The organism is Pseudomonas sp. NFACC37-1, from assembly GCF_900101575.1.
GTDB classification, from domain to species: domain Bacteria; phylum Pseudomonadota; class Gammaproteobacteria; order Pseudomonadales; family Pseudomonadaceae; genus Aquipseudomonas; species Aquipseudomonas fluorescens_AA.
The window spans coordinates 82,663-139,432 of sequence record NZ_FMUZ01000007.1 but is presented as its reverse complement, the minus strand read 5'-3'; the positions used below and the strand labels follow the sequence as shown (position 1 = coordinate 139,432).

58 protein-coding genes (2 of these 58 running past the window's edge) are annotated in these 56,770 nt (G+C 61.7%); 9 read left to right on the top strand and 49 right to left on the bottom strand.

Annotated features, from left to right (window positions below; all coding sequences use genetic code 11):
* The 5 genes from mnmC to BLP82_RS11185 form a co-directional block, all read left to right on the top strand.
* A protein-coding gene (gene mnmC, locus BLP82_RS11205) for a bifunctional tRNA (5-methylaminomethyl-2-thiouridine)(34)-methyltransferase MnmC2/FAD-dependent 5-carboxymethylaminomethyl-2-thiouridine(34) oxidoreductase MnmC1 (protein WP_092167482.1) crosses the window boundary here: on the top strand, positions 1–818 show its 3' portion. The gene continues 1,165 nt to the left of window position 1, outside the view; the window shows 818 of its 1,983 coding nt (coding positions 1,166–1,983); its start codon lies beyond the left edge, outside the window; its stop codon occupies positions 816–818.
* Positions 819–991: 173 nt separating this feature from the next.
* Complete coding sequence (locus BLP82_RS11200) at positions 992–2,764, top strand: N-acetylglutaminylglutamine amidotransferase (protein ID WP_092167480.1); 1,773 nt, start codon at positions 992–994, stop codon at positions 2,762–2,764.
* A 3-nt stretch (positions 2,765–2,767) separates the two neighbouring features.
* Positions 2,768–4,513, top strand: coding sequence for an N-acetylglutaminylglutamine synthetase (gene ngg, locus BLP82_RS11195; RefSeq protein WP_092167478.1), 1,746 nt, complete (start codon positions 2,768–2,770; stop codon positions 4,511–4,513).
* Positions 4,514–4,721: 208 nt separating this feature from the next.
* A complete protein-coding gene (locus BLP82_RS11190) occupies positions 4,722–5,912 on the top strand; it encodes an osmoprotectant NAGGN system M42 family peptidase (protein ID WP_060738614.1) in 1,191 nt (396 codons plus the stop codon).
* A 191-nt stretch (positions 5,913–6,103) separates the two neighbouring features.
* Positions 6,104–6,331, top strand: a complete 228-nt coding sequence (locus BLP82_RS11185) for a YheU family protein (RefSeq protein ID WP_003199186.1) — start codon at positions 6,104–6,106, stop codon at positions 6,329–6,331.
* Here the strand turns inward: BLP82_RS11185 and csrA are convergent.
* The 3 genes from csrA to BLP82_RS11170 all read right to left on the bottom strand — a co-directional run bounded on the left by csrA (position 6,320) and on the right by BLP82_RS11170 (position 7,877).
* A complete protein-coding gene (gene csrA, locus BLP82_RS11180; RefSeq protein ID WP_060738615.1) occupies positions 6,320–6,520 on the bottom strand; it encodes a carbon storage regulator CsrA in 201 nt (66 codons plus the stop codon). The genes BLP82_RS11185 and csrA overlap by 12 nt on opposite strands.
* A gap of 151 nt (positions 6,521–6,671) precedes the next feature.
* Entirely contained in the window at positions 6,672–7,004 is a 333-nt protein-coding gene (locus BLP82_RS11175) for a YnfA family protein (RefSeq protein WP_092167605.1), read from the bottom strand.
* Between the two features lie 57 nt (positions 7,005–7,061).
* Positions 7,062–7,877, bottom strand: a complete 816-nt coding sequence (locus BLP82_RS11170) for an SDR family oxidoreductase (protein ID WP_092167476.1) — start codon at positions 7,875–7,877, stop codon at positions 7,062–7,064.
* Between the two features lie 230 nt (positions 7,878–8,107).
* Here BLP82_RS11170 and BLP82_RS11165 point away from each other — a divergent pair, with 230 nt between their 5' ends.
* The gene (locus BLP82_RS11165; protein WP_003183939.1) at positions 8,108–8,260 is read left to right on the top strand and encodes a DUF3309 family protein; all 153 of its coding nucleotides are present in this window, start codon (positions 8,108–8,110) and stop codon (positions 8,258–8,260) included.
* A 61-nt stretch (positions 8,261–8,321) separates the two neighbouring features.
* Here BLP82_RS11165 and BLP82_RS11160 read toward each other — a convergent pair whose 3' ends face one another.
* The 11 genes from BLP82_RS11160 to ccmA form a co-directional block, all read right to left on the bottom strand.
* A complete protein-coding gene (locus BLP82_RS11160; protein ID WP_092167473.1) occupies positions 8,322–10,415 on the bottom strand; it encodes an LTA synthase family protein in 2,094 nt (697 codons plus the stop codon).
* A 381-nt stretch (positions 10,416–10,796) separates the two neighbouring features.
* Complete coding sequence (locus BLP82_RS11155; protein ID WP_060738618.1) at positions 10,797–11,204, bottom strand: hypothetical protein; 408 nt, start codon at positions 11,202–11,204, stop codon at positions 10,797–10,799.
* 14 nt (positions 11,205–11,218) lie between these two features.
* The gene (gene ccmI, locus BLP82_RS11150; protein ID WP_092167471.1) at positions 11,219–12,421 is read right to left on the bottom strand and encodes a c-type cytochrome biogenesis protein CcmI; all 1,203 of its coding nucleotides are present in this window, start codon (positions 12,419–12,421) and stop codon (positions 11,219–11,221) included.
* The gene (locus tag BLP82_RS11145; RefSeq protein ID WP_092167468.1) at positions 12,414–12,887 is read right to left on the bottom strand and encodes a cytochrome c-type biogenesis protein; all 474 of its coding nucleotides are present in this window, start codon (positions 12,885–12,887) and stop codon (positions 12,414–12,416) included. The genes ccmI and BLP82_RS11145 overlap by 8 nt, the downstream gene beginning before the upstream one ends.
* The gene (locus BLP82_RS11140) at positions 12,884–13,420 is read right to left on the bottom strand and encodes a DsbE family thiol:disulfide interchange protein (RefSeq protein WP_072408483.1); all 537 of its coding nucleotides are present in this window, start codon (positions 13,418–13,420) and stop codon (positions 12,884–12,886) included. Before BLP82_RS11140 ends, BLP82_RS11145 begins: the two co-directional genes overlap by 4 nt.
* Complete coding sequence (locus tag BLP82_RS11135; protein WP_092167466.1) at positions 13,417–15,405, bottom strand: heme lyase CcmF/NrfE family subunit; 1,989 nt, start codon at positions 15,403–15,405, stop codon at positions 13,417–13,419. Before BLP82_RS11135 ends, BLP82_RS11140 begins: the two co-directional genes overlap by 4 nt.
* A gap of 3 nt (positions 15,406–15,408) precedes the next feature.
* Positions 15,409–15,864 carry a cytochrome c maturation protein CcmE gene (gene ccmE, locus BLP82_RS11130; RefSeq protein ID WP_060738623.1) on the bottom strand — a complete coding sequence of 152 codons (456 nt, stop codon included), beginning with the start codon at positions 15,862–15,864 and terminating at the stop codon, positions 15,409–15,411.
* On the bottom strand, positions 15,861–16,037 hold the full coding sequence (gene ccmD / locus BLP82_RS11125) for a heme exporter protein CcmD (protein WP_003199159.1): 177 nt from the start codon (positions 16,035–16,037) through the stop codon (positions 15,861–15,863). The genes ccmE and ccmD overlap by 4 nt, the downstream gene beginning before the upstream one ends.
* The gene (locus BLP82_RS11120; protein WP_092167464.1) at positions 16,034–16,789 is read right to left on the bottom strand and encodes a heme ABC transporter permease; all 756 of its coding nucleotides are present in this window, start codon (positions 16,787–16,789) and stop codon (positions 16,034–16,036) included. The genes ccmD and BLP82_RS11120 overlap by 4 nt, the downstream gene beginning before the upstream one ends.
* A 94-nt stretch (positions 16,790–16,883) precedes the next feature.
* Positions 16,884–17,552, bottom strand: a complete 669-nt coding sequence (gene ccmB / locus BLP82_RS11115) for a heme exporter protein CcmB (protein ID WP_003183957.1) — start codon at positions 17,550–17,552, stop codon at positions 16,884–16,886.
* The gene (gene ccmA / locus BLP82_RS11110) at positions 17,549–18,184 is read right to left on the bottom strand and encodes a cytochrome c biogenesis heme-transporting ATPase CcmA (RefSeq protein ID WP_092167461.1); all 636 of its coding nucleotides are present in this window, start codon (positions 18,182–18,184) and stop codon (positions 17,549–17,551) included. The genes ccmB and ccmA overlap by 4 nt, the downstream gene beginning before the upstream one ends.
* 199 nt (positions 18,185–18,383) lie before the next feature.
* On the opposite strand from ccmA, the gene BLP82_RS11105 reads away from it, so the two are divergent.
* Complete coding sequence (locus BLP82_RS11105) at positions 18,384–19,955, top strand: flagellar hook-length control protein FliK (protein ID WP_092167459.1); 1,572 nt, start codon at positions 18,384–18,386, stop codon at positions 19,953–19,955.
* Positions 19,952–20,281 carry an EscU/YscU/HrcU family type III secretion system export apparatus switch protein gene (locus BLP82_RS11100; RefSeq protein WP_060738627.1) on the top strand — a complete coding sequence of 110 codons (330 nt, stop codon included), beginning with the start codon at positions 19,952–19,954 and terminating at the stop codon, positions 20,279–20,281. Before BLP82_RS11105 ends, BLP82_RS11100 begins: the two co-directional genes overlap by 4 nt.
* Before the next feature lie 247 nt (positions 20,282–20,528).
* Here the strand turns inward: BLP82_RS11100 and BLP82_RS11095 are convergent, their stop codons facing one another.
* The 14 genes from BLP82_RS11095 to flhA form a co-directional block, all read right to left on the bottom strand.
* Entirely contained in the window at positions 20,529–20,924 is a 396-nt protein-coding gene (locus BLP82_RS11095) for a DUF2802 domain-containing protein (protein WP_060738629.1), read from the bottom strand.
* Positions 20,925–21,410: a chemotaxis protein CheW gene (locus tag BLP82_RS11090; protein WP_003199144.1), complete on the bottom strand. Its 486-nt coding sequence runs from the start codon at positions 21,408–21,410 to the stop codon at positions 20,925–20,927.
* 72 nt (positions 21,411–21,482) lie between these two features.
* Positions 21,483–22,358, bottom strand: a complete 876-nt coding sequence (locus tag BLP82_RS11085) for a CheW domain-containing protein (protein WP_092167457.1) — start codon at positions 22,356–22,358, stop codon at positions 21,483–21,485.
* Between the two features lie 96 nt (positions 22,359–22,454).
* Positions 22,455–23,246 carry a ParA family protein gene (locus BLP82_RS11080; RefSeq protein WP_060738631.1) on the bottom strand — a complete coding sequence of 264 codons (792 nt, stop codon included), beginning with the start codon at positions 23,244–23,246 and terminating at the stop codon, positions 22,455–22,457.
* 49 nt (positions 23,247–23,295) lie between these two features.
* Complete coding sequence (motD, locus tag BLP82_RS11075) at positions 23,296–24,180, bottom strand: flagellar motor protein MotD (protein WP_060738632.1); 885 nt, start codon at positions 24,178–24,180, stop codon at positions 23,296–23,298.
* 15 nt (positions 24,181–24,195) lie between these two features.
* Positions 24,196–24,936 (bottom strand): flagellar motor protein, encoded by a 741-nt coding sequence (locus BLP82_RS11070; RefSeq protein ID WP_003199135.1) that lies wholly within the window; start codon positions 24,934–24,936, stop codon positions 24,196–24,198.
* Positions 24,936–26,069, bottom strand: coding sequence for a protein-glutamate methylesterase/protein-glutamine glutaminase (locus tag BLP82_RS11065; RefSeq protein ID WP_060738633.1), 1,134 nt, complete (start codon positions 26,067–26,069; stop codon positions 24,936–24,938). The genes BLP82_RS11070 and BLP82_RS11065 overlap by 1 nt, the downstream gene beginning before the upstream one ends.
* 48 nt (positions 26,070–26,117) lie before the next feature.
* Complete coding sequence (locus tag BLP82_RS11060) at positions 26,118–28,370, bottom strand: chemotaxis protein CheA (RefSeq protein ID WP_092167455.1); 2,253 nt, start codon at positions 28,368–28,370, stop codon at positions 26,118–26,120.
* A 30-nt stretch (positions 28,371–28,400) separates the two neighbouring features.
* Complete coding sequence (locus BLP82_RS11055) at positions 28,401–29,186, bottom strand: protein phosphatase CheZ (protein WP_060738635.1); 786 nt, start codon at positions 29,184–29,186, stop codon at positions 28,401–28,403.
* A gap of 18 nt (positions 29,187–29,204) precedes the next feature.
* Entirely contained in the window at positions 29,205–29,576 is a 372-nt protein-coding gene (locus BLP82_RS11050; RefSeq protein ID WP_003199125.1) for a chemotaxis response regulator CheY, read from the bottom strand.
* Between the two features lie 165 nt (positions 29,577–29,741).
* Positions 29,742–30,485, bottom strand: coding sequence for an RNA polymerase sigma factor FliA (gene fliA / locus BLP82_RS11045; RefSeq protein ID WP_014337177.1), 744 nt, complete (start codon positions 30,483–30,485; stop codon positions 29,742–29,744).
* A complete protein-coding gene (fleN, locus tag BLP82_RS11040) occupies positions 30,482–31,312 on the bottom strand; it encodes a flagellar synthesis regulator FleN (protein WP_003184001.1) in 831 nt (276 codons plus the stop codon). Before fleN ends, fliA begins: the two co-directional genes overlap by 4 nt.
* Before the next feature lie 115 nt (positions 31,313–31,427).
* Entirely contained in the window at positions 31,428–32,777 is a 1,350-nt protein-coding gene (gene flhF / locus BLP82_RS11035) for a flagellar biosynthesis GTPase FlhF (protein ID WP_060738636.1), read from the bottom strand.
* 11 nt (positions 32,778–32,788) lie between these two features.
* Entirely contained in the window at positions 32,789–34,918 is a 2,130-nt protein-coding gene (gene flhA, locus BLP82_RS11030) for a flagellar biosynthesis protein FlhA (protein WP_092167453.1), read from the bottom strand.
* A gap of 267 nt (positions 34,919–35,185) precedes the next feature.
* Between flhA and BLP82_RS11025 the strand changes: the two genes are divergently transcribed.
* Positions 35,186–37,114: a hypothetical protein gene (locus tag BLP82_RS11025; RefSeq protein WP_092167451.1), complete on the top strand. Its 1,929-nt coding sequence runs from the start codon at positions 35,186–35,188 to the stop codon at positions 37,112–37,114.
* Positions 37,115–37,367: 253 nt separating this feature from the next.
* Here the strand turns inward: BLP82_RS11025 and flhB are convergent, their stop codons facing one another.
* The 21 genes from flhB to BLP82_RS10920 all read right to left on the bottom strand — a co-directional run.
* Positions 37,368–38,504, bottom strand: coding sequence for a flagellar biosynthesis protein FlhB (flhB, locus tag BLP82_RS11020; protein WP_092167449.1), 1,137 nt, complete (start codon positions 38,502–38,504; stop codon positions 37,368–37,370).
* Positions 38,505–38,507: 3 nt separating this feature from the next.
* Positions 38,508–39,290 carry a flagellar biosynthetic protein FliR gene (gene fliR / locus BLP82_RS11015; RefSeq protein ID WP_092167447.1) on the bottom strand — a complete coding sequence of 261 codons (783 nt, stop codon included), beginning with the start codon at positions 39,288–39,290 and terminating at the stop codon, positions 38,508–38,510.
* A gap of 4 nt (positions 39,291–39,294) precedes the next feature.
* The gene (gene fliQ / locus BLP82_RS11010; protein WP_038858957.1) at positions 39,295–39,564 is read right to left on the bottom strand and encodes a flagellar biosynthesis protein FliQ; all 270 of its coding nucleotides are present in this window, start codon (positions 39,562–39,564) and stop codon (positions 39,295–39,297) included.
* Between the two features lie 23 nt (positions 39,565–39,587).
* Entirely contained in the window at positions 39,588–40,337 is a 750-nt protein-coding gene (fliP, locus tag BLP82_RS11005; protein ID WP_060738641.1) for a flagellar type III secretion system pore protein FliP, read from the bottom strand.
* A complete protein-coding gene (gene fliO, locus BLP82_RS11000; RefSeq protein WP_092167444.1) occupies positions 40,337–40,774 on the bottom strand; it encodes a flagellar biosynthetic protein FliO in 438 nt (145 codons plus the stop codon). The genes fliP and fliO overlap by 1 nt, the downstream gene beginning before the upstream one ends.
* Entirely contained in the window at positions 40,775–41,233 is a 459-nt protein-coding gene (gene fliN, locus BLP82_RS10995) for a flagellar motor switch protein FliN (protein WP_060738643.1), read from the bottom strand. It lies immediately after the preceding gene.
* Between the two features lie 71 nt (positions 41,234–41,304).
* A complete protein-coding gene (gene fliM, locus BLP82_RS10990; protein ID WP_053120288.1) occupies positions 41,305–42,273 on the bottom strand; it encodes a flagellar motor switch protein FliM in 969 nt (322 codons plus the stop codon).
* A gap of 9 nt (positions 42,274–42,282) precedes the next feature.
* Positions 42,283–42,786, bottom strand: a complete 504-nt coding sequence (fliL, locus tag BLP82_RS10985; RefSeq protein ID WP_072341628.1) for a flagellar basal body-associated protein FliL — start codon at positions 42,784–42,786, stop codon at positions 42,283–42,285.
* A 231-nt stretch (positions 42,787–43,017) separates the two neighbouring features.
* The gene (locus BLP82_RS10980; RefSeq protein ID WP_092167442.1) at positions 43,018–44,394 is read right to left on the bottom strand and encodes a flagellar hook-length control protein FliK; all 1,377 of its coding nucleotides are present in this window, start codon (positions 44,392–44,394) and stop codon (positions 43,018–43,020) included.
* An 88-nt stretch (positions 44,395–44,482) separates the two neighbouring features.
* Positions 44,483–44,827 (bottom strand): Hpt domain-containing protein, encoded by a 345-nt coding sequence (locus BLP82_RS10975; RefSeq protein ID WP_053178502.1) that lies wholly within the window; start codon positions 44,825–44,827, stop codon positions 44,483–44,485.
* A gap of 31 nt (positions 44,828–44,858) precedes the next feature.
* The gene (locus BLP82_RS10970) at positions 44,859–46,565 is read right to left on the bottom strand and encodes an ATP-binding SpoIIE family protein phosphatase (RefSeq protein ID WP_092167440.1); all 1,707 of its coding nucleotides are present in this window, start codon (positions 46,563–46,565) and stop codon (positions 44,859–44,861) included.
* A 5-nt stretch (positions 46,566–46,570) separates the two neighbouring features.
* The gene (locus tag BLP82_RS10965; RefSeq protein WP_092167437.1) at positions 46,571–46,876 is read right to left on the bottom strand and encodes an STAS domain-containing protein; all 306 of its coding nucleotides are present in this window, start codon (positions 46,874–46,876) and stop codon (positions 46,571–46,573) included.
* A gap of 102 nt (positions 46,877–46,978) precedes the next feature.
* Entirely contained in the window at positions 46,979–47,428 is a 450-nt protein-coding gene (gene fliJ, locus BLP82_RS10960) for a flagellar export protein FliJ (protein ID WP_053182982.1), read from the bottom strand.
* Between the two features lie 6 nt (positions 47,429–47,434).
* A complete protein-coding gene (gene fliI, locus BLP82_RS10955) occupies positions 47,435–48,793 on the bottom strand; it encodes a flagellar protein export ATPase FliI (protein WP_003199089.1) in 1,359 nt (452 codons plus the stop codon).
* Positions 48,783–49,628, bottom strand: coding sequence for a flagellar assembly protein FliH (gene fliH / locus BLP82_RS10950; RefSeq protein WP_092167434.1), 846 nt, complete (start codon positions 49,626–49,628; stop codon positions 48,783–48,785). The genes fliI and fliH overlap by 11 nt, the downstream gene beginning before the upstream one ends.
* Before the next feature lie 7 nt (positions 49,629–49,635).
* The gene (fliG, locus tag BLP82_RS10945; RefSeq protein ID WP_003199086.1) at positions 49,636–50,655 is read right to left on the bottom strand and encodes a flagellar motor switch protein FliG; all 1,020 of its coding nucleotides are present in this window, start codon (positions 50,653–50,655) and stop codon (positions 49,636–49,638) included.
* Positions 50,648–52,432, bottom strand: coding sequence for a flagellar basal-body MS-ring/collar protein FliF (gene fliF / locus BLP82_RS10940; RefSeq protein ID WP_060738649.1), 1,785 nt, complete (start codon positions 52,430–52,432; stop codon positions 50,648–50,650). The genes fliG and fliF overlap by 8 nt, the downstream gene beginning before the upstream one ends.
* A gap of 15 nt (positions 52,433–52,447) precedes the next feature.
* Positions 52,448–52,774 (bottom strand): flagellar hook-basal body complex protein FliE, encoded by a 327-nt coding sequence (fliE, locus tag BLP82_RS10935; RefSeq protein ID WP_003199082.1) that lies wholly within the window; start codon positions 52,772–52,774, stop codon positions 52,448–52,450.
* Between the two features lie 222 nt (positions 52,775–52,996).
* Positions 52,997–54,391, bottom strand: a complete 1,395-nt coding sequence (gene fleR, locus BLP82_RS10930; protein WP_092167431.1) for a sigma-54-dependent response regulator transcription factor FleR — start codon at positions 54,389–54,391, stop codon at positions 52,997–52,999.
* Positions 54,392–54,396: 5 nt separating this feature from the next.
* Positions 54,397–55,605 (bottom strand): sensor histidine kinase, encoded by a 1,209-nt coding sequence (locus tag BLP82_RS10925; RefSeq protein WP_092167428.1) that lies wholly within the window; start codon positions 55,603–55,605, stop codon positions 54,397–54,399.
* 110 nt (positions 55,606–55,715) lie between these two features.
* Positions 55,716–56,770: the 3' portion of a sigma-54 dependent transcriptional regulator gene (locus tag BLP82_RS10920; RefSeq protein WP_003199076.1), read on the bottom strand. The gene runs 421 nt beyond the window's last position; only the last 1,055 of its 1,476 coding nucleotides appear in the window; the start codon falls outside the window, past its right edge; its stop codon occupies positions 55,716–55,718.

Genomic DNA, 56,770 nt, shown 5'->3' with positions numbered 1-56,770 from the left:
TGGCCAGCGGAGGTTTGTTTTATCCCGAGGGCGGCTGGGTGCATCCGCCAGCGTTGTGTCGCTGGCAAGCCTCGGGACCGGCGATCGATGTGCAAGCCCATCATGACGTGCTGCACCTGCGCCGCGTCGACGGCCAATGGCAGGCATGGGACCGCGAACGCTGCCTGGCCAGTGCGCCGGTGGTGATCCTCGCCAGTGCTGCCGAGATCAAACGCTTCGAACCGGCTGCCGACTTGCCGCTCAAGCGCATTCGCGGGCAGATCACCCGTCTGCCGCAAACCCGTCACAGCCAGAGCCTGGCGACGGTGGTCTGCGCCGAAGGTTATGTGGCGCCGCCGCGGCTGGGCGAGCACACCCTGGGCGCCAGTTTCGACTTCAACAGCGACGACCTGACCCCCACCGCCGCCGAGCACGCCGGCAACCTGCGGATGCTCGAAGAAATCTCCCAAGACCTGGTGCAGCGCTTGAACGCCGCTACCTTGGACCCGGAGCACCTCGAAGGCCGCGTGGCGTTTCGTTGCACCAGCCCGGATTACCTGCCCATTGTCGGACCGTTGGCCGACCGCCAGGCCTTTACCGACGCCTATGCGGCCCTGGGCAAGGACGCCCGCCAGGTGCCGGACGCTCCCTGCCCATGGCTCGAGGGCCTGTACATCAACAGCGGCCACGGTTCCCGAGGCCTGATCACCGCGCCCCTGTCGGGCGAACTGATCGCCGCCTGGCTGGACAACGAACCGCTGCCACTGCCCCGCAGCGTGGCCGAAGCATGCCACCCGAACCGGTTTGCGTTGCGGGCCCTAATTCGGGGCAAGGCCTGACCCCGATGGATGGCTCCCACAAGAATCACGCGACATCCAACCCAACCCCGCCCGCCGGCTTATAACGCATCGATCTAAAACTCACAGCAATCCCTCCGGTCAGTTTCAGGGTACCTGCCCTTTTGGCAGGTGCTGCTTGACCCCCTCCCCAACGGAAAAACCGGTAAGGACTTATGTGCGGATTAGCTGGAGAGTTACGTTTCGATCAACAACCTGCGGACCTTGCGGCCGTAGAGCGGATCACCCATCACCTGGCCCCTCGCGGCCCTGACGCGTGGGGTTTTCATAGCCAGGGGCCGATCGCCCTGGGCCATCGGCGCCTGAAAATCATGGACCTGTCGGACGGCTCGGCCCAGCCGATGATCGACAATCAATTGGGCCTGTCCCTGGCCTTCAACGGCGCGATCTACAACTACCCGGAACTGCGCACCGAACTCGAAGCCCTGGGCTACACCTTCTATTCCGGTGGCGACACCGAAGTGCTGCTCAAGGGCTACCACGCCTGGGGCGAAGCGCTGCTGCCCAAGCTCAACGGCATGTTCGCGTTCGCCATCTGGGAGCGCGATGCCAAGCGGCTGTTCATCGCCCGCGACCGCCTCGGCGTCAAGCCGCTGTACCTGTCGCGCACCGGCCAGCGGCTACGCTTCGCCTCGGCATTGCCGGCGCTGCTCAAGGGCGGCGACATCAACCCCATGCTCGACCCGGTGGCCCTCAACCATTATCTGAATTTCCACGCCGTGGTTCCGGCGCCCCGTACCTTGCTGGCCGGTGTTGAAAAACTGCCGCCCGCTACCTGGATGCGGATCGAAGCCGACGGCACCACCGAGCAGAAAACCTGGTGGACCCTGCCCTACGGCCCTCGGGCCGACGAACAGCACCTGAACCTGGAAGACTGGATCGACCGTGTGCTCGACAGCACCCGTGAAGCCGTCGCCATTCGCCAGCGCGCCGCCGTGGATGTCGGCGTGCTGCTGTCCGGGGGCGTCGACTCAAGCATGTTGGTGGGTCTGTTGCGGGAAGTGGGCGTGGAAGACCTGTCCACGTTCTCCATCGGTTTCCAGGATGCCGGCGGCGAACGCGGTGACGAATTCCAATATTCGGACCTGATCGCCAAGCACTACGGCACCCGCCACCACCAACTGCGCATCGACGAAAAAGAAATCATCGAGCAACTGCCCGCCGCGTTCCGCGCCATGAGCGAGCCAATGGTCAGCCACGACTGCATCGCCTTCTACCTGCTGTCGCGGGAAGTGGCCAAGCATTGCAAAGTCGTGCAAAGCGGCCAGGGCGCCGATGAGCTGTTCGCCGGTTACCACTGGTACCCGCAGGTCGATGGCGCCAACGATCCGTACGCCGCCTATCGCGCTGCGTTCTTCGACCGCAGCTACGAAGAATATGCCGCCACCGTGCAGCCCAACTGGCTGACGGCCAATGACGCGGCCGGTGACTTCGTCAAGGAGCATTTCGCCCAACCCGGGGCCGATGCCGCGGTGGACAAGGCCCTGCGCCTGGACAGCACCGTGATGCTGGTGGACGACCCGGTCAAGCGCGTCGACAACATGACCATGGCCTGGGGCCTGGAAGCGCGCACGCCGTTCCTGGACTACCGCTTGGTGGAGCTTTCGGCCCGGGTCCCGGCGCAGTTCAAGTTGCCCGATGGCGGCAAGCAGGTGCTCAAGGAAGCCGCCCGACGGGTGATCCCCAGCGAGGTGATCGACCGCAAGAAAGGTTATTTCCCAGTGCCGGGCCTCAAGCACCTGGAAGGCCATACCCTGGCCTGGGTCCGCGAGCTGCTGCTGGATCCGAGCCAGGATCGCGGCCTGTTCAACCCGGCCATGCTCGACCGCCTGCTCACCGACCCCAACGGCCAGCTCACGCCGTTGCGCGGTTCGCGGCTGTGGCAACTGGCAGCGCTGAACCTGTGGCTCAGCGAGCAAGGAATCTGATCGATGAAACCTCACGCAACCGTTCACAACCAACGCCTCTTGCGCGGCCAGGCGCCTTCTTACGAACGCCTGCAGGCACGCCTGGCCGAAGACGGCAGCGAATTGGGCGCCGCCCCGATCGCGCTGCATTGCGGCTGGGGCCGACTGCTGATCGGCCACACCTTCCCGGACCCGACGAGCCTGGCCCGGGAACTGCTCAACGAACAACCCGGTGAGCGCGACATTGCCTTGTACGTGGCGGCGCCCCAGCAAGTGCTGGGGTTGGAACCGGCGCAACTGTTCCTCGATCCATCCGACACCTTGCGCCTGTGGTTCAGCGACTATCGCCAGTCCACCCGAGTGTTTCGCGGTTTCCGAATTCGCCGGGCCCAGAGCGAGACCGACTGGCAGGCCATCAACCAGCTCTACCAGGCCCGGGGCATGTTGCCCATCGACCCGCTGCGACTGACCCCGCGTCACGCGGGCGGCCCGGTCTACTGGCTGGCCGAAGACGATGACACCGGTACGGTGATCGGCAGCGTCATGGGCCTGAATCATCAGAAGGCCTTCAACGACCCGGAAAACGGCAGCAGCCTCTGGTGCCTGGCCGTCGATCCGCAATGCCCACGGCCCGGTGTGGGCGAAGTTCTGGTGCGTCACCTCATCGAACATTTCATGAGCCGGGGCTTGAGCTACCTCGACCTGTCGGTGCTGCATGACAATCGCCAGGCGAAAAACCTCTACGCCAAACTCGGCTTTCGCAATCTCTCGACCTTCGCCATCAAGCGCAAGAACGGCATCAACCAGCCGCTGTTCCTTGGCCCAGGTCCCGAGGCGCAGTTCAATCCTTATGCGCGGATCATTGTCGAAGAAGCTCACCGTCGAGGCATCGAAGTGCAGGTGGACGATGCCGAGGCCGGCTTGTTCACCCTGGTCCACGGCAGCCGCCGGGTGCGCTGCCGCGAATCCCTGAGCGACCTGACCAGCGCCATCAGCATGACCTTGTGCCAGAACAAAAGCCTGACCCACAAGGTGCTGAAAAGCGCCGGCCTGAACCTGCCGGCCCAACAGTTGGCGGGCAACGCCGATGACAACCTGGCGTTCCTCGATGAGCACGAACGGGTGGTGGTCAAGCCGCTGGACGGGGAACAGGGCCAAGGCGTGGCGGTGGATCTGCGCACCATCGAGGAAGTGCAGAGCGCCATCGAAACGGCTCGGCAGTTCGATAGCCAGGTGTTGCTGGAAAGCTTCCACGAAGGGCTGGACCTGCGCATCCTGGTGATCGGCTTTGAAGTGGTGGCGGCGGCGATCCGGCGTCCGGCGGAGGTGATCGGCGACGGCCGGCACACCATCGGCGCGTTGATTGAAGCCCAAAGCCGCCGACGGCAGGCCGCCACGGGCGGCGAAAGCAAGATCCCGATGGATGCCGAGACCCTGCGCACACTCAACGCGGCGGGGTTCGACTACGACAGCGTGCTGCCGGCCGGGGAACACCTGTTCGTCCGGCGTACGGCAAACCTGCATACCGGCGGCGTGCTGGAGGATGTCACCGCCATCCTGCATCCGACCCTCGTCGATGCGGCAGTGCGCGCCGCGCGGGCGTTGGACATTCCCATGGTCGGCCTCGACCTGCTGGTGCCGGCGGCCGATCAACCCGAGTACGTGTTCATCGAAGCCAACGAACGCGCCGGCTTGGCCAACCACGAACCCCAGCCTACCGCCGAGCGCTTTGTGGATTTGTTGTTTCCTCATAGCCAGACGGTGGCCTAGCCCTTCTTCCGTGGCGAGAGAGCTCGCTCCCGCTGGGCCGTAGGAGCTGTCGAGTGCAACGAGGCTGCGATCTTTCCCCAGACACTTGAGTCCCAAGCGAAAGATCAAAAGATCGCAGGCTTCGCCAGCTCCTACAGAATCCAGCGGGAGCAAACACCCTCGCCACAGGGTTCCCCTACTTCAACTTAATGTTCCGTGAGGAGTTTCCATGATCAGCAAAATTCCCGAACCGGATCTCGAATACCTGCAAAAGGTCCTGCTGGAAATGCTCGCCATTCCCAGCCCCACCGGCTTTACCGACACCATCGTGCGCTACGTCGCCGAGCGGCTCGAAGAGCTGGGTATCGCGTTCGAAATGACCCGTCGCGGCACGATCCGCGCCACGCTCAAGGGCCGCAAGAGCAGCCCCGACCGCGCCGTCTCGGCGCACCTGGATACCATCGGTGCCGCGGTGCGGGCCATCAAGGACAACGGTCGCCTGACCCTGGCCCCGGTAGGTTGCTGGTCCAGCCGGTTTGCCGAAGGCAGCCGGGTCAGCCTGTTCACCGACACCGGCGTGATTCGCGGCAGCGTGCTGCCATTGATGGCATCCGGGCACGCGTTCAACACCGCCGTGGACGAAATGCCCATCAGTTGGGACCACATCGAATTGCGCCTGGACGCCTATTGCGCCACCCGCGCCGACTGCGAAACCCTGGGGGTGGGCATCGGCGATTACGTGGCCTTCGACCCCCTGCCGGAATTCACCGAAAGCGGCCACATCAGCGCCCGGCACCTGGATGACAAGGCCGGGGTCGCGGCGTTGCTGGCGGCGCTCAAGGCGATTGTCGACAGCGGTGAAGAACTGCTGATCGATTGTCACCCACTGTTCACCATCACCGAGGAAACCGGCAGCGGCGCCGCGGCCGCGCTGCCCTGGGACGTCAGCGAATTCGTCGGCATCGACATCGCCCCCGTCGCCCCCGGCCAGCATTCGAGCGAACATTCGGTCAGCGTGGCGATGCAGGACTCCGGAGGCCCCTACGACTATCATCTGTCGCGGCACTTGCTGAAACTGGCCAAGGAGAACGACATATCGGCACGCCGCGACCTGTTCCGCTACTACTTCAGCGACGCTCATTCGGCCATCACCGCCGGCCACGATATCCGTACCGCCCTGCTCGCCTTCGGCTGCGACGCCACCCATGGCTACGAACGTACCCACATCGACAGCCTGGCCGCCCTCAGCCGCCTGCTCGGCGCCTACATTCTCAGCCCACCGGTGTTCGCCAGCGACGCACAACCGGCCCAAGGCTCGCTGGACCGCTTCAGTCACCAGATCGAGCACGATGCACAGATGGAAAGCGATACTCGGGTGCCGTCGGTGGATAGCCTGGTGGGGCAGCGGTCGGATAGCTGATCCAACATTCACTGTCTGGGCTTATTGCCATCGCGAGCAAGCTCGCTCCCACATTGAGTCTTCAGTGCGGCTCAAAACCCTGTGGGAGCGAGCTTGCTCGCGATGAGGCAGAACAGACCCCACAAAACCCAAGGCTAGCCGCAAAAGCTCATTGGTCGTAGCATCGCCTCATTGTCTAGCCGAGGTACCCCATGCTCATCCCCCACGACCAACTCGAAGTCGACACACTCACTCGCCTGATCGAGGATTTCGTGACCCGCGACGGCACCGACAACGGTGACGACACGCCCCTGGAAACCCGGGTTCTACGGGTCCGGCAAGCGCTGACCAAAGGCCAGGCGTTGATCGTCTTCGACCCCGAAAGCGAACAGTGCCAACTGATGCTCAAGCACGACGTGCCCAAGCACCTATTCGACTGAACACGCCTTGCGGGCGGCGTGGGCCTTTTTCCGCTGGATCTTTTCGTAGATTTCGGAGCGATGGACATCGACGTGCCGTGGCGCTTCCACGCCAAAACGCACGGTGGTGCCGCTGACCGACAGCACACGGACGGAAATATCGTCACCGATGGAAATCAATTCACCCACAGCGCGGCTTAATACGAGCATGGTTCTTGTCCTTAAGAATGTCTGGACCCTGACCATGCCCGGCCTGCTTTCCGTTCTCAAGACACCGGCGAGAATTCAGTAAGCCCCTACAAGCAAAGTTCTTGTGACTGAAGGAAACTTCCTGCAAAACCCTGCCGGACCGTAGGTTATTTCAGGACGCCGAGAACCGCGGGCCGAATAGAATCACGCTCGCCCCCAACACGCAGAGCGCCACGCCAATCCAGTCGGAACCCAGTGGCCGGACCCGCTCCACCACGGCCAGCCAGCCAATCGAGGCAATGATATAGATGCCGCCATAGGCGGCGTAGGCACGCCCGGCGTATGTCGCTTCGATGCGAGTCAACAACAGGGCGAACAAGGTCAGGCTGAGCAGCGCCGGGGCGATCCACCAGGCGCTCTGGCCCTGGCGCAGCCACATCCAGAAGGCGTAGCAACCGGCGATTTCAAACAGCGCGGCGAGAAAAAACCACAAGTAGTTGAGCATGCAGATGTCCATCAGGAAGGCCGAATGGCGCCATCCTGAGGACATCGGGCAGCCAGGTCAATTCAGGTTCTGCCGGGCCTTGGCGCGCATCTTGTCGGCCATGACGGTCATTTCGTCGTACAGCAATTGTGGATTCTTCTGCTTGAGGGCCCACGCCATGCGCCCCTGTTCATGGGGCAGGATCATGAACTGGCCCTGGGCGACTTGCTGGTAGATGTAGTCGGCGATGTCGGCGGCGCTGATCGGCGAGCTTTCCAGCAATTTGCCAACCTGGGCCTTCATGGCCGGGGTCGGACCGCGGAAGGAGTCCAGCAGATTGGTCTGGAAGAACGACGGACACACCACGTGTACGCCGACTTCCTGCTGTGCCAGCTCCACCAGCAGGCTTTCCGACAACGCCACCACACCGGCCTTGGCCACGTTGTAGTTGCTCATGGCTGGCCCCTGCATCAGGGCGGCCATGGAAGCAATGTTGATGATCTTGCCGCGGCTTTTTTCCAGCAGCGGCAGGAACGCCTTGCAGCCCTTGACCACGCCCATCAGGTTGATCGCGATCTGCCAGTCCCAATCCTCCAGGGAGAGTTCGCTGAAGAACCCGCCCGAAGCGACGCCGGCATTGTTGACGATGATATCGATGCCGCCGAGCTTCTCTTCGCAAGCCTGGGCGAACGCAGTCAATTGGCTGTAGTCGCGCACATCGCAGCGCTGGGTGAAGCCGTCGCCACCCGCCGCGCGCACGAGTCTGAGGGTTTCCACAAGGCCTGGTTCGCTGACATCCGATAAGGCCAGGTGCCAGCCTTCGCGGGCCCAACGCAGCGCGATTTCGCGACCCAGGCCGGAGCCGGCGCCAGTGATCATCATGCGATTTTGCATAGCAAACAGCCTTGTTCCGGGAGAGATAGGCCGAGTGTAGCGAAGGCGCCTGCCGGACCCACGCTCCATCAAATTGCTGAATGGCGAGGGCAAACCGTAGCCGCTACAAAAACTTTGAATTTTTTACCAGACGTTACGGTCGGACTTATTAAGCCGCCCGGATTTAACGCATGCGTGCTGGTAGTTGGAAGTTACAACACTCCAAAACTGACCAATAAGGAAATCTACAAATGGGCACAATACTTATCATCATCCTGATCCTCCTGCTGATCGGTGGTCTTCCGGTCTTCCCGCACTCCAGAAGTTGGGGTTACGGTCCGTCCGGTATCATTGGTGTAGTGTTGGTGGTGCTGTTGGTCCTGCTATTACTGGGCAAGATATAAACCACTAAGTAAGCGCAAAAAAAGAGGCCTTCGCAGGCCTCTTTTTTATGCTCGCCGTTTATCAGTCCGGCTTGCCGTCCACGACGCCGGCGGTGTTATCCAGCAGGCTCTTGGTCGCGGTTTGCAGGAACGACTCGAGCTTGAGTTTCATCTCGGCCGTGTCCGGTGCATCCGGGATCACTTGCGCATGAGGGTTGGCGCCCAGTTCATAGCGGTACATCTTCGGCGGCATTTCCTTTTCCTTCGGCAGGACCAGGATCTTGTCATCGCGAATGATCGCCGTCGTCTGTTCACTGCCCGACGGCTTGATCACGCCAAAACCGGTGTCGCCTTCCGGCAGGTTCAACAGGTCACGGCCCCAGCACTGGTTCCGTACCTGCCCACCGAGCCGGCCCATGATGGTCGGCACGATGTCGACCTGGGTCCCCACGGTATGGCTGCGCTGGCCGAATTTTTCCTGGACGCCCGGACCGATCAACAGCATCGGCACGTTGAAACGGCCCAGGTCCATTTCGGTGATCTGGCGTTCGTTGCCAAAGCCATGGTCACCCACCACCACGAACAGGGTTTCCTTGAAGTAAGGCTCCTTGCGGGCTTTCTCGAAGAACTGGCCCAGCGCCCAGTCGGCGTAGCGCATGGCCGTCAAGTGTTCGTTCAGGCTGCCACGGTCGGTGACCGGCTCGACCGGCAACGGTGTCGGCAACGCATAAGGCGTGTGGTTGGACAGGGTTTGCAGCAAGGCATAGAACGGCTTGCCATTTTCCCGCGCCTTGAGCTCGATCAGGCCACGGTCGAACATGTCTTGGTCGGACACGCCCCAGGTGGGGTCGGAAAACACCGGGTTCACAAAATCGTTACGCCCGATGAAGTTGGTCATGCCCTGGCTGCTGAAGAACCCCGACTGGTTGTCCCAGGCGAAATCGCCGTTGTAGACATACACGTCGTCGTAGTCACGGGCGCTGAGCAGTTGCGGCAAGCCTGACAGCTTGTGGCTGCCCTCCGGCGTCTGCATCAGGTATTCGAAACCCGGCAGGTTCGGGAAGCACGCCATGGTGGCGAACATACCCTGGTGGGTGTGGGTGCCGTTGGAGAAGAAACGGTCGAACAGCAGGCCTTCCTTGGACAGTTTGTCCATGTAGGGCGTGATGTTGCCCGGCGCGCCCAGGGCGCCCACCGAGTGACCGGCCATGCTTTCCATGAGGATCACGACCACGTTCTTGATCGGCAGGGTCTTGTCCGCCGGCGGCGTGTAGTCGCGGCGCACGGCGGCGGTCTCGGTGTCCACGAGTTTGTCGTCAGGCATCACCAGCATGTCACGCACGGTCTGCTGTGCTAGCGGCTGCTCAAGGGTGGCTTTCCAGATGTTGTCACGGTCTTCGGACATCCGGCTCTTGGCCGCCGCCACCAGCGACAACGTACCATTGAGTCCCAACTGGTTGGCGAAGTTCGAATCGGTGGTGTAGACATCACCCCAACGCAGCGGCGGACCTTGGCGCAGGGTGCCGCGCGCAGCGGCCACGGCCACCAGCAGGCAAACCATGAACACCGCGACACGCCCATACCACGGGGCGATCTGCCGGGTGCCGATAGTACCGCCACTGAACGGCCCACGGGGACGGGTGGCGCGGTCGGCGCCCTTGAACGCCAGGGCGAGGATGAGGGTGCCGCCGACCCAGGCCAGCAGGTAGCGCACCACCGGGAAACCGTACCAGAGCATGCTCATCACGGTTTTCGGGTCTTCCTTCACATATTGGAAGACCAGGCCGTTGAGGCGCTGGTGGAATTCACGGTAGAAGTCCATCTCCATCAAGCCGAGGAACAGCGCGATGCTGGAGGTGACGGTCAGCCAGAAACGAAAAAAACCACGGGCAGCCATGGCCCTTGCGCTGAACAACGCCAGCAGCAACGGGATGCAGAGGTAGATCACCAGGCGCAAGTCGAAGCGCAGGCCGTTGAGGAACGCTTCAACGAAGGTCGAGGCCGGGGTGTCGAGAATCATCTCGCGGTTATAGACCAGCAGCGCCACGCGCAGCAGGCTTAACATAACCATCATCACCAGGGCGCAAAGCAACGTGTAGGCCAGGTGCGATTTGACGGTCGGTTGCAGCAGGCGATGCGTGGTGCGCTGCTGACTCAGGGCGTCCGGGATTGCCATGTCGTTTAAGGACCCTATTGGTATTGGAGTGACAAAAGAGAAACAACGGCGCGCCCTCTGTTGGCCAAAGCCTGGCCCCGGGGCTTGCGCGAGTGCGCAAATGTTGCACGAACGGCTATGGCATTGCCATTAAATAACCGACGGCGATATGAGCGCGGGGGATTGTCCGCAAGATTGAGTGAAAATTTCGTTCAAAGAATATCCAGAAACACAAAAATCCCGGCCTGCCCCGGGAAGCTGTGGCGAGGGGATTTATCCCCGTGGGTCGCGAAGCGACCCCATCACTGTGGACTCAATCTGCCTGACATACCGAGTCATCAGGTTTCAGGACTGCTTCGCAGCCCAGCGGGGATAAATCCCCTCGCCACAGGGACCTCATGTTTAGTGAAATTGCCGTCCAAGGCCCGCCGGCACGCCTTCGATGGTGGTGTCCTCCCATGGGCCATTCGGGCTGACGGAACGGCTCCAACCATTGTTCCAGCGGTAATAGGTACGTTGGCGATAGAACGTATTGGTCTGGTTGTCCAGCACATAGACCCCCAGCTTGGCGTCCCAATGGCTGTTGCCACCCGGTGGCGGGGCGAAGCTGGCGGAAGTGCGCGGCAGCGGCTTGGCCGGTTTGTTCGGGATGGCCGGCTTGCCTGGAGGCGTGGACGGGGCCGGTTTGGTGGTTGGGGTCGACGGTGGAATCGGTGGCAGCGGCGCCGAGGGCTCCGACGGACGCTGGACCGCACAAGCGCTCAGGCCCATGACGAGCGTGAGCAGGGTGATACGAGCGATGGCGGTCATGGTGCGAATTCCTGTTATTTGTCCGGGCTGTCGATGGTCAATTGTTGTTGCGCCGTGGTGCTGCTCGCCAGGGGCTGGCTGCGGCCGATCCACTCACCCGCGGTCGGCTGACCGGCCCGGGAAATGCGCGCCATCAGTTGGACTTCGGGAAAGTTCGACAGTTTCAACTGCGGCATCATGGCGTCCGCGTCGCTCAGTTCCACCGTGACCGGCAGATCGGCCACCGTCAGGCGTTTGGCGGCCAGCGGCGCCGGTGGGCCGGAAACGGCACGGGCGAAGATGAACACGCTGTCGCCCGGTTGCACCTTGGCCTTGAGTGCCGGTGCCAGATCGACGCGGACCTTGAGCAATGCCCCGGTCTTGGCCACCGGAGCCTGGGCGACTTTGCCACCGCTGGCTTGCAGCTTCTCGGTGGCACGGGCAATGCCGCCCTGCAGCGCCTCTCGGGATTTGTCGCCTTCCGGCAGTTGCGCGAGCAGACGCCCCCAGTAGTCGATCGCATCCTGATAACGCTCGCCTTCAAACGCGGCGATGCCCAACAAGCCGAGGCTGGTGACTTCCTTCGGATCGAGCTTGAGCGCTTCGTCGGTCAAGGCCTGGACTTTATCCGACCATTTCTTGCCATCGGCGAAGTACTGCGCCTGGGCCCACTGGCCCAACAGTTCCGGTTGACGGCCAGCGACGGCCACGGTGCGCTCGAAGATCTTCGCCGCGTCCGCCGGACGATCCTGAGCCATGTAGGTACGCCCGAGGAAATAAAGGCCCTCGGCATTATCCGGCTGCGCCGCCACCGCGCGTTCCAGGCGCAGGGTCATCTCTTCCATCGACTGCGGCGCCTGGGCGAACTCGCGGGTCAACTCGACCTTGTCACTGGCACCGAAATGCAGGTACAGCGCCAGGCCCAACACCGGCACCAACACGGCGGCGAGCAACGGCAATGGCTTGCCCAATCGGGATTCGCGCGGGGCATCGGCGCCCTCGGTGTCGGCGAGCAGCTCACGAGCCGCCTCGGCGCGACCGGTGTCCAGTTGCGCGGCGTTGAGCACGCCCTCCTCCCGTTCGGCCTGCAATTCGGCGACGCGCTCCTGATACAGCGCCACGTTGAGCGCGGTCCGGTCCTCCTCCAGTTGGGCGCGGCGACCGCGCAGCACAGGGATCAACAGAAAACTCAGGGCAATCAGGAGAAGCAGACCTGCGGCGAGCCAGAAATCAATCATGCTTGGTTTTATCCAACAGTTGGTCGAGGCGCTGGCGCTCTTCGACAGAAAGCGTGTCCGGGGCGGCCGTGCGCTGGACCCGACGCCGACGCACGATCACCACGATGATCGCGAAGCCGCCGAGCAACAGCCCGGCGGGGCCGAACCAGAGCAGCGCGGTCTTGGAGGACAGGGCGGGGTTGTAGCGCACGAACTCACCGTAGCGATCGACCATGAAGTCGATGATCTGCTGGTTGTCCTTGCCCTCGCCGAGCATGCGAAAGATTTCCTTGCGCAGGTCGGCGGCAATCGGGGCGTTGGAGTCGGCGATGTCCTGGTTCTGGCACTTGGGGCAGCGCAGTTCCTTGGTCAGTTCGCGAAACCGCTCGCGCTCGCCATCGTTGGCGAATTCGTAGGTGTCGATAGCGGCCTGGGCCACACCGACCAGGCTCAAGCCGAGGATGGCGGCGGTTAACCAGCGCTTCATGGCTTGGCCTCGTCCACCAGGGCCTGGTACTTGGCGGCCAGTTTCTCGCGCCAGACCTGTTCGTCGATCACCCCGACGAACTTGTCGCGGATCACGCCCTTGGCATCGATGAAGAAGGTTTCCGGTGCGCCATAGACACCCAGGTTCAGGCCAAGGGAGCCGTCCTCATCACGAATGTCCAATTGATACGGGTTGTGGAATTCGGCCAGCCACTTCAAGGCGTCGGCATTGACGTCCTTGTAGTTGACGCCGTAGATCACCACGCCGTTCTGGGCCAGCTTGTTCAGCACCGGGTGTTCGACCCGGCAGGAAATGCACCAGGTGCCCCACACGTTGACCAGCGCCGGCTTGCCCAGCAGGTCGGCACGGGTCAGGGTCTTGTCACCCTGCACCGAGGGCAGGGAAAACTCCGGGAACGGCTTGCCGATCATCGCCGAGGGCAATTCGCTCGGGTTCAGGTACAACCCCCGGTACAAAAACACCGCCATCAACAGGAACAGCGCCAGCGGCAACACCATCAACCAACGTTTCATGCAGTGGCTCCCGTCACGCCCAGGGCTTCACGCACCCGGGTTTTCACCTTGACTCGATAACGCCGATCCAGCGCGGCCAGCACGCCACCCAGGCCCGTGAGCAAGCCACCGAACCAGATCCAGCGCACGAACGGCTTGACGTGGACCCGCACCGCCCATGCACCGTCGCCCAGGGATTCGCCCAGGGCCACGTAGAGGTCGCGGGTGAAACCGGCATCGATTCCAGCCTCGGTCATGACCGAGTTCTGCACGGTGTAGAGGCGTTTTTCCGGATGCAGCACGGTGATTTCCTGACCATTGCGAATGACCCGCACGGTGCCTTTGTCGGACGTGAAGTTCGGCCCCTCGAAATGCTTGGCCCCCTCGAACACGAACTGATAACCGCCCAGGTCCATGGACTCGCCCGGCGCCAGGCGCAGGTCGCGCTCGGCGCTGTTCTGGCTGGACAGCACCACACCCAGGGCGCAGACGGCGATACCCAGGTGAGCGATCTGCATGCCCCAGTAACTGCGGGTCAGGGTTGGCAGGCCTTTGATCAGGCCTCTGTGGCGGGTCTTGTCGAAGATATCCCGGACACCGGCCAGCAACACCCACGCCGCCAGCACGAACGTCGCCAGCACCGCCCAGTTGAAGTCGCCATAGGCCACGCCAGCCACCACGGCCAGGGCGGCCGTGCCCAGCAGCACTGGGGTCAACATGCCCAGCAGCCATTTGACCGGTGTGTCCTTCCAGCGCACCAGCACACCGATGGCCATCACCACCATCAGGATCGCCATCAGCGGGATGAACAACGCATTGAAATACGGCGGGCCGACCGACAGCTTGGCGCCGGACAGCGCATCGAGCACCAGCGGGTACAGCGTCCCCAGCAGGATCATCGACGCGGCCACCACCAGCACCAGGTTGTTGCCCAGCAACAGGGTTTCCCGTGACCAGAGGTTGAAGCCGACCTGGCTCTTGACCACCGGCGCACGCAGGGCGAACAACGTCAGCGAACCGCCGACGACGAACAGCAGGAACATCAGGATGAACACGCCACGCTCAGGGTCCGAGGCGAAGGCATGCACCGACGTCAGCACGCCGGAACGCACCAGGAACGTTCCCAGCAGGCTCAGGGAGAAGGCCGCGATGGCCAGCAGCACGGTCCAGCTCTTGAACACACCGCGCTTTTCCGTGACAGCCAGGGAGTGAATCAGCGCCGTGCCCACCAACCAGGGCATGAACGAGGCGTTTTCCACCGGGTCCCAGAACCACCAGCCGCCCCAACCGAGTTCGTAGTAGGCCCACCACGAACCGAGGGTGATGCCGATACCGAGGAAGGCCCAGGCGACGATGGTCCACGGGCGGGACCAACGTGCCCACGCGGCATCGAGGCGACCACCGAGCAACGCAGCGATGGCGAAGGAGAAGGCCACGGAAAAACCGACATAGCCCATGTAGAGCATCGGTGGGTGAACGATCAGGCCGATGTCCTGCAACAATGGATTGAGGTCGCGGCCGTCCATCGGCATCTGCGGCAGGATGCGCTTGAACGGGTTGGACGTGACGATCAGGAACAACAGGAAACCGGTGCTGATCATGCCCATCACCGCCAGCACACGAGCCAGCATCACCTGGGGCAACTGCCGGGAAAACACCGAGACCGCGAAAGTCCAGCCGGCGAGGATCAACGCCCAAAGCAACAGCGAACCTTCGTGGGCGCCCCACACGGCGCTGAACTTGTAGTACCAGGGCAAGGCGCTGTTGGAGTTGCTGGCAACGTACTCCACGGAAAAGTCGTCGGCCATGAACGCATAGGTCAGGCAACCGAAGGCGAACAGCATGAAGGCGAACTGCCCCCACGCCGCAGGCTGGGCCAGGCTCATCCACAAGCGGTCGCCGCGCCAGGCACCGAGCAAGGGCACCACGGCCTGTACCAGGGAGAAGCACAGGGCGAGGATCATCGCTAGGTGGCCCAACTCGGGAATGAAGATGCCAGTAGTCATCGATCAGCCCTCCTTCACGGGAGCGGGCGCCGACTGGCCGCTGTCTTTCAGGGCCTTGGTCACTTCCGGCGGCATGTATTTTTCATCGTGCTTGGCCAGCACTTCGTCGGCCACCACCACGCCATCGGCGTTGAGCTTGCCCAGGGCGACGATGCCCTGCCCTTCGCGGAACAGGTCCGGGAGGATGCCGCGATAGGTGATGGTCACGGTCTTGTTGAAGTCGGTGACATTGAATTTCACGTCCAGTGAATCCCCGGAGCGCACCAGCGAGCCTTTTTCCACCATGCCGCCAGCGCGGATGCGGGTGTCCTTGGGCGCTTCGCCACTGGCGATCTGGGTCGGGGTGTAGAACAGGTTGATGTTCTGCTGCAAGGCGCTCAGGGCCAGGCCGACCGCGGCACCGACACCCACCAGGATCGCCAGAATGATGACAAGACGTTTTTTGCGCAGCGGATTCACTGACCGTTCTCCCGGCGCAGACGACGCGCCTCTTGTTGCAGATACCGCTTGCGGGCCAGGATCGGCACCGCCACGTTGAGGGCCAGCACCACCAGGCAAATGCCATAGGCTGACCAGACATACAGGCCATGATGACCCATGGCGAGGAAATCGCCGAATGAAGCGAAACTCATCGAGCGGCCTCCAGGCTGTTCTGTACTTCGGCCTTCACCCAACTGGCCCGGGATTCGCGCTTGAGCACTTCCAGGCGCATGCGCAGCAACAGCACCGCGCCGAAGAAACAGTAGAAGCCCAATACGGTGAGCAACAGCGGCAGCCACATTTCCACGGGCATCGCCGGCTTTTCGGTGAGGGTGAACGTCGCGCCCTGGTGCAGGGTGTTCCACCACTCCACCGAGTACTTGATGATCGGGATGTTGATCACGCCGACAATCGCCAGCACCGCGCAGGCCTTGGCGGCACTGTCACGATTGCTGATGGCGTTGCCCAGCGCAATAAGACCGAAGTACAGGAACAGCAGGATCAGCATCGACGTCAGTCGTGCATCCCAGACCCACCACGATCCCCAGGTCGGCTTGCCCCAGATGGCCCCGGTGACCAGCGCCACGGCGGTCATCCAGGCGCCGATGGGCGCGGCGCATTGCAGGGCCACGTCGGCCAGCTTCATCTTCCACACCAGCCCGACCACACCACACACGGCCAGCATCACGTAGATGGACTGGGCCAGCATCGCGGTGGGAACGTGGATGTAGATGATGCGGAAGCTGTTGCCCTGCTGGTAATCCGGTGGGGCGAAGGCCAGGCCCCAGACGACGCCGGAGCCGATCAGCAGCAGAGCGAAGAGGCTCAACCAGGGCAGCATCTTGCCGCTGATGCCGTAGAACCACTTGGGTGAGCCGAGCTTATGAAACCAGGTCCAGTTCATTGCTGTTTCCATCACGGTTGCGGCTCGTCATCACGAGCTGCCAGGTCTGCCTTAACTTCCGCAGAAGTGGTCAATTATTGACCAGGCCTCATTATTATTCGCCGACGCTGATCTTCAGGCCAGCGGCTATTGCAAAGGGTGTCAGGGTTATCGCCAGGGCGGTCAGGCTGCCAAGCCACAGGAGATAACCGGTTGCCGGCATGCCTTGCAACGCCGCCTGCAAGGCACCACTGCCCAGGATCAACACCGGGATATACAAGGGCAGGATCAGCAGCGCCAGCAACAGGCCACCGCGCTTCAACCCCACCGTCAACGCCGCGCCTACCGCACCGAGCAGGCTCAACACCGGCGTGCCCAGCAGCAGCGACACCAGCAACACCGGCATGCACGCGGCAGGCAAACCCAGCATCATCGCCAACAGCGGCGACAGCAGCACCAGCGCCAGCCCGGAAAAAACCCAGTGTGCCAGTACCTTGGCCAAAACCAGAAGGGCCAGGGGGTGCGACGAAAGGACCCACTGTTCCAGGGAACCGTCTTCGAAATCACTGCGGAAAAGCCCGTCCAGCGAGAGCAGGACCGATAAAAGCGCGGCCACCCAGACCAGTCCCGGAGACAAGGTTTGCAACAATTGAGTCTCCGGACCGACCGCCAGCGGGAACAGCGCGATGACGATCGCGAAGAACACCAACGGATTGGCCAATTCGGCCGGACGACGAAAAAGCAGGCGCGCCTCGCGGGCCAGTAACAGGCCAAACACACTCATACGGCCCAGTTCCCCAGATCGATGTTGCGATAGCCGGACGGCATCCGCGCCAGCGTGTGGTGGGTGGTCAAGAGCACCATGCCACCGTTTTCGCAATGCCGGGCCAGGTGTTCCTCGAGCTGCGCGACGCCCTGCTTGTCCAGGGCGGTGAACGGCTCGTCGAGAATCCACAGCGGCGGACCGTCCAGGTACAACCGGGCCAGGGCCACCCGGCGCTGCTGGCCGGCGGACAGGGTGTGGCTCGGCACATCCTCGAAGCCGCGCAGCCCGACCGCCGCCAACGCCTGCCAGATCGCCTCGCGGCCGGCCGGCGTGTGCAGAGCGCAGAGCCAACTGAGGTTTTCTTCGGGGGTCAGCAAGTCCTTGATGCCGGCGGCATGGCCGATCCAGAGCAGGTTACGGGCCAGCTCGCTGCGCTGGCTGTGCAAGGGCAGGCCATTGAGCAACACTTGGCCCGCGGTGGGCTGCATCAATCCGGCGAGCAGGCGCAACAGGCTGGTCTTGCCGCTACCGTTGGGGCCACTGATCTGCACCATATCGCCCGGCGAGAGTCTCAATTCGAGATTTTCGAAAAGCAGCCGCAAGTCTCGCTCACAGGCGAGGCCAACGGTTTGCAGGAGAGGACTGGTCAAGGGATCGCGGGCCTTATACGGTTCAAGTCGGCGGTGCAGCGGCCGTTAAAGAGGTGCAGCATAGATGCTTTGACGGCCTGTTCCACAGAGCTGCGTCAAACAATTGCAAGGTTTTCGCCACTCCCTGAAAGACGGGCGGCATTATACATGTGATGCCCTACTCTCAAGAGGGCTTATTTTCCCCAGGGTAAGACCGCAGATGACAGGCGACATCAACATCCTGCCGCTGCCCCAGGCCACGGCAACGACGCGTATGCCAGCGGTGACGGGCGAGCTGCTCAAATTGCTGGCACCGGCCGAAGGGCTGATCGGCCCCGGCCAGACCGCCCAGGCCGAAGTGCTGTCGCTCAAGCAGGCCGACCAGACTTTCCAGCTGTTGCTCAAGGTCACCCTGGAGAGCGGCCGCCAGACCACCGTGCAAGCCACCAGCACCCAGCCATTACCCCAGGGCACCAGCCTGGCCGTGACCCAACCGTCCCCCAGCAACCTGACGATTGCCGTGCAACAGGCCGTTGCCTCCAGCGTCGCCACCTTGACGCGCATCGACACGGCGCAGATGCCGGTCGGCACGCTGCTGCAAGGCAAGGTGCTGACCAGCCAGGCATTGCCGTCATTGCCCGGGCAGCCGGTGGTCTATCGGTCATTGGTGAGCCTGCTCAACACCGCCCAGGCCGGCAGTACCCTGGACATCGACAGCCCCCGACCACTGCGCATCGGCACACTCTTGAGCGCCCAGGTGCAAGATGCCCAGACGCTGAAATTCGTTCCTCTGAGCAACCGCCAGGAGCAACTGGCGGTGAGCCAGCAATTGCTCACCCAAGTGAGCCGCCAGGGCTCGCTGGACAGCCTGGTCACTGCCCTGCAAAACCTGCCGCTCACCGACGACACCGGCACCGAGTTGCGCGCCGCGGTGACTCGCTTGCTGGCTGGGCTGCCGGATGTCCAGCAACTGAGTACGCCCAAGGGCTTGGCCCAGGCCATGGTCGCCAGCGGGGTGTTCCTGGAAAGCAAACTGCTCGCCGGCCAGCCGCCCAGCCTGGCGCCGGACATGAAAGGCGACCTGCTGAAACTGATTGCCCAACTGACACCGGCCCTGCCCGCCTCCACCAACCTCAGCGCCATCATTGCCGCCAATACGCTGGCTCAGGTCCTGCCGAGTTTCGTGCGCAGCGCCCTGGGGATGCTCGGCCAGGTCAGCGCCAAGCCTCAACCCACCAGTTTTCCGCTGCCCTCGCGCCAGTTGAAAGACCAGGACGAAGACGGCGATCTGGAGCACCTGCTGCGTCTGGCCGCCGCTGCCGTGTCGCGCCTGCAAAGCCATCAGTTGTCGAGTCTGGAACAAACCGGCCTGACCGACGACGGTCGCTTGATGAGCACCTGGCAATTGGAGATCCCGATGCGCAACCTGCAGGACATCGTGCCGTTGCAGGTCAAGTTCCAGCGCGAGGAAACCCCGCCCCGGGAACAGCCAGACGAACGCCGGGAAGAACGCGAGCCGAAACAGCAGCTCTGGCGGGTCGAACTGGCATTCGACATGGAACCGCTCGGCCCGCTGCAGATTCAAGCCCAGTTGCTCAGCGGCAGCCTGTCCAGCCAATTGTGGGCCGAACGGCCGTACACCGCGAGCCTGATCGAAAGCAACCTGACAGCACTGCGTGAGCGCCTGGTGACCTGTGGCCTGAACGTCGGCGACCTGGACTGCCACCTTGGCACTCCGCCCCAAGGCCCCAAGACTCGCCTGGAACAACGCTGGGTGGACGAAACCGCATGACAACCCACACCGAACCCCGCCAGGCCATCGCCCTTAAATACGACGGCCACCACGCCCCGACCCTCACCGCCAAGGGCGACGAAGCCCTGGCCGAGGAAATCCTGCGCATCGCCCGGGACAGTGAAGTACCGATCTATGAAAATGCCGAGCTGGTGAAGCTGCTGGCAAGGATGGAATTGGGGGACAGCATCCCGGAAGAGCTGTACCGCACGATTGCCGAGATCATCGCGTTCGCCTGGAACCTCAAGGGCAAGTTCCCCCAAGGCCATGACCCGAATGCACCGAGTGTCGAAAAGGATGTGACCGACCGCGGCGACGACTACTGATCTGTGGCGAGGGGATTTATCCCCGTTGGGTTGCGCAGCGACCCCAATTTTTTTAGGCGGCTGCTGCGCACCCGAGCGGGGATAAATCCCCTCGCCACAGGGGCTGGGCTGGAAAAATCGGTTCGCCAGAAAAACCTGTGGGAGCGAGCTTGCTCGCGATGGCGGACTCACATTCAACATCTCTGTTGACTGTTACACCGCTATCGCGAGCAAGCTCGCTCCCACATGGGGTCTGTGAAGAAAACGATCAGCCGCCTCGGTGCAGCTTGCTCATCAACTCCGCCTCGGCTTGGGTCAGGCCGCAGGCTTGGGTCAGTTCGTCGACGCTGGCACCCATGCCCACCAGGCGGGCGGCCTGGGCGAAGGACAGGCTGGAGGGGTCACGCTGTTCCAACTGGGCGAGTTTGTCCGGCAACGGCGCAACCACGGCACGCAGCTCATGGAGCGCTTCGCCCATGCGCACGGTGCCGTTCTGGTAATCGTCGACGCGCTTGGCCAGGTCCTTGATGCGCTGGTCGCGCAGCGCATCGCCCTGGGCCTGCTGAGCGGCAATCTGCCGCTGGCCACGTATGTATGCCAAGAACATCGCCAGCGTACCTGCCCAGAAAAGGAACAGGACAATGACTGCTACCTCAAGAATCAATCAGATACTCTCCAGTTCCGACCACTCTTCTTCGCTCATCATCTTGTCCAGTTCAACCAGAATCAGCAACTCGTTATTCTTGTTGCACACGCCTTGAATGAACTTGGCGGATTCTTCGTTACCCACGTTCGGCGCCGTCTCGATTTCCGACTGGCGCAAGTAAACCACTTCGGCGACGCTGTCGACCATGATGCCGACCACTTGCTTGTCGGCTTCGATGATGACGATCCGGGTGTTGTCGCTGATCTCGGCGTTCATCAGGCCAAAGCGCTGACGGGTATCGATCACGGTGACCACGTTGCCACGCAGGTTGATGATGCCCAGCACATAGCTGGGTGCACCCGGTACCGGGGCGATCTCGGTATAGCGCAGCACTTCCTGAACGCGCATCACGTTGATGCCGTAGGTTTCGTTATCGAGCTTGAAGGTCACCCATTGCAGAATCGGATCTTCAGAACCCTTTTGAGACGACGCCTTATCATTCATACCTTGACCCCTCGAAAAACCGCCTGTGGCGGCGTGTATTCTGTCCGGCGACGCTGTGCGCCACCGGTTGTCTTATTTCGGTTTCTGGACCGGCTTCTTGCTGCCGCCCAGGTGTTTTGCCCCGCCGCTGGCGATCAACTCCGCCAGCTCGGCAACGTCCAGCAAGGCGCACATGTGCTCGATCACCGTACCGGCCAGCCATGGCCGTTGCCCTCGATGGCTGCGCCACTTGATCTCGTTCGGGTCCAGGCGCAGCGAACGGCTGACCTGGTGCACCGCCAATCCCCACTCGTAACCTTGCACCGAAATCACGTATTGCAGGCCCTGGCGAAAATCATCGCGATAACGGTCCGGCATCACCCAGCGCGCCGTATCCAGTACCTTCAGATTGCCCGCCTGGCTCGGCAGGATCCCGAGGAACCATTCCGGCTGGCCGAACAACGGCGTCAATTCCTGCCCGGCCAGGGAGTAAATCGATCCCAGGCAGACCAGCGGCACCGCCAGGGTCAACCCGGCCACATCGAACAACAAACACTCGAACGGCTCGGCAGCCCAGGCCGGACGGTCGTCGCCCGGCACCGGTGGCGGTGGGTTGCTCGGTGGCAAGTGGACTTCCACCACCGGCGTCACCAACCCCTGCAGCAACGGGGCAACGGTCGAGACCGGCGCCAGGATCGGAGCAGGTGCCTCCATTACTGTCAGTTGAGGCTTGATGAACGGTGCTTCGACCGCCGCGGCCATCACTGACTTCTGTGCGTCACGGGCCTGCTCTTCGAGCACGGCCGCTTGAAACTCATCCAGCACACCCTCGGCTTCGACGTGTTCAGGCAACGCCTCGATCACGCTTGGCGGCAGTGGCAGTTCTTCGGTCGCTTCCTGCAGCAGCCCATCCAGATAAGACTGCAGGGCCATTTGCGGACGCGAGGTTGTCTTTATTGGGCGGTTCATAGGAACAGTGCGCCACTTGAAGAGGTTATCGGCATGAATGCGGCAGGACTTGAGCGTTCGCAAGCGAACACACTGCCAATGGAAAGCCTCGTCACCTTAAGCCACCTGCTGCGGAACAAGCTGTTGGGCCAGCAGATGCTTGAGCAGCGCTCGGTAAGCCAGCACACCACGACTCTTGCCATCGAATTGCGAAGGGGTCACACCGGCGCGGCTGGCATCCCGCAGGCGGGTGTCGACGGGGATATAACCCTGCCAGATGTCATCCGGGTACTTGTCCCGCAACACCCGCAAGGTCCCCAGGGACGCCTGGGTGCGACGGTCGAACAGCGTCGGCACGATATTGAAGGCCAGCGTCTGTTTGCGCGAGCGGTTGACCATCGCCAGTGTATTGACCATGCGCTCCAGCCCCTTGACGGCCAAATGCTCGGTCTGCACGGGGATCACCAACTGCTGACTGGCGGCCAGGGCATTGACCATCAGCAACCCCAGCAACGGCGGGCTGTCGATGATCGCGTAATCGAAATCCTGCCACAGCTGCGCCAGACTCTTGGCGATCACCAGGCCCAGGCCGCTCTGCCCGGGCGACTGTCGCTCCAGGGTGGCCAGGGCGGTGCTCGACGGCAACAGGGAAATTCGCTCGTCGCTGGTGGACAACAACAATTGCCCCGGCAACCCCTCGGGCACAACGCCCTTGTGCAGGAACAGGTCGAAGTTGCTGTGCTCCAGGCTGTCGGGATCGTAGCCGAAATAGCTGGTCATCGAGCCATGGGGGTCCAGATCGACGATGACCACGCGCTTGCCCGCCTCGGCCAGCAACCCGGCTAAAGCGATGGAAGATGTGGTCTTGCCCACACCACCTTTTTGATTGGCGACTGCCCAGACTCTCATTCGGATCGTTCCTCCCGGCCGAAACAGGCTCGACCGAGAAATAGCTCGGTTATAAAGCGGGTGACGGAGAATTGACGGCACTCTGTCTTCCCGGTGACTTGACCGGAGCCGGTGCAGTTTGTGTGCCAGCCCGCTTCAACGCCGCATCCGGGGTTGCGTTGGCCGTACCGGTACCGGTCAGGCTACGACGTACATCGAGGTTACGCGACACCACCAGCACCACCCGCCGGTTGCGCGCACGCCCCTCGGCCGTGGCGTTGTTGGCCACCGGCTGGAACTCGCCGTAGCCCACCGAGGCCAGGCGACCGGGGTTCACGCCCTGCATCGCCAGCATGCGCACGATGCTCGCCGAACGGGCCGAGGACAGTTCCCAGTTGGTCGGGTATTGCGCGGTACGGATCGGCTGGTCGTCCGTGAAGCCTTCGACATGGATCGGGTTGTCGAAGGGCTTGAGGATCGCCGCGACCTTATCGATGATGTTGAACGCCATGTCGCTGGGCATGGCGTCGCCGCTGCCGAACAACAGGCTGGAATTGAGTTCGATCTCGACCCACAGCTCGTTGCCACGCACGGTCATCTGGTTGGAGCTGATCAGGTCACCGAACGCCGCGCTGATGTCGTCGGCGATGCTTTTCAACGGATCGCTGCTGCCGGCGATACCGGCATCGACCTGCTCGCTGTCCTTGACCAAGGGTTTGGCCGGGGTGGTGGTCTTGGGCCGCTCCTCGCCGATAGGGATGGGCTTGAGGGCTCGGTCGGAATCGGTGAAGACCCCGATCAACGCCTCGGAAATGACTTTGTACTTGCCTTCGTTGACCGACGAAATCGAATACATGACCACGAAAAAAGCGAACAGCAGCGTGATGAAGTCGGCGTAGGAAACGAGCCAGCGTTCATGGTTGACGTGTTCTTCACGATGCCTGCGACGTGCCATTTCCCATGCCTCCCATCAGTCCATGAAACCCTGGAGCTTCAACTCAATGGAGCGCGGGTTTTCACCTTCGGCGATCGACAGGATCCCTTCCAGCAGCATTTCGCGATAGCGCGACTGGCGCAACGCGATGGACTTGAGTTTGGCCGCGATCGGCAACAACACCAGGTTGGCACTGGCCACGCCATAGATCGTGGCGACGAAGGCCACGGCGATGCCGCTGCCCAGTTGCGACGGATCGGCCAGGTTGCCCATCACATGGATCAGGCCCATCACCGCACCGATGATGCCGATGGTCGGCGCGTAGCCGCCCATGCTTTCGAATACTTTGGCCGCTTCGATGTCACGGCTTTCCTGGGTGTAGAAATCCACCTCCAGGATGCTGCGGATGGCTTCCGGCTCGGCGCCGTCCACCAGCAATTGCAGGCCTTTGCGTGAGTAGCTGTCGGGTTCGGCGTCCGCCACCCCTTCCAGGCCCAGCAGGCCTTCCTTGCGAGCGGTCAGGCTCCAGTTCACCACGCGGTCGATGCCACCGGCCAGGTCGACGCGGGGCGGGAACAGAATCCAGATCAGCACCTGCATGGCCCGCTTGAAAGCGCTCATGGGCGACTGCAACAGCGCCGCGCCAATGGTGCCACCGAGCACGATCAACGCCGCCGGGCCGTTGGCCAGCGCGCCCAGATGACCGCCTTCCAGGTAATTGCCGCCAATGATGGCGACGAACGCCATGATGATGCCAATCAGGCTGAGCACATCCATTACAGGCAGGCCTCGACCAAGTGTCTACCGATGTCGTCCAACCCGTACACCGCATCGGCAAGATCGGCTTTGACGATGGCCATCGGCATGCCGTAGATCACGCAACTGGCTTCGTCCTGGGCCCAGATCGCACTGCCGCCCTGCTTGAGCAGCCGTGCGCCTTCACGACCGTCGGCGCCCATGCCGGTGAGCACCACCGCCAGAACTTTGTCACCGTAGGACTTGGCCGCGGAACCGAAGGTAATGTCCACGCAAGGCTTGTAGTTCAGGCGCTCATCGCCCGGCAGGATTTTCACCGCGCCGCGGCCGTCGATCATCATCTGTTTGCCACCCGGCGCCAACAATGCAAGGCCCGGACGCAGGATGTCACCATCCTCGGCTTCCTTGACGTTGATGTTGCACAGCTTGTCCAGACGCTCGGCAAACGCCTTGGTGAACGCCGCCGGCATGTGCTGGATCAGCACGATGGGCGCCGGGAAGTTGGCCGGCAACTGGGTCAGGACCCGTTGCAGTGCCACCGGGCCGCCGGTGGACGTACCGATCGCCACCAGCTTGTAGGCTTTGCGTTTGGGTGCCGGCGACGTCGCACTGGCAGGTGCCGAACGCGTCGGCGCAGGTGCCGGGGCGCTGCGTACCGGGGCTGGATTGAAGCTGCTCGATGCCGTCGGCGCTGGCGCGGGGCTTGGCGCCGCAACCGGGGCTGGCGCCGGTGCGCTGTAGGCACCGACACGACGATTGCTACGGGAAATGCTATGGACCTTTTCACACAGCAACTGCCGGACCTTGTCGGGGTTGCGCGAAATGTCTTCGAAATTCTTCGGCAGGAAATCCACCGCCCCGGCGTCCAGCGCATCGAGGGTTACCCGGGCGCCTTCGTGAGTCAGGGACGAGAACATCAAGACCGGGGTCGGGCAGCGCTGCATGATATGCCGCACGGCCGTGATGCCATCCATCATCGGCATCTCGTAGTCCATGGTAATCACGTCCGGCTTGAGTGCCAGGGCCTGATCGATCGCCTCTTTGCCATTAGTTGCGGTACCGACAACCTGAATACTCGTGTCCGCCGAAAGAATTTCAGAGACGCGGCGACGGAAAAAACCCGAATCGTCCACCACCAGGACTTTAACTACCATAAACACTCCGTTAGACGAGGCGCGGCCCTGGGCCGCCCCCCTCCAGAATCAAATACGCCGGGCGGCGTAACGCTTGAGCATGCTTGGCACATCGAGAATCAACGCGATGCGGCCGTCGCCGGTGATGGTGGCGCCGGACATGCCCGGGGTGCCCTGGAGCATCTTGCCCAACGGCTTGATGACCACTTCTTCCTGGCCCACCAACTGGTCGACGACGAAGCCGATCCGCTGGGTGCCCACCGAAAGGATAACCACATGGCCCTCGCCCTGTTCCACATGAGCCGCCGAGCTGACCAGCCAGCGCTTGAGATAGAACAGCGGCAATGCCTTGTCCCGTACGATCACCACTTCCTGGCCATCCACCACGTTGGTGCGCGACAGGTCGAGGTGGAAGATCTCGTTGACGTTGACCAGCGGGAAGGCGAAGGCCTGGTTGCCCAGCATCACCATCAGGGTCGGCATGATCGCCAAGGTCAACGGGACCTTGATGACGATCTTCGAGCCCTGGCCCTTGGTCGAGTAGATGTTGATCGAACCGTTGAGCTGGGAAATCTTGGTTTTCACCACGTCCATGCCCACGCCACGACCCGACACGTCGGAAATCTCGGTCTTGGTCGAGAAACCCGGGGCGAAGATCAGGTTGTAGCACTCGGTGTCGCTCAGGCGGTCGGCGGCATCCTTGTCCATTACACCGCGTTTCACCGCGATGGAACGCAGCACGTTCGGGTCCATGCCCTTGCCGTCATCGGAGATCGACAGCAGGATATGGTCGCCTTCCTGCTCGGCGGCCAGGATTACCTTGCCGCTGCGGACCTTGCCCGAGGCTTCGCGTTCTTCCGGCGACTCGATGCCGTGGTCGACCGCGTTGCGCACCAAGTGGACCAGCGGGTCGGCCAGGGCCTCGACGAGGTTCTTGTCGAGGTCGGTCTCTTCACCCACCAGTTCCAGGTTGATTTCTTTCTTGAGCTGGCGAGCCAGGTCGCGAACCAGGCGCGGGAAGCGCCCGAAGACTTTCTTGATCGGCTGCATCCGGGTCTTCATGACCGCGGTCTGCAAATCGGCCGTGACCACGTCGAGGTTCGACACGGCCTTGGACATGGCTTCGTCCTGGCTGTTGAGGCCCAGGCGCACCAGACGGTTACGCACCAGCACCAGTTCGCCGACCATGTTCATGATCTCGTCCAGGCGTGCGGTGTCGACCCGAACGGTGGTCTCGGCTTCGCTGGCCGGTTTTTCCGCTGGCGCAGCCGCTGGAGCCCGGGCTGGCGCCGCGGCGGCAGCGGCAGGCTTGGCGGGCTCGGCCTTGGGTTCCGGTGCCTTGGCGGCGGGTTTGGGCGCAGCAGCCTTGGCCGCCGGTGCCGCCGCGGTGGCGGCAGGCGCGGCAGACGCTGTACCGACTTCGCTGAACTTGCCCTTGCCATGCAGTTCATCGAGCAGCGATTCGAATTCGTGGTCGCTGATCAGATCGCTGCCAGCGGCAGCGGCGGCAGGCTTGGCCGGGGTCGGCGCTGAAGCGATGGCCGAATCCAGCGCGTCAACGGCAAAGGTGCCCTTGCCGTGCAACTGGTCGAGCAGCGCTTCAAATTCGTCATCGGTGATGTCGGAGCTGTCGCCCGCCGCTTTCGGGGCGGCCGGGGCCGTCGGCGGGACGACCGCGTCCGGTGCGAACTGGCCTTTGCCGTGAAGCTGGTCGAGCAGCGACTCGAACTCGGCATCGGTGATTTCATCGCTGCCAGCCCCGGCGACTTGCGCAGCAGGAGCGACCTGAGCGGCCGGCGCCTCGGCCTGGGCCTTGACGGTATTCAGGGAGTCCAGCAGCTGTTCGAATTCGTTATCGGTGATGTCGCCCGATTCTTCGGCGACCGGCTCTTCAACCACCGCTTCGGCAACCGGTGCCGCTTCGTCAGCCGATTGCGGCTCGGCCAGGCGTGCCAACGCGGCGAGCAACTCGGGGGTGGCAGGGGTGATCGGCGAGCGCTCGCGCACTTCGCTGAACATGCTGTTGACCGCATCCAGCGCTTCGAGCACCACGTCCATCAATTCCGAATCAACGCGGCGCTCACCCTTGCGCAGGATGTCGAACACGTTCTCGGCAATGTGACAGCACTCCACCAGCTCGTTGAGCTGGAGGAAGCCGGCGCCTCCTTTTACAGTGTGGAAACCGCGAAAAATTGCATTGAGCAGATCCGCATCATCAGGTCGGCTTTCCAGCTCGACCAGTTGTTCGGATAGTTGCTCTAGAATCTCGCCGGCCTCAACCAGGAAATCCTGAAGGATCTCTTCATCGGCGCCGAAGCTCATTAATGGCTGCTCCTAAAACAGGGCTAAAACTCAGAATCCAAGGCTGGACAGCAAATCGTCCACATCGTCCTGACCGGACATAACGTCTTCTCTTTTATCGGCATGAATTTGCGGACCTTCACCCTGAGAGAGATGTTTTTGTGGATCTTTTTCAGCAAGCATCGCTTCACGGTCGTGTTCGATGCCTGCAAAGCGGTCGACCTGGCTGGCCATCAACACCAGTTTGAGCAGGTTGCTTTCCACTTCGGTGACCAACTGGGTCACACGCTTGATCACCTGGCCGGTCAGGTCTTGATAGTCCTGGGCCAGCAGAATGTCGTTGAGGTTGCTTGCCACGGCGCGGTTCTCGGTGCTGCTGCGCGTCAGGAAACCGTCGACCCGGCGGGCCAGCTCCCGAAACTCTTCAGCACCGACTTCACGACGCATGAACCGGCCCCAGTCGGTGCTCAAGGCCTGGGCTTCTTCGCTCAGGCCATTGACCAGCGGCGTTGCGCTTTCCACCAGGTCCATGGTGCGGTTGGCCGCGGCTTCGGTCAGCTTGACCACATACCCCAGGCGCTCGGTGGCGTCGGTGATCTGCGAGACTTCCTCGGCCTGCGGCATGTGCGGGTCGATCTGGAAATTGACAATCGCACTGTGCAGTTCACGCGTGAGCTTGCCCACTTCCTGATACAGACCGCGGTCACGGGTCTGGTTGAGCTCATGGATCATTTGAACCGCATCGCCAAAACGACCTTTTTCAAGGCTGTCGACCAGTTCGCGGGCATGTTTTTTCAGGGTCGATTCGAAATCGCCCATTGAAGATTCGTTGTCCATAGCTCCCCCGTGGCGCCGTTAACCGATGCGTTCGAAGATTTTTTCGATCTTCTCTTTCAACGCCTGGGCCGTGAAGGGTTTGACCACATAGCCGTTCACACCGGCCTGGGCCGCTTCGATGATCTGCTCGCGCTTGGCTTCGGCAGTGACCATCAACACCGGAAGATGCTTGAGTTTTTCGTCGGCACGCACCTGGCGCAGCAGGTCGATACCGGTCATGCCCGGCATGTTCCAGTCGGTGACCAGAAAATCGAAGTTGCCACTGTGCAACATCGGGAGCGCAGTGGTCCCGTCATCTGCTTCGGCCGTGTTGGTGAACCCAAGGTCACGCAACAGGTTTTTAATGATCCGCCGCATCGTTGAGAAGTCATCAACGATGAGGATTTTCATGTTCTTGTCCAATTCGACCTCCAAGCAGTCTTAAACGCGCCCAGCACCTGGACGCGCCATTTCAATCAATCCGGCACAACACTCGACAACGGTCTGGAGCACAACGGATGGAGACTGGCGCAGCATTGCCAGGCCAGCCTCGTCGCAGTGTCCCCACACTGCCTGTCAACGCGCTCGCCACTCCCCCAAACGCCCCCGCAAACGGGCCGCGCACTGGCTGTGTAACTGGCTGACCCGCGATTCGCTGACCCCCAGGACCTCACCGATTTCCTTGAGGTTCAGCTCTTCGTCGTAGTACAGCGCCAAGACCAGCCGCTCACGCTCCGGCAAATTGGCAATCGCATCCGCCAGCGCACTCTGGAAACGTTCATCTTCCAGGTCACGCGACGGCTCCATGTGAGCACTCGCGTTATCCTCGTGCAGCCCTTCGTGTTCGCCGTCCTGCAACAGGTCGTCGAAACTGAACAGGCGGCTGCCCAAGGTATCGTTCAAAATCCCGTAATAATCGTCGAGGCTCAACTGGAGTTCGGCCGCAACTTCGTGATCTTTAGCGTCACGCCCGGTTTTCGCTTCAATTGCCCGAATCGCGTCACTGACCATGCGGGTATTGCGGTGCACCGAACGTGGCGCCCAATCGCCCTTGCGGACCTCATCGAGCATCGCCCCGCGAATGCGAATACCGGCATAGGTCTCGAAACTGGCGCCTTTGCTGGCGTCGTATTTGTTCGACACTTCAAGCAGGCCGATCATGCCGGCCTGGATCAAGTCCTCGACCTGGACACTGGCCGGCAACCGCGCCAGCAAGTGGTAGGCAATACGCTTGACCAGTGGCGCATAACGCTCGATCAATTCGTACTGGGCGTCCCGTGCCGATTTTTTATAGAGATGGTTGTAACCGCTGGCTGTCATAGCACGGGCCCTGCTGTTTGTTGCACAAGACGCTCGACGAAAAATTCCAGATGCCCGCGGGGGTTGGCCGGCAGTGGCCAGGTATCGACCTTCTGGGCGATCGCCTTGAACGCCAGCGCGCATTTGGAACGTGGAAAAGCTTCATAAACGGCACGTTGCTTCTGGACGGCCTTGCGCACGCTTTCGTCGTACGGCACGGCGCCGACGTATTGTAGGGCGACGTCCAGGAAGCGATCGGTGACCTTGGTCAACTTGGCGAACAGGTTGCGCCCTTCCTGCGGGCTCTGGGCCATATTGGCCAGGACGCGGAAGCGGTTCATGCCATAGTCGCGGTTCAGCAGTTTGATCAGGGCGTAGGCGTCGGTGATGGACGTCGGTTCGTCGCAGACCACCAGCAGCACTTCCTGGGCGGCGCGGACGAAACTGACAACCGAGTCGCCAATGCCGGCCGCGGTGTCGATCACCAGCACATCGAGGTTGTCGCCGATGTCGCTGAAGGCCTGGATCAGGCCCGCGTGCTGGGCCGGGGTCAGGTGAACCATGCTCTGGGTGCCAGAGGCAGCCGGCACGATGCGAATCCCGCCCGGCCCCTGCAATAGCACGTCGCGCAGTTCGCAACGGCCCTCGATCACGTCCGCCAGGGTGCGTTTGGGGGTAAGCCCCAGCAGCACGTCGACGTTCGCCAGGCCCAGGTCGGCGTCCAGCAGCATGACCCGTCGGCCAAGCTCTGCCAGAGCCAGGGACAAGTTCACTGACACGTTAGTCTTCCCGACGCCACCTTTGCCGCCGGTCACCGCGATCACCTGTACGGGATGCATGCTGCCCATGTTCGTTCTTTACCTTGTCTTCTTAGACGGAGGCCACATTACTGGCTGCGCGTTCGCATAAGGAACAATGCATGGCAGACCATCGATGTAGGTACAAAAAATATTCATGATTACCTCAGCCGACCTGTTTGGTCGGGCTGTGGTAGATGTCAGCGAACATGTCAGCCATGGCTTCTTCGCTGGGTTCTTCCTGCATTTGCACACTCACGGCACGACTGACCAGTTGATGACGGCGCGGCAGATGCAAATCATCCGGGATCCGCGGCCCATCGGTCAGGTAGGCCACCGGCAGTTCATGACCGATCGCCAGGCTCAACACCTCGCCCAGGCTTGCCGTTTCGTCCAGCTTAGTCAGGATGCAGCCAGCCAGTCCGCAGCGCTTGTAGCTGTGGTATGCGGCGGTTAGAACCTGTTTCTGGCTGGTGGTTGCCAACACGAGATAATTTTTTGACTTGATACCGCGTCCGGCCAGGCTTTCGAGCTGCATGCGCAGGGCCGGATCGCTGGCTTGCAGGCCTGCGGTATCGATCAGCACGACGCGCTTGCGCAGCAACGGCTCCAGCGCCTGGGCCAGGGATTGGCCCGGATCCACATGGGTCACCGACACATTGAGGATCCGGCCCAGGGTCTTGAGTTGTTCCTGGGCACCGATGCGGAAACTGTCCATGCTCACCAGCGCGATGCTCTGGGCGCCGTACTTGAGTACATAACGGGCGGCGAGCTTGGCCAGGGTGGTGGTCTTGCCCATGCCGGCGGGACCGACCATGGCAATCACCCCGCCCTCCTCCAGCGGCTCGACTTCCGGCGTGGCGATCATCCGCGCCAGGTGCGCCAGCAACATGCGCCAGGCCTGGCGAGGCTCTTCGATACCATTGATCAGCGCCAGCAGGTCCCGGGACAACGGGCCGGACAAGCCGATGCGTTGCAGGCGACGCCACAGGTTGGCCTGGGCCGGACGGCTGCCTTGCAGCTGATTCCAGGCCAGGGAGCCGAGTTGGACTTCCATCAGTTCGCGCAGGCTGTTGAGTTCGAAGCGCATCGAGTCCAGGGCGCGCGGGTCGAGGCCGCGGGCAGGCGCGGCGGGTGCCGGCTCAGGACGACGCGGTTCGGCCTGGGCCTGCTCGATCAGCGGCTCGGCAGCGGTCAACGGCAGGCCGGCGGTCAGCGGCTGACCGGCGAACAATTGACGATTGGTGCCCGCGGCACCCTCGCCTTCGCTGCTGCGCAGGCTCAGTTCGGCCTGGGCGCTGGCGATACGCGATTGGGTCTTGCGCAGCTCGTCTTCGAGTTCCATGTTCGGAACCCGCGGGGCCAGCGCAGACAGTTTGTAATCCAGGGCCGCCGTCAGCTCGACACCGCCGGCGATACGACGGTTGCCAATGATGGCTGCTTCAGCGCCCAGCTCGTCACGAACCAGTTTCATGGCCTGACGCATGTCGGCGGCGAAAAAACGCTTCACTTGCATAAACCACTACCTCAGCCGTTGGGCCCTACTGTCGCAACGATGGTCACTTGCTTGTTGTCCGGTATTTCCTGGTACGCCAGCACATGCAGCCCCGGGACCGCGAGGCGACCGAATCGCGAGAGCATCGCGCGAATCGGACCGGCCACCAGCAGGATCACCGGTTGGCCTTGCATCTCCTGCCGCTGGGCTGCTTCGATCAGCGAACGCTGCAGCTTCTCGGCCATGCTTGGCTCCAGCAGAACACCCTCTTCCGAGCCTTGTCCTGCCTTCTGCAGACTATTGAGCAATATCTGTTCCAACCTTGGCTCCAAGGTGATCACAGGCAGCTCAGACTCAGTGCCTACAATGCTTTGGACGATTGCGCGGGACACGCCGACCCGAACCGCAGCCACCAAGGCGGCGGTATCTTGACTCTTGGAGGCGTTGTTGGCGATGGCCTCGGCGATACTGCGTATGTCGCGCACGGGCACTTGTTCGGCCAGCAGCGCCTGCAGCACCTTGAGCAACTGCGACAACGAAACCACGCCCGGCACCAGCTCTTCAGCCAGCTTCGGCGAGCCTTTGGCCAGCACTTGCAGGAGTTGCTGGACTTCTTCGTGGCCAATCAGCTCGCTGGAGTGCTTGTACAGGATCTGGTTCAAGTGGGTCGCCACCACGGTACTGGCGTCCACCACGGTATAACCGAGGGACTGGGCCTGGGCCCGCTGGCTGATTTCGATCCACACCGCTTCCAGGCCGAAAGCCGGATCCTTGGCGGTGATGCCGTTGAGGCTGCCATAGACCTGGCCCGGGTTGATCGCCAGCTCGCGATCCGGGTAGATCTCGGCTTCGGCCAGGATCACCCCCATCAAGGTCAGGCGATAGGCGCTCGGCGCCAGGTCGAGGTTGTCGCGAATGTGTACGGTGGGCATCAGGAAGCCCAGGTCCTGGGAGAGCTTCTTGCGCACCCCCTTGATCCGCGCCAGCAACTGCCCCCCCTGGTTACGGTCGACCAAGGGAATCAAACGATAGCCGACTTCCAGGCCGATCATATCGATCGGGGTCACGTCATCCCAGCCCAGCTCCTTGGTTTCCATGGCGCGGGCCGGCGACGGCAGCAGCTCCTGCTGGCGCTTGACCTCTTGCAGGGCCTGGACTTTCTGCGCGTTCTGCTTCTTCCAGAACAGGTAGGCACCGCCCGCGGCGGCGGCGGCCATGGTCAGGAAGGAAATGTGTGGCATCCCCGGCACCAGGCCCATCACCGCCATCAGGCCAGCGGCAACGGCCAGGGCCTTGGGCGAGGCGAACATCTGCCGGCCGATCTGCTTGCCCATGTCTTCAGAGCCCGAAGCACGGGTCACCATGATCGCGGCCGCTGTGGATAACAACAGTGATGGCAATTGCGCCACCAAACCGTCACCAATGGTCAACAAGGCGTAAACCCTGCCGGCGTCGCCAAACGACATGTTGTGCTGGAAGATGCCGACAGCCATGCCGCCGATCAGGTTGATGAACAGAATCAGCAGGCCGGCGATGGCGTCACCGCGCACGAATTTGCTGGCACCGTCCATGGAACCGTAGAACTCGGCTTCCTGGGCCACTTCCAGGCGACGCAGCTTGGCCTGGCTCTGGTCGATCAGACCGGCGTTGAGGTCGGCGTCGATCGCCATCTGCTTGCCCGGCATCGCATCGAGGGTGAAACGCGCGCTCACCTCGGAAATCCGCCCGGCGCCCTTGGTCACCACGACGAAGTTGATGATCATCAGGATGGCGAAGACCACGATACCGACCACGTAGTTACCGCCGATCACCACCTCACCGAAGGCCTGGATCACCTTACCGGCCGCGGCGTGCCCGTCCTGGCCGTGGAGCATCACCACGCGGGTGGACGCCACGTTCAGCGCCAGGCGCAACAGCGTGGCCACCAGCAGGATGGTCGGGAAGACGGCGAAATCCAGTGGCCGCAGGGCGTAGACGCACACCAACAGCACGACGATCGACAGGGCGATGTTGAACGTGAAGAACACGTCCAGCAGGAACGGTGGCACCGGCAGCATCATCATGGCAAGCATGACCAGCAGCAACAACGGCACGCCCAGATTACCCCGGCTGAGGTCTACGACATTGCTGCGCGCGGTGCTGAGTAACTGTGAGCGATCCACCGATTTTCCCCGTTCCTGTGAAGCAAACTTTTGACGCTGGTAGCGTCATATGGCCTGCTTTTGCAAAAAGCCGTCCAACTTTGGAAGCGATAGGAAATTGACTCGGATGAGAGCACCCGGCCCGGAACATAGCCCCCTACAAGCACGAAACTTAAAAAGCGTCAACCTAGTACTTCTGTGAGTGGTCGAGACAGACAACTAAGGTATTGAATGGCCACTCGGGAGGTTGCAATCCATCGATTCAGCCCCCCTAGACGGAGGCCTGTCATGACCAAGAATATTTCCCTCGTCGAACTGGCTGAACAAATGGGCGTACATCCGGACGACCTGGACGAGCATGGCGTGTTGAAGCCCTATGTGGCGCCCGAGCTTGCCCCTTATCCTCCCGCTGAATATCCCGATACCGAGCAGCCCACCCGTTGCGATCCCGCACCTGGCGATGAACCGCTCTCGACACCCAGGGTAGGCTGGTGCCCGAGCGGCAGTATCAACAGCGGAATCTGCACTCCGTTCAATAATGTGCGACCAAACTGGATGGGCTACTACCCCAGCGCCACTGCGAGCCTGCGCATCGATGAAATGATACTGCCCGGGACCCACAACTCTGGCTCGGATAAACAAGCCCCACACACCAACAGTTATGACACTTGCCAGGACGTATCACCTCATAGTCAATTGCAAGCAGGTATCAGGGTACTCGACTTAAGGGTCCACTTTTATTGGGGTTACCCTGCGGGGGATTGGAGAAGATTCGGGATATACCACAGCCTCAATTCCGGGAGAAACGTGCGCGGTGACATCCTGCAGGCGGCGATGAATCTCTACCAAGCCTATCCCCATGAGGTGGTTATCCTGGATTTTCATGAGTTCAGGAACTTCACAGACGCAGGACATCTCGAGCTGGCCTCGGTTATAAAACTTTCCCTGGGCGATAAATTGATAGAACCCAAATGGAAATCACTGGTACTCAGACAACTATGGGTATTGCAGAAAAATGTCGTGATTGCCTATGACGATAATCGACGAGACTCACTATTCTGGCCGGGGGTCAATCAGCGCTGGATACAAAAGAACACGCCCTCCAGCAGCGAGCTGAAGAGTTTTATCGACCAAGTCGGCAATGAGATAAAGCCAGAGTATGAACTGCGCTCCATCCAGGCCCACAAATACACTAAAGTCGGGCAACCGGACGATATGTCACCGGACGTCATGAACTGGTTTGCGGCGGGCGCAACCAACTCGCCGATCATGAAGTTCTACATCATCAACACCGATTGGTCCTTGCGCCACCGGCATATCGATAATTGCATTCATGCCAACAGTTTCAGAAGCAAGCAATGGAGTGCCCTTTCGCTCACTCCTCTGGAACTTACCGATGGCTACATACCGCATGGACACCGGGCCATTGTCTTGAACATATACAACGGCAATTGGCGGGACAAGATAAGACTTCCTTCCTATGCGACGCCCAATGGCACCGTACTCATCATCAACAAGGCGCAATTGAATACAACCGTTCAGGTATCCACCAATAACACTCCAGCCAATAATCTGATTCTGGTGCAAGGTGATGTGGCGCTATTCATCTATGACGCCATCCAATCCAAATGGATAGTGCGGCCCGACGTTGTCCATTCCCCCAACACCTCAGGTGATACGGTCCCGAACATAGGTGCCGATGAGAAATTCGTCCGCTATCAGACTGCGGATTACAACTGGACAGACCATATCTACCTGCCAGGCACCGCACCTGCCTATAGGTATCTTGAGGTGACATCCGACATAACGGCTACCGAAGGCTGGCACAGCCACATCCACCGTCGATCCGGCGAAAGGGTCTATCGCTGCCAGCGGGGCGACCAGTATCTGTTCATGTTCAACCAAGGCGCCTGGCAGGTGCTAAAGACGCCCATACACAACTATGGCGCAGCCCAGGCGGGCGCCCAGATGGCAGATACCGGCACTGAAGAAACCCAGGTGCATTTCAGGGATGGGGACTTCGTCCAGCAGATCACACTTCCCGCCAATGCCTGGAACAACGACAAGGTCACCCTCACCTCCAGTGCAACCTACACCGCCACCGTCATGGGCACCAACCTGGCATCAGGGGCCAACTTGCAGCTTAAAAAAGGCGACACCTTCCACTTTCGCTATGTCGCTTCAGCCAACAAGTGGAACAAAGTTTCATTTGCCTAGCAGGAAGCCGGCAGCGTCTTGGGCGCTGCTTAAAATGCATTTACCAAAAGGGCCGTATTTTTGTTTGATAAGAGCTTTGCTTGCGCTCGGTTGTGCAACAACTGCCTTAGAACGAGCTGCTACGCGGCCCTGCGGGCGCAAGCTCCCTCGCCACGGTCAAGCAAAATACGAGCTACGCCGTAATCGGCGCAACATCCTGGTTTTGAGCGGCCAGCCTTTGTCGACGCACAGCAAGCTTCCGAACAAAGCTCACTCAGGAATCACGCCGCAAATCCGGCGGAATCGGCAAATCCTTGAGCGGCTCCGGGCGTTTGCCCTTGCCCGCGCGGTGCTGGCGGATCTGGTAGACGTAGGCCAATACCTGGGCCACGGCCAGGTACAGGCCTCCAGGGATTTCCTGGTCGAGTTCGGTGGAGTAATAGATCGATCGCGCCAGCGCCGGGGACTCGAGCAGCATCACCTCATTGGCCACGGCGATCTCACGGATCTTCAGCGCCAAGAAGTCGCTGCCCTTGGCCAGCAACACGGGAGCGTTGCCTTTTTCGGGGTCGTACTTGAGGGCGACGGCGTAGTGAGTCGGGTTGGTGATGACCACATCGGCATCGGGGATGGCCGCCATCATCCGCCGCTGGGAGACCTCCCGCTGCAATTGGCGGATGCGCTGCTTGACCTCCGGCTTGCCCTCCGCATCCTTGTGCTCGTCGCGCACCTCCTGCTTGGTCATCATCAGCTTCTGCTTGCTCTGATACAGCTGGATCGGCACGTCGATGGCGGCGATCAGGATCAGGCCGCAAGCCATCCATAACGTACTCCAGCCCACCAACTGCACGCTGTGGATAATCGCCTGCTCCAGCGGTTCGTGAGCAATGCGCAGCAGATCGTCGATGTCGGCCTGCAACACCGTCAGCGCGACGAACAGGACCAGCAGGAATTTCCCGAACGCCTTGAGCAACTCCATCAGCGCCGTGGTGGAAAACATGCGCTTGAGACCGGCGGCCGGGTTCATCCGGCTGAACTTGGGCGCCAGGCTCCCGGCGGCGAACAACCAGCCGCCCAGGGAAATCGGGCCGATGAAAGCGGCCAGCAGCAAGCAGATCAAGACCGGCTGCACCGCCAGGATCGCGATCTTGCCCGAGTGCAACAGATACTGGGACATGGCCCCCGGAGACAGCAGCACCTCGCGGGGCAGGGAGAAATTCAGGCGCATGATTTCCAGCAGGTCCAGGGCCAACCCGCCGCCATAAATCAGCAACCCGCCCGCCCCGGCCAGCATGATCGCCAACGTGTTGAGCTCCTTGGAGCGGGCGATCTCGCCCTTTTCCCGGGATTCGCGCAAGCGCTTTTCCGTGGGATCTTCTGTCTTGTCCTGACCACTCTCGCTCTCGGCCATGGTTCAGCGAGCCTGTGCCATGTCGCGTAGAAGCTGCAAGGCCTGGGTGGCCAGCGGCTGATACTGATTGAGGATATCCCCGAGGCTGACCCAGAAAATCACCATGCCCAGCACAAGGGTGAGCGGGAAACCAATGGAGAAAATATTCAACTGCGGCGCCGCGCGGGTCATCACGCCAAACGCAATGTTGACCACCAGCAACGCGGTGATCGCCGGCAATACCAGCACCATCGCCGCACCCAGGACCCAGCCGAGCTTACCGGCGATTTCCCAGAAATGATTGACCAGCAACGCACTGCCCACCGGCATGGTGGTAAAGCTCTCGGTCAACACCTCGAACACCACCAGATGCCCATTCATGGCCAGGAACAACAGGGTCACCAGCATCGTCAGGAACTGTCCGATCACCGCCGTCGTCACGCCATTGGTGGGGTCGACCATGGACGCGAAGGCCATGCCCATCTGGATCGAAATGATTTGCCCGGCCACCACGAATGCCTGGAAGAACAGCTGCAACGAGAACCCCATCAAGGCACCGATGAGAATTTGCTCGGCCACCAGCATCAGCGCGCTGAGGTCCAGGGCATTGACCGGCGGCATCGGTGGTAACCCGGGGGCGATGACTACCGTGATCGCCAGGGCGAAATACAAGCGTATGCGCCGGGGCAACAAGGTCGTGCCGAAGACCGGCATGCTCATCAGCACCGCGGTGACACGAAACAACGGCAGGATAAACGATGCCACCCAGGAACTGATCTGGGTGTCCGTCAGCTCGAGCATCGACATGGGGTCAGCCGATCAACTGCGGAATACTGCCGTACAGCTGCAGGATGTATTCCATGAAGGTTTGTACCATCCAGGGGCCGGCGACGATCAACGTCACCAGCATCACCAGCAGGCGCGGCAGGAAGCTCAAGGTCTGTTCGTTGATCTGGGTCGCGGCCTGGAACATCGCCACCAGCAACCCCACCAACAGGCTGGGGATCACCAGGATGGCAACCATCATGGTCGTCAGCCAGAGCGCTTCACGGAACAGGTCTACCGCTACTTCAGGCGTCATATCGTCCTACCCGCACAAAAGGCCTAAACACCGCCGAAACTGCCCGCCAGCGTACCGATGATCAACGCCCAGCCGTCCACCAGCACAAACAGCATGATCTTGAACGGCAGGGAAATGATCAGCGGCGAGAGCATCATCATACCCATGGCCATCAGCACGCTGGCGACCACCAGGTCGATGATCAGGAACGGGATGAAAATCATGAAACCGATCTGGAACGCGGTTTTCAGCTCGGACGTCACGAACGCCGGCACCAGGATGGTCAGCGGCGCCTGGTCGGCACTGGGGATGTCGGTGCGCTTGGACAGGCGCATGAACAGCTCCAGGTCACTGCTGCGGGTCTGGGCCAGCATGAAATCCTTGATCGGCACCTGGGCCTTGGCCACGGCATCTTGAGCCGTGATTTTTTCTGCCAGGTAGGGTTGCAGCGCATCCTGGTTCACCCGATCGAACACGGGCGCCATGATGAACATGGTCAGGAACAGCGCCATGCCGGTGAGGATCTGGTTCGAGGGGGTCTGTTGCAGGCCCAGGGCCTGGCGCAGGATCGAAAAGACAATGATGATCCGGGTGAAACTGGTCATCAGCATGACGAACGCCGGGATGAAACTCAGCGCGGTCATGATCAGCAGGATCTGCAGGCTGACCGAGTATTCCTGAGCCCCTTCGGCGTTGGTCCCCAGGGTGATCGCCGGGATCGACAGCGGGTCGGCGGCGAACGCCAACGGTGCGGCCAGCATCAGGGCCAATGCCAACAGAATGCGCAACGGCATTACTTTTTATCCTTCTGGTCTTTCCCCAGCAGCTCCATGAGGCGCTGGGCAAATTCGGGGCTGGCCGGCTCGCTGGTGGGTACCTGCACCGGTTCCTTGAGGACGTGCAAGGCGGTGATGGTGCCCGGGCTCAGGCCCAGCAGAATCTGCTCGTTGCCGACCTGCACCAGCACCAGCCGGTCGCGCGGCCCGAGCGCGCGCGAACCGACGATGTCGATGACCTGGCCCTTGCCGGTCGGTCCCGCCTGTTGCACGCGGCGCAACAACCACGCGAGAAAGAAGATCAAGCCCAGCACCAACAGCAAGCCGAGCACCAGTTGCGCCAGTTGCCCGGCGACCCCGCTGCCTGCCGCCGGCGCAACGGCCGCCGTGGCAACCGGTTCGGCCGCCAGCACGCTCAATGGCAGCATCGACGCTGCGGCGAAGAAACCTTTCACTCAGCGCAGCTTCTTGATGCGTTCGCTCGGGCTGATCACGTCCGTCAGGCGAATGCCGAACTTCTCGTTGACCACCACCACTTCGCCATGGGCGATCAAGGTGCCGTTGACCAACACATCGAGCGGCTCGCCGGCCAGGCGGTCCAACTCGATCACCGAGCCCTGGTTGAGTTGCAGCAGGTTGCGGATGTTGATATCGGTGCTGCCCACTTCCATGGAGATCGACACTGGGATGTCGAGGATCACATCCAGGTTCGGCCCATCCAGCGTGACTGGCTCGTTGCTCTTGGGCACGCTGCCAAACTCTTCCATCGTCAGGCGGCTGGACCCCTGATTGCCGCTATCGGCGGCCAGCAAGGCATCGATATCAGCCTGCCCGGCGTCGCCGGTTTCTTCCAGGGCCGCAGCCCATTCGTCGGCCAGCGCCTGGTCATCCTGGGTATTCATATCGTCAGCCATCATTTGTCCTCGGCGGGCAAAAATCAGTAAAAAACGTAAAATCCGTTACAAACTTAAGAAGTTGACACTGCTCAGCGGCGTTCGATCGGCTCAATCACCTGCAACGCCAGGTTGCCTTTGTGAGAGCCCATCTTGACCTTGAAAGCCGGCACGCCATTGGCGCGCATGATCATATCTTCCGGCATCTCGACGGGGATGATGTCCCCCGGCTGCATGTGCAGGATGTCCCGCAAACGCAACTGGCGCCGGGCGACTGTCGCGCCGATCGGCACATCGACATCGAGCACGTCCTGGCGCAAGGCATTGATCCAGCGTTCGTCCTGGTCGTCGAGGTCCGACTGGAAACCGGCGTCGAGCATTTCGCGCACCGGCTCGATCATCGAATACGGCATGGTCACGTGCAGGTCGCCGCCACCGCCATCGAGTTCGATGTGGAAGGTCGAGACCACGATGGCTTCGCTCGGCCCGACGATGTTGGCCATGGCCGGGTTCACTTCCGAGTTGATGTACTCGAAGTTCACTTCCATGATCGCCTGCCAGGCTTCCTTCAAATCGATGAAGGCCTGTTCCAGCACCATGCGCACCACCCGCAGCTCGGTCGGGGTGAATTCACGCCCTTCGATCTTGGCGTGACGACCGTCGCCACCAAAGAAGTTGTCCACCAGCTTGAACACCAGCTTGGCGTCGAGGATGAACAACGCGGTGCCGCGCAACGGCTTGATCTTCACCAGGTTGAGGCTGGTGGGCACGTACAGCGAATGCACATACTCGCCGAACTTCATCACCTGCACGCCACCCACAGCCACGTCGGCCGAGCGGCGCAGCATATTGAACATGCTGATGCGAGTGTACCGGGCGAAACGCTCGTTGATCATTTCCAGGGTCGGCATGCGTCCGCGAACGATGCGATCCTGGCTGGTCAGGTCGTAGCTTTTGACGCTGCCCGGTTCAGCAGCGTTTTCGGTCTGCACCAGACCATCGTCGACACCATGCAACAGCGCGTCGATTTCGTCCTGGGACAGCAGGTCCTGCACGGCCATGTCGTGTTCCTACTGCAATACGAAGTTAGTGAAGAGCAACTGTTCGATCACCACTTTGCCAAGCTCTTTCTGAGCCACTTCCTGCACGCTGGCCGTGGCTTTCTGACGCAGCATTTCCTGGCCGACGGGCGTGGCCAGGGTGTCGAAATTCTGTCCGGAAAAGAGCATCACCAGGTTATTGCGGATCAGCGGCATGTGCACCCGCAGCGCTTCCAGGTCAGCCTGGTTGCGACCTTGCAAAGTAATGCTGACCTGCATGTAGCGTTGACGACCGTTCACGGTGTAGTTGGCCACGAAGGCGGGCGCCATCGGTTCGAAAATCGCCGGCTGCTTGCCTACCGGCGCAGCCTCGACCGCCACTGCCGGCTTGCTCTGTGCACTGTGCATGAAATACCAGGTCGCCCCCACGGACACACCGATCGCCAGGAGCAAACCCACCACGATCATGATGATCAGCTTGAGTTTGCCTTTGGTTGCAGGGTCTTTTACAGCTGCTGCTTCGCTCTTCGCCATGCCAATAATCCGTCACTAATCGGGGTTTTCACTGTTGCACGGCAAGGCAGGAGCAAGTGTTATGCCAGAAGTGTCGGTACCCAGGATGACGGGCAGATACGCTCTTCAGCCCCCATGAAAGCAATGTGGGAGCGGGCTTGCTCGCGATAGCGATGAACCAGTCCCTGCAAGGATGACTGACAATCGGCTATCGCGAGCAAGCTCGCTCCCACAGGGGTGAGCATCGTTGGATCAGGCGTAGTAGTCGACCGCGCTGGTGCCAATGACGCTGGTTGTGCTGGCGGCCACTTCAGCGATACTGGCCGGGCCCGCTTCCTCCGCTGAATCCACCCGCCCGCCGGATGACGTCGTACGCCCGGCCCGGGCCTGCTGCTGGGCTTGCTGCTCCTGGTTCTGCGAACCCCGGGATTGATCCGACACACTGACGTCGACCTGGCCCATGCCCTGCTGGCTAAAACTGTCCCGCAGGCGATGCAACTGGCCTTCGAGGGCTTCACGAACGCCGGAGTGGGCACTCATGAACGTGACCTGAGTCTGCTGGTCCGGAACCATGTTCACCCGGATATCCAGGCGTCCGAGCTCCGCAGGCTGCAATTGGATGTCGGCCGCCTTGAGATTGACGCTGGACAGGTACATCACCCGGTTGACCACCTCTTCGGTCCAACCGCTCTGATTCATCGCGATAGGTTGATTGACCGGTATTGCGTTGGCGGTTTTGGGTGTAGCGGCCTGGGTCAGCGCGGCCAGGCGGTTGGCGAAATCATCCACACGAGTGTCGCTGGACGCCGCGCCCAGGTCCTTGAGGCCTTCGCTGATCAAGCCGCCAAAGGCCTTGTCGCCCCCCTGGCTACCGGACTCGGTGCTGTTCTGATCGGCTTGCACACTGAGCATGCTGGCCATACCGGCGGCAAAGGTCTGCGCCGACGTCGGCTCACCGTCGAGCGACACCGGGGCAGCGTTCTTGGGCTGCGCCTGGCTGGTGGCGGAAACATGGCCGCCCTGCTCCATTGCCAAGCGCAAGGCGGGCAATGCGTCGAGAGGGTCGGCTTCCGGGTCGAAGGCTGGATCGACAACCGGGACCGCAGGCTGGGCCGGGGCGGCCAATGGAACAACGGGCGCCGCGACTGCCGTGGCGACCTGAACCTCAGTCGTGACCGTCACGGGGGCAGGTTCCGCCGGGGCTGTCGCGACCGGCACCACCGTCATGTCCGGCAGCACGCCAGGATCCAGGCTCGGATCGACTGGTGCGGCATCCGCCACGGGCGTTTCAGCCAAGTCAGCACTGGTATCGCTGGCGGCCTTGTCGTCGGTGCTGGCTGGTTTGTCCGCGGGCAAGGGTTTGCCGCTATCGGCAACCGTCGGTTCCGGAGCGGCAGGGCTTTCGTTGCCGGTGTCTTTTTTGACGGTGTTATCGGCGGCCTTGTCGCGCGTCGATTTCACCACAGGCTCCGGGGCCGTAGCCGCTTTGGCAGGCGCCTGCCTGGCGAAGACTTGAGCGAAGCTGGAGGCTCTATCCCCGAGGTCCGGGGCCGCTGCCGGTGAATTGACGGCGACCTTGGGCTTGGCCTGGACAGAGGCCTGAAGCAGTGAATTTGGGGTAACGGGCATAAAAAAGTCTCCGCTGCACTGGAATCATAGGTACAGTCGAGACTAGACAATGCAAGGCACGGGCCAACGTTTACTTGGCCGTCAAATCTCAGCAGTGAAAGCCTTCACGCTCTTCCCGGCAAAGCTTGCGGACATGGGCGAACTCGCTGTCGATTTCGTTGACCAGATTCTCGATACCGCCCAATGAAGGCTGCTTGGCACGCTGTTCCAGTTCGCCGCACAGCTCGGCCAGGCGGATGGCGCCCATGTTACTGCTGCTGCCCTTGAAGCTGTGGGCGGTGGCGCTCAATTTTTCAGCGTCCCGCGCTTCATGCAGCACGCGCAGGCGAGCCTCGGAGTCGTTGAGAAACGTATCCAGCAACTCCAGATACCCCTCCTCCATGACTTCCTTCAACGTGCTGAGCACGTCGCGGTCCAGATGAATCTCGTTCACTTGCTCGCTCCCTGATCAAGAATGACGCCAATTATGCCAGAGCCTCCCAGAAAAACTCCACGCGCGCACTACGACCATCGTCTGACCAGCGGGCCTGGTGGCTCAACTGGCGCACCAGGCCCACGCCGCGCCCCGACAACCGATCACTGTCCACGGGGCGTGCCAGCACCCGGGCGACATCGAAACCCTCGCCGCTGTCTTCGACCTCGATGGCCAGGCGACCACCCTCGCCGTTTGGCGAAACGTGCAAGTGCACCCGCACGTAACCGTCGCTCAGTTCATCCAGGCGCGTATTACGTTCGCTGTAGTAGCGAGCAAAACCCGCCGCATCACACTTGAGGCTCGAGTCGAGCCCCAGCACCCCGTGATCCAGGGCATTGGAGTAGAGCTCAGACATGACACTATAAAGAGCACCACTCTGCGCCCTGAGCCCATGGACCTCAAGCAGCAACTGCAACAGGTAGGGCATCGGGTTGAAGCGCTTGAGGGTCTGCGCCCGGAACTCGAAACTCACCGACCAGTCCAGTGGGCTGGACTGTCCGCTATCGGAATATACCGGGGGTGGCGGATTGAGTTGCGTCGGTGCGACCAGCCGCACCTCGACCATGCTGAAGTCATCACGGGCCTCACCGCGAAAATCCCGCAGGGCCTGTTGGATGTCCTCGAAAAGACGGTCAGGTTCACGGTTGGCCGAAAACACCTGCTGCAACCGCTCCACGCCAAACGGCTGATCATCGCGGTCACTGGTCTCTATTACGCCATCGGACAACAGGAACACCCGGTCCCCCAGGGACATCGAATGCACTTCGGTGCGGTCATCGAACAAGTGCGGCGCGAGCACGCCCAACGGCAGGTGCCGCGCCGGCAATGGCGTACGCTCGCCGCTGAGGCTGTCATGCAGGTAACCATCGGGCATGCCACCGTTCCAGATTTCCACCGTGCAACGCTGGAAACTGAGGCACAACAGCGTTGCGCAACAGAACATGTCCACCGGCAGGATGCGCTTGAGCTTGGCATTCATCTCCCGCAGGATCTGCGCCAGGCCGTAGCCCTTGGCCGTCATCCCGTAGAACACTTCCGCCAGCGGCATCGCCCCGACCGCCGCCGGCAAACCGTGCCCGGTGAAATCCCCCAGCAAGACGTGCATGTCGCCGGCCGGGTTGAACGCGGCCAGCAGCAAGTCGCCATTGAACAAGGCGTAAGGTGATTGCAGGTAGCGGATGTTCGGCGCGCTCAGGCAGCCGGAGTGGGCGATCTTGTCGAACACGGCCTTGGCGACCCGTTGTTCGTTGAGCAGATAGTCATGGTGCCGGGCGATCTGGTCGCGCTGCTCCACCACCGTGGCCTGCAACCGGCGCAAGCGGTCCATGGCCTTGATCTTGGCCGCCAGGATTACTTGGTTGTAGGGCTTGGCCAGGAAGTCGTCGCCGCCCGCTTCCAGGCAACGGGCCAGGGCTTCGCTCTCAGTCAGTGAGGTGAGGAAAATGATCGGGACCAATTGGTCCCCAGCCAGTTGCTTGATTCTCTGTGCGGCTTCGAAGCCGTCCATCACGGGCATCATCGCGTCCATCAGCACCAGGTGCGGACGCTGTTCCAGATAGGCGTCGACCGCTTCGGCGCCATTGGCCGCGGTGAGCACGTGGTGACCCTGGCGGCGGACAATGGTCGACAACAGCAGTCGATCAGCGGCACTGTCTTCGGCAATCAGGACCGTCAGTGGCTCCGACGACGATTGCATGGCGATCAACTGATGTCGAACAGCTTGTCGAAATTGGAGATCGCGAGGATTTTCTTGACGTCGGAACTGCTGTTGACGACTCGGATATCCGACTCATCGCCGCCAGCATGATCGCGCAACAGCAGGAGCATGCCCAAGGCGGAACTGTCGAGATAAGTGGCTTCCTTCAAATCCACCACGACGGATCCTGGCAATGGATCGAGCCGCTCATACGCCTCACGAAACTCTTGATGCCGACCGAAATCGAATCGACCCTTGATCGAAATCGTCAATTTCTGCCTATCGGGGGATACTTCGGTAACGACTGACATGATCGGCTTCCTTGTCATGGACATACGTGTACAAGGTGTAGCATCTGGTAAAGGTCTGAGCAAGGTTTTGCCTCGCTCATACGACAAAATCCTGGTTTCGCATCAGTAAGGATTCTGGCGTGGCAGGCGCTGGGACAGCTCATCGAGCAGTTTCTGTTCGCGCTTGTCTTCCAACTGTCGCGCTTCATCGATATAACGCTGCACCAGTTTGCGCAACCCTTCGACTCGGGCAAACGCCTCTTGCCAGCTCTGGCGAGCCTTCTCCAGGTTGTTCTGGTGCCAGACCAGGCTCTGGCGCTGCTGGTCGATGGCGGTACCCAGTTGTGCCAGGAACCCCTGGTAACCCAGCAACCATTGCCCGGACACCCCGTGGCTGCCCCGGGCAATCCACTGCTCCTGGTATTCGAGTCGAAAATTTTCCAAGTCTGCCAGTTTGCTCTCGGCAACGGCCACTTGCCCCTGGAAATACGCCAGTCGCTGGACGGCAGTCTTCTCGGCCTTTTCCGCCATGTCCACAACGGGTGCCAGGCGCGCCGCACGACTCGTGGCCATGGCCGGTTACGTGCCTGAGACCGGCGCGAAAATAGTCTGCAAGTGCGCCTCGCTGGCGCCCATGCCGATGTTGTCGTTCAAGCTTTGGCGCAGGTAGACGGCCATGGCCGGGTAGAGACTGATGGCGGTGTCGGTCTCGCGGTCACCGCCGGGCACATAGGCACCGACGCTGATCAGGTCACGGCTTTGCTGGTAACGCGACCAGTACTGCTTGAACTGCTGGGCCCGCTTCATGTGTTCGGCACTGATCACCGACGGCATGACCCGGCTGATGGACGCCTCGATATCGATGGCCGGATAGTGACCTTCTTCGGCCAGGCGCCTGGACAGCACGATGTGACCGTCGAGCACACCCCGGGCCGAGTCGGCGATGGGGTCTTGCTGGTCGTCACCTTCGGACAACACGGTATAGAACGCGGTGATCGAGCCGCCACCCTTTTCCGCATTGCCGGCGCGCTCCACCAGTTTCGGCAGCTTGGCGAACACCGAAGGCGGATAGCCCTTGGTGGCCGGCGGTTCGCCGATGGCCAGGGCGATTTCCCGCTGGGCCTGGGCGAAGCGGGTCAGCGAATCCATCAGCAACAGGACATTCTTGCCCTTGTCGCGGAAATACTCGGCGATGCGCGTGCAATACATGGCAGCCCGCAGCCGCATCAACGGCGCATCGTCCGCTGGCGAAGCCACCACCACCGAACGCTTGAGCCCTTCCTCGCCGAGGATGTGCTCGATGAATTCCTTGACCTCACGGCCCCGTTCACCGATCAGCCCCACCACGATGATGTCGGCTTCGGTGAAGCGGGTCATCATGCCCAACAGCACACTCTTGCCCACCCCAGTGCCGGCAAACAGGCCCAGGCGTTGGCCGCGACCGACCGTCAATAAACCGTTGATGCAACGGATACCCACGTCCAGCGGCACGCTGATGGGGTCACGCTTGAGGGGGTTGATCGTCGGGCCGTCCATCGGCACCCAATCCTCGGCCTTCATGCCGCCCTTGCCGTCCAGCGCGCGCCCGGCCCCGTCCAGCACGCGCCCGAGCATGCTCATGCCCATGGGCAGGCGACCATTGTCGGCCAGGGGCACGACGCGCGCGCCGGGCGCGATGCCGGCGACGCTGCCCACCGGCATCAGGAAGACCTTGCTGCCGGAGAAGCCCATGACTTCGGCTTCGACCTGCACGGGGTGGTAGCTGTCGTCGTTGATCACCATGCAGCGGCTACCCATGGCGGCACGCAGACCCTCGGCTTCGAGGGTCAGGCCGACCATGCGCAGCAGGCGACCTTCCAGGATCGGTTGGCCGGCCAGCTCACTGGCCTCGGCGTAGCTGCCCAGGCGCTTGCCGAAGCTGGTTCGCTCAAGGCGCATCGCGGTTGTCCGGTACGGAAGCGTCCAATTCAGGCACCTGCAGCTCCACATCGGCCGGCGCGGCATCGGCACTGATCTGGGGATCGTCCGGCAACTCCAGGCTCAGGTCGGCGGCGGCCGGGTGCAGGGCCTGTTCGTGCAGTTGGTCGAACAACTTGGCCATGATCTGGCTGATGCGGGTTTCAACGGTGGCGTCGATGCGGCTGTGTTCGGTTTCCACCCGGCAACCGCCCGGCAGCAGCGCCGCGTCCTCGACGATGCGCCAGGTTTCTTCATGGCGCTCGCGCAGGGCCTTGACCAGTTCGAAGTCCTGGGGATTGATGTACAGCCGCACGTTACCCACGCCCAACGGCAACAACTTGAGCGCTTCACGCATGACGTGTTCGATCTGACTCGAATCGATGGCCAGTTCGCGCTGGATCACTTGCTTGGCGATGTGTTGCACCAGGCCCACCAGGGATTTCTCGATCTGGGTGTCCTGCTCGGCGATGGGGTCGAACAGGTTGAGCATCAGCGATTCCAACGCACGGAGCTTGGCCGTCAGCGCCACATCGGCTTCCTGGCGGACCTTGAGCGTGGTGCTGTGGAAGCCTTCCTTTTCACCCACGGCAAAGCCTTCGTTATAGGCTTCCTGGCGAATGCTCTCGACTTCCTCGAGGGTCAGTGGCTGGACTTCTTCCAGCGGCACCTCCTCCATTTCCGGCAGCTCTTCCACCGGCTCCGGCTCAGGCTCGGGCACGTGAGGGTCGAAGCTGGGCAGCGACCAGACGTCGAAACCACCGACGTCCCGGGCGCGGATCAGGTCGCTGGGCGCTTCATCACTCTTGGCAGACATAACGACCTTAGATCATCTCTTCGCCGCCCTTGCCACCGAGAACGATCTCCCCGGCTTCGGCCATGCGGCGGGCGATGGTGAGGATTTCCTTCTGTGCGGTTTCCACATCGCTGACGCGCACCGGGCCTTTGGCCTCGAGGTCGTCGCGCAACAGTTCGGCCGCCCGTTTGGACATGTTCTTGAAGATTTTTTCCTTGACGCCTTCGTCCGAGCCCTTGAGGGCCAGTACCAGCACATCGGACGACACTTCGCGCAACAGGGCCTGGATACCACGATCATCGACATCGGACAGGTTGTTGAACACGAACATGAGGTCTTCGATCTGACCGGACAGGTCTTCGTCGAATTCGCGGATCGAGTCCATCAACTGACCTTCGATCGAACTGTCGAGGAAGTTCATGATGTCCGCCGCACGCTTGATGCCACCCAGGGTGGTGCGCGAGGCATTGGAGTTGCCCGAGAACTGCTTCTCGAGAATCTGGTTCAATTCTTTCAGGGCCGCCGGCTGCACAGTATTGAGCGAAGAAACGCGCAGGATGATATCCAGGCGCACCTTGTGGTCGAAGTTGCCCAGCACTTCGCCAGCCTGGTCCGGGTCGAGGTAAGCCACCACGATCGCCTGGATCTGCGGGTGCTCGTAACGGATCACGTCGGCAACCGCCCGCGGCTCCATCCACTTGAGGCTGTCCAGGCCGCTGGTATTGCCACCCAGCAGGATCCGGTCGATGAGGCCGTTGGCCTTGTCCTCGCCCAGTGCCTGGGTGAGCATCTTGCGCACGTAGTCGTCGGAACCCACGCCCAGGCTGGTCTGATCGCCGACGATGTCGACGAACTCGCTCATCACCTGCTCGACCTGCTCACGGTGCACGTTACCCATCTGCGCCATGGCCACGCCCACGCGCTGGACCTCCTTGGGCCCCATGTGGCGCAGCACCTGGGCGGCGTCGGTCGAGCCCAGGGACAGCAGCAGGATCGCGGCTTTGTCGACCCGGGACAATTTGGCAACAGCGGCTCGATTATCACTCATCTGCGTTAATCCACTCTTTCACGACCTGGGCCACACGACCCGGGTCTTCTGCCACCAGACTCTTGATAGCGTTCAACTGAGCGTCATAGCCTTCGCTCGGGCTTGGCAGCAGAATGCTCTGCGGCCCGCCGAGGCTGACGCGATCATTGGCCAATTCGCCATCCAGGCCGCCCATGCCGCCCAGCTCCACATCACCCAGGCCGGCCAACTGCTTGTTCCTGCCGCCATTGGTGATGTTGTTGAGCACCGGACGCAGCACGCCGAACACCAGTATCAGGATGAACAGCACACCCAATACTTGCTTGACCACATCCCAGAACCAGGGTTGCGAATAAAATGGAATATCGGCGACCACTTCACCGCGCTCCAGGGAGAACGGCACGTTGATCACACTGACACTGTCGCCGCGGCTGGCGTCGAAACCGACGGCGTCCTGCACCAGGCGAGTAAAGCGCGCCAATTCGTCGGCGCTCCATGGCGCACGACTGGTTTCGCCGTTGGCCGGGTTGACCTTGACCTGATCGTCCACCACCACCGCGACCGACAAGCGATTCAAACGGCCCTGCTGTTGCTTGGTGTGGCTGATGGAACGATCGAGCTCGAAGTTCTTGGTCGACTGCTGACGCTTGTCGGCCGGGTACGGCGCCAGCATCGGCTGGCCGGTGGCCGGGTCCATGATCTGCTGGCCATTGGCATCGATCAGCGGCTGGCCTGGCTGCACCATGCCGGCGGCCGCCGTGGCGCCACCGGTGGTTTGCGGCGCACTGGCCGGCGACGGCGGCTGGTTGCTCAGGGCACCCGGGACGCCTTGCGGGCCATTGCTGGCGGTGCGTTGTTCATTCACCGACTGCTCGCTGCGCAACGCCGGCTGATCCGGGTTGAACTGCTCGGAAGTGGACTCGACGGCGCTGAAGTCGACATCGGCCGACACTTCGGCTTTATAGCGATCGTTACCCAGGATCGGTTGCAGGATGTTGTGCACCCGCTGGGTCAGCATGCCTTCCATGCGACGGCTGTAATCGAATTGCTTGCCGGCCATGGTCAGTTCGGAGTTTTCCGCCTGGTCGGACAGCAGGTTGCCCTTCTGGTCGACCACGGTGATCTGCGATTTGCTCAGCTCGGGTACGCTGGTCGCCACCAGGTTGACGATGGCCACGACCTGGCCTGGCTCCAGGGAACGGCCCGAATACAGCTCGACCAATACCGAAGCACTGGGCTTGCGCTCGTCGCGCACGAACACCGAGCTTTTCGGAATCGCCAGGTGCACGCGGGCACCCTTGACGTTGTTCAGGCTGGAAATGGTCCGCGCCAGCTCACCTTCCAGGCCGCGACGATAACGGGTCGCTTCCATGAATTGGCTGGTGCCCAGGCCCTGGTCCTTGTCGAGGATCTCGAAACCGATGTTGCCATCGGTCGGCGTCACGCCGGCCGCGGCGAGCTTGAGGCGCGCACGGGCGACGTCATCGGCCTTGACCAGCAAGGCGCCGGAATTGGGTTCGACGGTGTAAGGAATGTCGGCGGAAGCCAGGGTCTCCATGACTTGCTTGGCGTCCATGCCCGCCAGGCTGCCATACAGCGGACGATAGTCCGGCTGCTGGGACCACAGCACCACGGCAAAACCAATCGCCACGCTGGCAGCCAGGCCGACCAACAGGCCAACCTGACGCAGCATGGTCATCTCGGAGAGATTTTCCAGGAAGGACAGGCCGAACAACGGCGGCTTGCCGTCTACCGGAGTGGCCTTGGCTGGAACGTTATCAACGGCTGCTTCTGCCATGACTCAATAATTTCCTTAAACCGGCATCTGCATGATGTCTTGGTAGGCTTGAACCAGTTTGTTGCGAACCTGGGTCAGCGCCTGGAACGAGACACTGGCTTTCTGCGAGGAGATCATTACGTCCGTCAGGTCGACGCCACTTTTGCCAATCTCGAAAGCACTGGCCAACTGGTTCGACGCCTGCTGGGTATCGTTCACTTTATTGACGGCCTGACCGAGCATGTCGGAAAAGCTGCTGCCACCCACCTGGGGGACCGCGACCGATTTAGGCTGGGCCATGGCGTCCATTTGCATGGCCCGCATGTCCAACATCAACCGATTAAATTCAATACCTTGGCTCATGGTCTACTCTCTCTGGCGGCCCGCATTTTTTTGACACTTACTCAGCGGGTATTCAGGTATTAGCAACAAGGGTGCCAGCTCCATGGCGATGGAAAACAAATGCGCGCACAGGCCCATTGTGGGAGCGAGCCTGCTCGCGATACCCCATCACATCCGCCCCCAACTTGACTGACCCACCGCTATCGCGAGCAAGCTCGCTCCCACAGGGGTTTTGGGGCTTATTCAACTGGCGAACAGATAAGCCTCGACATCCATGCCGGCGTCACGCATTTGCGCCAACTTGTAGCGCAGGGTGCGCGGGCTGATCCCCAGGCGTTCGGCGGCCTCCTTGCGACGACCGCGCTCGGCGCGCAGAGTGTCGATGATCATCTGGAACTCGCGACGCCGCAGGTCATCGCCCAAGGCGCCGACCGAATCGCCCTCGACGTCCATCGGTGGCACGGGGGTTACGGTCGGTGCCTGCGCCAATGCGGGCAATGGCGCACAGGCCACCGGACCGGCCAGGCAGAAATCCTCCGGCTGGATCAAACCGCCCTGTTGCAGGATCAAGGCCCGCTGAATGGCGTTATCCAGCTCTCGGACATTGCCCGGCCACGGGTAGGCAACCAGACAAGCCCGGGCCTCGGCTGAAAGCCGGGCCGCCGCGTGCTTCATTTTATTGACGTGTTTGTTCAGCAGGCGCTCGGCCAGCGGCAGGATATCGGCGGTGCGCTCGCGCAACGGACGCCAGGCGAGCGGGAACACCGACAGACGGTAATAGAGGTCTTCACGGAAACGCCCCGCCGCCACTTCGCCAGCCAGGTCGCGGTTGGTGGTCGCCACCACGCGAATATCCAGGCTGATAGGCTTGCGCGCCCCCACCCGCTCCACTTCCCGCTCCTGCAATACCCGCAACAGCTTGGCTTGCAGGCCCAACGGCATTTCGGAAATTTCATCGAGCAGGATCGTGCCACCGTCGGCCTGCTCGAACTTGCCGGCCTGGGCCGCGATGGCGCCGGTGAACGAACCCTTTTCGTGGCCGAACAGTGTCGCCTCGAGCATGTTGTCGGGAATCGCCGCGCAATTGATGGCAATGAACGGTTCCCCGGCACGCCGGGATTGTTGATGGATGTAGCGGGCCAGCACTTCCTTACCCGTACCGGACTCACCGGAAATCAACACGGTTGAATCACTGCGAGCGACCCGTGCGGCCAATTCCAGTAGTTGCGCACTGGCCGGCTCGATGGCCACCGGGCCTTCGCCCTCGACCGCGAGACTGCCCAAGGCATGGCGCGCCACCAGGTCCAGCAATGCTTTTGGCTCGAACGGCTTGACCAGGTAATCCGCCGCGCCCTGGCGCATGGCGTCCACTGCTCGCTCGACGGCACCGTGAGCGGTCATCAGCAAGACGGGCAGTTGCGGCTGACGGGCACGTAACAGGCCGAGTAATTGATGGCCGTCCATGCCCGGCATGTTGACGTCACTGACCACCAGGCTGAACGCTTCCCGGCCCACCGCCAGCAGCGCTTCCTCCGCCGAACCGACGGCGGCGTAGTCGTGCCCGGCCAGCACCAGGGTATCGGCCAGCGCCTCGCGCAGGGCCCGGTCATCCTCAACCAGCAACACCTTGATCGCCATTGCTTTCACTCCACCCCTGGCGCATTGGAAAACAGCGGCAAACACACCGTCGCACACGTGCCACGGCCCAACCGCGAGCGCAACTGCAATTCTCCCTGATGAGCACGGGCCACGGCCTTGACCACGGTCAGGCCCAGGCCCGTGCCGGTGGTCTTGGTGGTGAAGAATGGCTCGCCCAGGCGCGCCAGCACGACCGGCTCGATACCGCTGCCGTTGTCGCTGACAGACAGGCGCAAGGTGTTGTTCCGTGTGTACAAGTGCACTTTCAGCCGGACGTCGCCGCGGCTGGCCTGGATCGCGTTTTCGATGAGATTCAACACCGCGCCCACCAGTGTGTCGCGGTTGCACAGCACTTCACCGACATGGCTGTCGCACTGCCAGCGGATCGGCAGCTCCTGCACATGGGTCAACGCCGCGGCCTGCAGCGATTGCAACAAGGCTTTTGGGGTGACACGGTCGGTCAACGGCAGCTCGCCGCGAGCGAACACCAGCATGTCCCGCACCTGGTGCTCCAGTTCGTGCAGGCGCTCTTTCAAGCGTCCGGCGAAGCGTTGCTGGGTTTCCATCGGCAATTGCTGCTCGGTCAGGTGACTGGCATAGAGCAGCGCGGCGGACAGCGGCGTACGAATCTGATGGGCCAGCGAGGCCACCATCCGCCCCAGGGAAGACAGGCGCTCGTGGCGAGCCAACTGGTCTTGCAGGTGACGGGTTTCAGTCAAGTCATTGAGCAGCACCAATTGCCCAGGCTCGGCGTCCAGCGAGCGCGTCGAGATGGACAGGCGCCGACCGTCCTTGAGGGACACTTCATGGCCGTCGTCGTCCCGGGGCGCAAAGCAGCGGGCGATGACGTACCGCCACAGCTCGCCCTCCAAGGGCAGGCCGAGCAACTCGCAGGCCGCCGGGTTGGCTTCGCGCACACGGCCGTGGGCGTCGATGACGATCACACCACCGGGCAACAGGTCGAGGAGATTTTGCAGGCGATTGGCCAGGCGTTCCTTTTCCGCCAGCTCCTGCATGCGCTGGGCGCTGACCACGGCCAACTCGCCCTTGAGCTCGGTGACCCGAGCTTCGAGCAGGCTGTAGGAATCAGTCAGTTGGCTGGACATCTGGCTGAACAGCGAAAATGCCTGCTCAAGACCAAGCCGGCCTGCCTGTTCGGCGGACGGCATGTGTCCCGGTTCGGGGACAGGAGACATCTGGGCGGCTTGGGTCATCGTGCTCTCTCGCTTGGCTGACCGTCAGTTAAACGGAACGTTGCGAGGGCTATAGCAATACCCGTGCCGAAAAAAAACCGCCCAAGAATCAGGCGGTTGTAAAACAGGCGTCAATCATCCGCCTGTTCATCTCCTTCGCGACGGCTCATGCCGTACTTGCGCATCTTCTCCACCAGGGTGGTGCGACGGATGCGCAGGCGTTCTGCCGCGCGGGCCACGATACCGTTGGCATCGTCCAGCGCCTGCTGGATCAGCCCTTGTTCAAGGCCGCCCAGGTAATCCTTGAGATCCAGGCCTTCGGGCGGCAACAAGGCATTGGCGGTAAAGTCCGGCGTGTGACCGTTGATCGCCACCCGCTCCTCCAGGTCACTGCGCAGGCTGTCGACCATTTGCTCGTCTTCGTCGTCGACGTAGCGGAATTTCTTCGGCAACTCATTCACGCCGATCACCCCGTACGGGTGCATGATCGCCATGCGCTCCACCAGGTTGGCCAACTCGCGGACGTTACCCGGCCAACCATGGCGACACAGGGACATGATCGCCGCCGAATTGAAGCGGATCGAACCGCGCTTTTCGTGCTCCATGCGCGAGATCAGTTCGTTCATCAGCAACGGTATGTCTTCGACGCGCTCACGCAGTGGCGCCATTTCGATCGGGAAAACATTGAGGCGGTAATAGAGGTCTTCGCGGAAACTGCCGACCTCGATCATGCTCTCGAGGTTCTTGTGCGTAGCGGCAATGATGCGCACATCAACGCTCTGGGTCTTGTTGCTGCCCACGCGCTCGAAGGTGCGCTCCTGCAGGACCCGCAACAGCTTGACCTGCATCGGCAGCGGCATGTCGCCGATCTCGTCGAGAAACAGCGTACCGCCGTTGGCCAGTTCGAAACGCCCGGCGCGGCTGGTGATCGCGCCGGTGAAGGCGCCTTTCTCATGGCCGAACAGTTCGCTTTCCAGCAACTCGGCCGGGATCGCGCCACAGTTGACTGGCACGAATGGCGCTTCGCGGCGCTTGGAGTGGTAATGCAGGTTACGCGCGACCACTTCCTTGCCGGTGCCCGACTCGCCCAGGATCAGCACGCTGGCGTCGGTATCGGCGACCTGCTGCATCATCTGGCGCACGTGCTGGATCGCCCGGCTGGTGCCGACGAGGCTGCGGAACAGGT

Coding starts and splice junctions, on each gene's coding strand:
- BLP82_RS11200 (WP_092167480.1), top strand. CDS start 992: ATGTGCGGATTAGCTGGAGAGTTACGTTTCGATCAACAACCTGCGGAC.
- ngg (WP_092167478.1), top strand. CDS start 2,768: ATGAAACCTCACGCAACCGTTCACAACCAACGCCTCTTGCGCGGCCAG.
- BLP82_RS11190 (WP_060738614.1), top strand. CDS start 4,722: ATGATCAGCAAAATTCCCGAACCGGATCTCGAATACCTGCAAAAGGTC.
- BLP82_RS11185 (WP_003199186.1), top strand. CDS start 6,104: ATGCTCATCCCCCACGACCAACTCGAAGTCGACACACTCACTCGCCTG.
- csrA (WP_060738615.1), bottom strand. CDS start 6,520: ATGCTCGTATTAAGCCGCGCTGTGGGTGAATTGATTTCCATCGGTGAC.
- BLP82_RS11175 (WP_092167605.1), bottom strand. CDS start 7,004: ATGCTCAACTACTTGTGGTTTTTTCTCGCCGCGCTGTTTGAAATCGCC.
- BLP82_RS11170 (WP_092167476.1), bottom strand. CDS start 7,877: ATGCAAAATCGCATGATGATCACTGGCGCCGGCTCCGGCCTGGGTCGC.
- BLP82_RS11165 (WP_003183939.1), top strand. CDS start 8,108: ATGGGCACAATACTTATCATCATCCTGATCCTCCTGCTGATCGGTGGT.
- BLP82_RS11160 (WP_092167473.1), bottom strand. CDS start 10,415: ATGGCAATCCCGGACGCCCTGAGTCAGCAGCGCACCACGCATCGCCTG.
- BLP82_RS11155 (WP_060738618.1), bottom strand. CDS start 11,204: ATGACCGCCATCGCTCGTATCACCCTGCTCACGCTCGTCATGGGCCTG.
- ccmI (WP_092167471.1), bottom strand. CDS start 12,421: ATGATTGATTTCTGGCTCGCCGCAGGTCTGCTTCTCCTGATTGCCCTG.
- BLP82_RS11145 (WP_092167468.1), bottom strand. CDS start 12,887: ATGAAGCGCTGGTTAACCGCCGCCATCCTCGGCTTGAGCCTGGTCGGT.
- BLP82_RS11140 (WP_072408483.1), bottom strand. CDS start 13,420: ATGAAACGTTGGTTGATGGTGTTGCCGCTGGCGCTGTTCCTGTTGATG.
- BLP82_RS11135 (WP_092167466.1), bottom strand. CDS start 15,405: ATGACTACTGGCATCTTCATTCCCGAGTTGGGCCACCTAGCGATGATC.
- ccmD (WP_003199159.1), bottom strand. CDS start 16,037: ATGAGTTTCGCTTCATTCGGCGATTTCCTCGCCATGGGTCATCATGGC.
- BLP82_RS11120 (WP_092167464.1), bottom strand. CDS start 16,789: ATGAACTGGACCTGGTTTCATAAGCTCGGCTCACCCAAGTGGTTCTAC.
- ccmB (WP_003183957.1), bottom strand. CDS start 17,552: ATGAGTGTGTTTGGCCTGTTACTGGCCCGCGAGGCGCGCCTGCTTTTT.
- BLP82_RS11105 (WP_092167459.1), top strand. CDS start 18,384: ATGACAGGCGACATCAACATCCTGCCGCTGCCCCAGGCCACGGCAACG.
- BLP82_RS11100 (WP_060738627.1), top strand. CDS start 19,952: ATGACAACCCACACCGAACCCCGCCAGGCCATCGCCCTTAAATACGAC.
- BLP82_RS11090 (WP_003199144.1), bottom strand. CDS start 21,410: ATGAATGATAAGGCGTCGTCTCAAAAGGGTTCTGAAGATCCGATTCTG.
- BLP82_RS11085 (WP_092167457.1), bottom strand. CDS start 22,358: ATGAACCGCCCAATAAAGACAACCTCGCGTCCGCAAATGGCCCTGCAG.
- BLP82_RS11080 (WP_060738631.1), bottom strand. CDS start 23,246: ATGAGAGTCTGGGCAGTCGCCAATCAAAAAGGTGGTGTGGGCAAGACC.
- motD (WP_060738632.1), bottom strand. CDS start 24,180: ATGGCACGTCGCAGGCATCGTGAAGAACACGTCAACCATGAACGCTGG.
- BLP82_RS11070 (WP_003199135.1), bottom strand. CDS start 24,936: ATGGATGTGCTCAGCCTGATTGGCATCATCATGGCGTTCGTCGCCATC.
- BLP82_RS11065 (WP_060738633.1), bottom strand. CDS start 26,069: ATGGTAGTTAAAGTCCTGGTGGTGGACGATTCGGGTTTTTTCCGTCGC.
- BLP82_RS11060 (WP_092167455.1), bottom strand. CDS start 28,370: ATGAGCTTCGGCGCCGATGAAGAGATCCTTCAGGATTTCCTGGTTGAG.
- BLP82_RS11055 (WP_060738635.1), bottom strand. CDS start 29,186: ATGGACAACGAATCTTCAATGGGCGATTTCGAATCGACCCTGAAAAAA.
- BLP82_RS11050 (WP_003199125.1), bottom strand. CDS start 29,576: ATGAAAATCCTCATCGTTGATGACTTCTCAACGATGCGGCGGATCATT.
- fliA (WP_014337177.1), bottom strand. CDS start 30,485: ATGACAGCCAGCGGTTACAACCATCTCTATAAAAAATCGGCACGGGAC.
- fleN (WP_003184001.1), bottom strand. CDS start 31,312: ATGGGCAGCATGCATCCCGTACAGGTGATCGCGGTGACCGGCGGCAAA.
- flhF (WP_060738636.1), bottom strand. CDS start 32,777: ATGCAAGTGAAGCGTTTTTTCGCCGCCGACATGCGTCAGGCCATGAAA.
- BLP82_RS11025 (WP_092167451.1), top strand. CDS start 35,186: ATGACCAAGAATATTTCCCTCGTCGAACTGGCTGAACAAATGGGCGTA.
- flhB (WP_092167449.1), bottom strand. CDS start 38,504: ATGGCCGAGAGCGAGAGTGGTCAGGACAAGACAGAAGATCCCACGGAA.
- fliR (WP_092167447.1), bottom strand. CDS start 39,290: ATGTCGATGCTCGAGCTGACGGACACCCAGATCAGTTCCTGGGTGGCA.
- fliQ (WP_038858957.1), bottom strand. CDS start 39,564: ATGACGCCTGAAGTAGCGGTAGACCTGTTCCGTGAAGCGCTCTGGCTG.
- fliP (WP_060738641.1), bottom strand. CDS start 40,337: ATGCCGTTGCGCATTCTGTTGGCATTGGCCCTGATGCTGGCCGCACCG.
- fliN (WP_060738643.1), bottom strand. CDS start 41,233: ATGGCTGACGATATGAATACCCAGGATGACCAGGCGCTGGCCGACGAA.
- fliM (WP_053120288.1), bottom strand. CDS start 42,273: ATGGCCGTGCAGGACCTGCTGTCCCAGGACGAAATCGACGCGCTGTTG.
- fliL (WP_072341628.1), bottom strand. CDS start 42,786: ATGGCGAAGAGCGAAGCAGCAGCTGTAAAAGACCCTGCAACCAAAGGC.
- BLP82_RS10980 (WP_092167442.1), bottom strand. CDS start 44,394: ATGCCCGTTACCCCAAATTCACTGCTTCAGGCCTCTGTCCAGGCCAAG.
- BLP82_RS10970 (WP_092167440.1), bottom strand. CDS start 46,565: ATGCAATCGTCGTCGGAGCCACTGACGGTCCTGATTGCCGAAGACAGT.
- BLP82_RS10965 (WP_092167437.1), bottom strand. CDS start 46,876: ATGTCAGTCGTTACCGAAGTATCCCCCGATAGGCAGAAATTGACGATT.
- fliJ (WP_053182982.1), bottom strand. CDS start 47,428: ATGGCCACGAGTCGTGCGGCGCGCCTGGCACCCGTTGTGGACATGGCG.
- fliI (WP_003199089.1), bottom strand. CDS start 48,793: ATGCGCCTTGAGCGAACCAGCTTCGGCAAGCGCCTGGGCAGCTACGCC.
- fliH (WP_092167434.1), bottom strand. CDS start 49,628: ATGTCTGCCAAGAGTGATGAAGCGCCCAGCGACCTGATCCGCGCCCGG.
- fliG (WP_003199086.1), bottom strand. CDS start 50,655: ATGAGTGATAATCGAGCCGCTGTTGCCAAATTGTCCCGGGTCGACAAA.
- fliF (WP_060738649.1), bottom strand. CDS start 52,432: ATGGCAGAAGCAGCCGTTGATAACGTTCCAGCCAAGGCCACTCCGGTA.
- fliE (WP_003199082.1), bottom strand. CDS start 52,774: ATGAGCCAAGGTATTGAATTTAATCGGTTGATGTTGGACATGCGGGCC.
- fleR (WP_092167431.1), bottom strand. CDS start 54,391: ATGGCGATCAAGGTGTTGCTGGTTGAGGATGACCGGGCCCTGCGCGAG.
- BLP82_RS10925 (WP_092167428.1), bottom strand. CDS start 55,605: ATGACCCAAGCCGCCCAGATGTCTCCTGTCCCCGAACCGGGACACATG.